The organism is Arthrobacter sp. P4_H3 (assembly GCF_056400885.1).
Window position 1 is genome coordinate 112,102 of sequence record NZ_JBFUKK010000001.1, and the last position, 56,233, is coordinate 168,334.

53 protein-coding genes (2 of these 53 running past the window's edge) are annotated in these 56,233 nt (G+C 66.0%); 27 read left to right on the plus strand and 26 right to left on the minus strand.

Going from position 1 to position 56,233, the window contains the following annotated elements; all coding sequences use genetic code 11:
• Both AC1DRE_RS00545 and AC1DRE_RS00550 read right to left on the minus strand, forming a co-directional pair.
• Window positions 1-738 carry the 5' portion of a 3-oxoacyl-ACP reductase gene (locus AC1DRE_RS00545; protein ID WP_476982872.1) on the minus strand. The gene continues 603 nt to the left of window position 1, outside the view, so only the first 738 of its 1,341 coding nucleotides appear in the window; it begins with the start codon at window positions 736-738; its stop codon lies off the left edge, out of view.
• 10 nt (window positions 739-748) lie between these two features.
• Window positions 749-2,116 (minus strand): acetyl-CoA C-acetyltransferase, encoded by a 1,368-nt coding sequence (locus AC1DRE_RS00550; RefSeq protein ID WP_476982873.1) that lies wholly within the window; start codon window positions 2,114-2,116, stop codon window positions 749-751.
• Between the two features lie 63 nt (window positions 2,117-2,179).
• Between AC1DRE_RS00550 and AC1DRE_RS00555 the strand changes: the two genes are divergently transcribed.
• Both AC1DRE_RS00555 and AC1DRE_RS00560 read left to right on the plus strand, forming a co-directional pair.
• Complete coding sequence (locus AC1DRE_RS00555) at window positions 2,180-2,926, plus strand: TetR/AcrR family transcriptional regulator (protein WP_476982874.1); 747 nt, start codon at window positions 2,180-2,182, stop codon at window positions 2,924-2,926.
• Between the two features lie 30 nt (window positions 2,927-2,956).
• On the plus strand, window positions 2,957-5,071 hold the full coding sequence (locus tag AC1DRE_RS00560; RefSeq protein WP_476982875.1) for an acyl-CoA dehydrogenase family protein: 2,115 nt from the start codon (window positions 2,957-2,959) through the stop codon (window positions 5,069-5,071).
• Between the two features lie 131 nt (window positions 5,072-5,202).
• Here AC1DRE_RS00560 and glgA read toward each other — a convergent pair whose 3' ends face one another.
• Window positions 5,203-6,399, minus strand: a complete 1,197-nt coding sequence (glgA, locus tag AC1DRE_RS00565; protein ID WP_476982876.1) for a glycogen synthase — start codon at window positions 6,397-6,399, stop codon at window positions 5,203-5,205.
• Window positions 6,400-6,501: 102 nt separating this feature from the next.
• Here glgA and glgC point away from each other — a divergent pair, with 102 nt between their 5' ends.
• From glgC to AC1DRE_RS00580, 3 genes are all read left to right on the plus strand, one after another.
• Complete coding sequence (glgC, locus tag AC1DRE_RS00570) at window positions 6,502-7,899, plus strand: glucose-1-phosphate adenylyltransferase (RefSeq protein WP_476982877.1); 1,398 nt, start codon at window positions 6,502-6,504, stop codon at window positions 7,897-7,899.
• Between the two features lie 70 nt (window positions 7,900-7,969).
• Window positions 7,970-9,421: an SDR family NAD(P)-dependent oxidoreductase gene (locus tag AC1DRE_RS00575; protein ID WP_476982878.1), complete on the plus strand. Its 1,452-nt coding sequence runs from the start codon at window positions 7,970-7,972 to the stop codon at window positions 9,419-9,421.
• 96 nt (window positions 9,422-9,517) lie between these two features.
• Complete coding sequence (locus tag AC1DRE_RS00580) at window positions 9,518-9,982, plus strand: pyridoxamine 5'-phosphate oxidase family protein (RefSeq protein WP_476983317.1); 465 nt, start codon at window positions 9,518-9,520, stop codon at window positions 9,980-9,982.
• A gap of 74 nt (window positions 9,983-10,056) precedes the next feature.
• Here AC1DRE_RS00580 and AC1DRE_RS00585 read toward each other — a convergent pair whose 3' ends face one another.
• The gene (locus AC1DRE_RS00585; protein WP_476982879.1) at window positions 10,057-10,518 is read right to left on the minus strand and encodes a universal stress protein; all 462 of its coding nucleotides are present in this window, start codon (window positions 10,516-10,518) and stop codon (window positions 10,057-10,059) included.
• A 272-nt stretch (window positions 10,519-10,790) separates the two neighbouring features.
• On the opposite strand from AC1DRE_RS00585, the gene AC1DRE_RS00590 reads away from it, so the two are divergent.
• Complete coding sequence (locus tag AC1DRE_RS00590; RefSeq protein ID WP_476982880.1) at window positions 10,791-11,555, plus strand: response regulator; 765 nt, start codon at window positions 10,791-10,793, stop codon at window positions 11,553-11,555.
• Here AC1DRE_RS00590 and AC1DRE_RS00595 read toward each other — a convergent pair.
• Complete coding sequence (locus AC1DRE_RS00595) at window positions 11,552-13,252, minus strand: GAF domain-containing sensor histidine kinase (protein ID WP_476983318.1); 1,701 nt, start codon at window positions 13,250-13,252, stop codon at window positions 11,552-11,554. The two genes, AC1DRE_RS00590 and AC1DRE_RS00595, sit on opposite strands and share 4 nt — an antisense overlap.
• A 155-nt stretch (window positions 13,253-13,407) precedes the next feature.
• Here AC1DRE_RS00595 and AC1DRE_RS00600 point away from each other — a divergent pair, with 155 nt between their 5' ends.
• Window positions 13,408-13,893, plus strand: a complete 486-nt coding sequence (locus AC1DRE_RS00600) for a pyridoxamine 5'-phosphate oxidase family protein (RefSeq protein WP_476982881.1) — start codon at window positions 13,408-13,410, stop codon at window positions 13,891-13,893.
• Between the two features lie 11 nt (window positions 13,894-13,904).
• Here the strand turns inward: AC1DRE_RS00600 and AC1DRE_RS00605 are convergent, their stop codons facing one another.
• The 3 genes from AC1DRE_RS00605 to AC1DRE_RS00615 form a co-directional block, all read right to left on the minus strand.
• The gene (locus AC1DRE_RS00605) at window positions 13,905-14,756 is read right to left on the minus strand and encodes a transglutaminase family protein (protein ID WP_476982882.1); all 852 of its coding nucleotides are present in this window, start codon (window positions 14,754-14,756) and stop codon (window positions 13,905-13,907) included.
• Entirely contained in the window at window positions 14,753-15,679 is a 927-nt protein-coding gene (locus AC1DRE_RS00610; RefSeq protein WP_104174221.1) for an alpha-E domain-containing protein, read from the minus strand. Before AC1DRE_RS00610 ends, AC1DRE_RS00605 begins: the two co-directional genes overlap by 4 nt.
• A gap of 78 nt (window positions 15,680-15,757) precedes the next feature.
• A complete protein-coding gene (locus AC1DRE_RS00615; RefSeq protein ID WP_104174347.1) occupies window positions 15,758-17,314 on the minus strand; it encodes a circularly permuted type 2 ATP-grasp protein in 1,557 nt (518 codons plus the stop codon).
• A 114-nt stretch (window positions 17,315-17,428) separates the two neighbouring features.
• Between AC1DRE_RS00615 and AC1DRE_RS00620 the strand changes: the two genes are divergently transcribed.
• A complete protein-coding gene (locus tag AC1DRE_RS00620) occupies window positions 17,429-18,568 on the plus strand; it encodes a YeiH family protein (protein WP_476982883.1) in 1,140 nt (379 codons plus the stop codon).
• 77 nt (window positions 18,569-18,645) lie between these two features.
• Window positions 18,646-21,273, plus strand: a complete 2,628-nt coding sequence (gene pepN / locus AC1DRE_RS00625; RefSeq protein ID WP_476982884.1) for an aminopeptidase N — start codon at window positions 18,646-18,648, stop codon at window positions 21,271-21,273.
• 51 nt (window positions 21,274-21,324) lie between these two features.
• Here pepN and AC1DRE_RS00630 read toward each other — a convergent pair whose 3' ends face one another.
• From AC1DRE_RS00630 to AC1DRE_RS00650, 5 genes are all read right to left on the minus strand, one after another.
• On the minus strand, window positions 21,325-22,431 hold the full coding sequence (locus tag AC1DRE_RS00630) for a lipoate--protein ligase family protein (RefSeq protein ID WP_476982885.1): 1,107 nt from the start codon (window positions 22,429-22,431) through the stop codon (window positions 21,325-21,327).
• 81 nt (window positions 22,432-22,512) lie between these two features.
• On the minus strand, window positions 22,513-22,770 hold the full coding sequence (locus AC1DRE_RS00635) for a type B 50S ribosomal protein L31 (protein WP_309970849.1): 258 nt from the start codon (window positions 22,768-22,770) through the stop codon (window positions 22,513-22,515).
• Window positions 22,771-22,963: 193 nt separating this feature from the next.
• Window positions 22,964-23,773, minus strand: a complete 810-nt coding sequence (locus AC1DRE_RS00640) for a TrmH family RNA methyltransferase (RefSeq protein WP_476982886.1) — start codon at window positions 23,771-23,773, stop codon at window positions 22,964-22,966.
• 33 nt (window positions 23,774-23,806) lie between these two features.
• Window positions 23,807-24,592, minus strand: a complete 786-nt coding sequence (locus AC1DRE_RS00645) for a sulfite exporter TauE/SafE family protein (RefSeq protein ID WP_476982887.1) — start codon at window positions 24,590-24,592, stop codon at window positions 23,807-23,809.
• A gap of 18 nt (window positions 24,593-24,610) precedes the next feature.
• Window positions 24,611-25,396 (minus strand): ABC transporter ATP-binding protein, encoded by a 786-nt coding sequence (locus AC1DRE_RS00650; protein ID WP_214955784.1) that lies wholly within the window; start codon window positions 25,394-25,396, stop codon window positions 24,611-24,613.
• Window positions 25,397-25,518: 122 nt separating this feature from the next.
• Between AC1DRE_RS00650 and serB the strand changes: the two genes are divergently transcribed.
• Complete coding sequence (gene serB / locus AC1DRE_RS00655; RefSeq protein ID WP_476982888.1) at window positions 25,519-26,412, plus strand: phosphoserine phosphatase SerB; 894 nt, start codon at window positions 25,519-25,521, stop codon at window positions 26,410-26,412.
• Between the two features lie 102 nt (window positions 26,413-26,514).
• On the opposite strand, the gene AC1DRE_RS00660 is transcribed toward serB, so the two are convergent.
• Window positions 26,515-27,276: an SDR family oxidoreductase gene (locus AC1DRE_RS00660; RefSeq protein WP_104174215.1), complete on the minus strand. Its 762-nt coding sequence runs from the start codon at window positions 27,274-27,276 to the stop codon at window positions 26,515-26,517.
• Window positions 27,277-27,514: 238 nt separating this feature from the next.
• Between AC1DRE_RS00660 and AC1DRE_RS00665 the strand changes: the two genes are divergently transcribed.
• Window positions 27,515-27,892 (plus strand): DUF5655 domain-containing protein, encoded by a 378-nt coding sequence (locus AC1DRE_RS00665; RefSeq protein WP_476982889.1) that lies wholly within the window; start codon window positions 27,515-27,517, stop codon window positions 27,890-27,892.
• 66 nt (window positions 27,893-27,958) lie between these two features.
• Here AC1DRE_RS00665 and AC1DRE_RS00670 read toward each other — a convergent pair whose 3' ends face one another.
• A complete protein-coding gene (locus tag AC1DRE_RS00670) occupies window positions 27,959-28,375 on the minus strand; it encodes an Hsp20/alpha crystallin family protein (RefSeq protein ID WP_476982890.1) in 417 nt (138 codons plus the stop codon).
• Between the two features lie 152 nt (window positions 28,376-28,527).
• The gene (locus AC1DRE_RS00675; RefSeq protein ID WP_307047115.1) at window positions 28,528-29,253 is read right to left on the minus strand and encodes a beta-ketoacyl-ACP reductase; all 726 of its coding nucleotides are present in this window, start codon (window positions 29,251-29,253) and stop codon (window positions 28,528-28,530) included.
• Between the two features lie 140 nt (window positions 29,254-29,393).
• Here AC1DRE_RS00675 and AC1DRE_RS00680 point away from each other — a divergent pair, with 140 nt between their 5' ends.
• The 3 genes from AC1DRE_RS00680 to AC1DRE_RS00690 are packed head-to-tail and all read left to right on the plus strand — an operon-like array spanning window position 29,394 to window position 30,961.
• Window positions 29,394-29,837, plus strand: coding sequence for a DUF3099 domain-containing protein (locus AC1DRE_RS00680; RefSeq protein WP_476982891.1), 444 nt, complete (start codon window positions 29,394-29,396; stop codon window positions 29,835-29,837).
• Window positions 29,834-30,094, plus strand: coding sequence for a hypothetical protein (locus AC1DRE_RS00685; RefSeq protein ID WP_476982892.1), 261 nt, complete (start codon window positions 29,834-29,836; stop codon window positions 30,092-30,094). Before AC1DRE_RS00680 ends, AC1DRE_RS00685 begins: the two co-directional genes overlap by 4 nt.
• On the plus strand, window positions 30,095-30,961 hold the full coding sequence (locus AC1DRE_RS00690; RefSeq protein ID WP_476982893.1) for an SURF1 family cytochrome oxidase biogenesis protein: 867 nt from the start codon (window positions 30,095-30,097) through the stop codon (window positions 30,959-30,961).
• Window positions 30,962-31,007: 46 nt separating this feature from the next.
• Here the strand turns inward: AC1DRE_RS00690 and AC1DRE_RS00695 are convergent, their stop codons facing one another.
• Window positions 31,008-32,606 carry an ABC-F family ATP-binding cassette domain-containing protein gene (locus AC1DRE_RS00695; protein WP_104174208.1) on the minus strand — a complete coding sequence of 533 codons (1,599 nt, stop codon included), beginning with the start codon at window positions 32,604-32,606 and terminating at the stop codon, window positions 31,008-31,010.
• A 316-nt stretch (window positions 32,607-32,922) separates the two neighbouring features.
• Between AC1DRE_RS00695 and AC1DRE_RS00700 the strand changes: the two genes are divergently transcribed.
• Genes AC1DRE_RS00700 through AC1DRE_RS00710 form a run of 3 tightly spaced genes read left to right on the plus strand, consistent with a single transcriptional unit; the run spans window position 32,923 to window position 34,998 of the window.
• Window positions 32,923-33,597 carry a biotin transporter BioY gene (locus AC1DRE_RS00700; protein WP_476982894.1) on the plus strand — a complete coding sequence of 225 codons (675 nt, stop codon included), beginning with the start codon at window positions 32,923-32,925 and terminating at the stop codon, window positions 33,595-33,597.
• A gap of 1 nt (window position 33,598) precedes the next feature.
• Window positions 33,599-34,351, plus strand: coding sequence for an energy-coupling factor ABC transporter ATP-binding protein (locus tag AC1DRE_RS00705; RefSeq protein WP_476982895.1), 753 nt, complete (start codon window positions 33,599-33,601; stop codon window positions 34,349-34,351).
• Complete coding sequence (locus tag AC1DRE_RS00710) at window positions 34,348-34,998, plus strand: energy-coupling factor transporter transmembrane component T family protein (RefSeq protein ID WP_476982896.1); 651 nt, start codon at window positions 34,348-34,350, stop codon at window positions 34,996-34,998. The genes AC1DRE_RS00705 and AC1DRE_RS00710 overlap by 4 nt, the downstream gene beginning before the upstream one ends.
• On the opposite strand, the gene AC1DRE_RS00715 is transcribed toward AC1DRE_RS00710, so the two are convergent.
• Together AC1DRE_RS00715 and AC1DRE_RS00720 are read right to left on the minus strand one after the other, a co-directional pair.
• Window positions 34,995-36,230 carry a thiolase family protein gene (locus AC1DRE_RS00715; protein ID WP_476983319.1) on the minus strand — a complete coding sequence of 412 codons (1,236 nt, stop codon included), beginning with the start codon at window positions 36,228-36,230 and terminating at the stop codon, window positions 34,995-34,997. The two genes, AC1DRE_RS00710 and AC1DRE_RS00715, sit on opposite strands and share 4 nt — an antisense overlap.
• Window positions 36,231-36,234: 4 nt before the next feature.
• A complete protein-coding gene (locus AC1DRE_RS00720) occupies window positions 36,235-37,674 on the minus strand; it encodes a class I adenylate-forming enzyme family protein (protein ID WP_476982897.1) in 1,440 nt (479 codons plus the stop codon).
• Between the two features lie 61 nt (window positions 37,675-37,735).
• On the opposite strand from AC1DRE_RS00720, the gene ypfJ reads away from it, so the two are divergent.
• Window positions 37,736-38,617, plus strand: a complete 882-nt coding sequence (gene ypfJ, locus AC1DRE_RS00725) for a KPN_02809 family neutral zinc metallopeptidase (RefSeq protein ID WP_476982898.1) — start codon at window positions 37,736-37,738, stop codon at window positions 38,615-38,617.
• 154 nt (window positions 38,618-38,771) lie between these two features.
• On the opposite strand, the gene AC1DRE_RS00730 is transcribed toward ypfJ, so the two are convergent.
• From AC1DRE_RS00730 to AC1DRE_RS00755, 6 genes are all read right to left on the minus strand, one after another.
• Window positions 38,772-39,104 carry a metal-sulfur cluster assembly factor gene (locus AC1DRE_RS00730; RefSeq protein WP_011691953.1) on the minus strand — a complete coding sequence of 111 codons (333 nt, stop codon included), beginning with the start codon at window positions 39,102-39,104 and terminating at the stop codon, window positions 38,772-38,774.
• 13 nt (window positions 39,105-39,117) lie between these two features.
• Window positions 39,118-39,915: a Fe-S cluster assembly ATPase SufC gene (sufC, locus tag AC1DRE_RS00735; RefSeq protein WP_104174202.1), complete on the minus strand. Its 798-nt coding sequence runs from the start codon at window positions 39,913-39,915 to the stop codon at window positions 39,118-39,120.
• Window positions 39,916-40,011: 96 nt separating this feature from the next.
• Window positions 40,012-40,371 (minus strand): non-heme iron oxygenase ferredoxin subunit, encoded by a 360-nt coding sequence (locus AC1DRE_RS00740; RefSeq protein ID WP_476982899.1) that lies wholly within the window; start codon window positions 40,369-40,371, stop codon window positions 40,012-40,014.
• 33 nt (window positions 40,372-40,404) lie between these two features.
• Window positions 40,405-41,691 (minus strand): Fe-S cluster assembly protein SufD, encoded by a 1,287-nt coding sequence (gene sufD, locus AC1DRE_RS00745; RefSeq protein ID WP_476982900.1) that lies wholly within the window; start codon window positions 41,689-41,691, stop codon window positions 40,405-40,407.
• Window positions 41,691-43,154 (minus strand): Fe-S cluster assembly protein SufB, encoded by a 1,464-nt coding sequence (sufB, locus tag AC1DRE_RS00750; protein WP_104174199.1) that lies wholly within the window; start codon window positions 43,152-43,154, stop codon window positions 41,691-41,693. The genes sufD and sufB overlap by 1 nt, the downstream gene beginning before the upstream one ends.
• Complete coding sequence (locus AC1DRE_RS00755) at window positions 43,154-43,999, minus strand: helix-turn-helix transcriptional regulator (protein WP_476982901.1); 846 nt, start codon at window positions 43,997-43,999, stop codon at window positions 43,154-43,156. Before AC1DRE_RS00755 ends, sufB begins: the two co-directional genes overlap by 1 nt.
• 114 nt (window positions 44,000-44,113) lie before the next feature.
• Here AC1DRE_RS00755 and AC1DRE_RS00760 point away from each other — a divergent pair, with 114 nt between their 5' ends.
• Genes AC1DRE_RS00760 through AC1DRE_RS00770 form a run of 3 tightly spaced genes read left to right on the plus strand, consistent with a single transcriptional unit; the run spans window position 44,114 to window position 46,789 of the window.
• Window positions 44,114-45,082: an ABC transporter ATP-binding protein gene (locus AC1DRE_RS00760; RefSeq protein WP_476982902.1), complete on the plus strand. Its 969-nt coding sequence runs from the start codon at window positions 44,114-44,116 to the stop codon at window positions 45,080-45,082.
• Window positions 45,079-45,837, plus strand: a complete 759-nt coding sequence (locus tag AC1DRE_RS00765) for an ABC transporter permease (protein WP_476982903.1) — start codon at window positions 45,079-45,081, stop codon at window positions 45,835-45,837. The genes AC1DRE_RS00760 and AC1DRE_RS00765 overlap by 4 nt, the downstream gene beginning before the upstream one ends.
• A gap of 7 nt (window positions 45,838-45,844) precedes the next feature.
• The gene (locus AC1DRE_RS00770; protein ID WP_476982904.1) at window positions 45,845-46,789 is read left to right on the plus strand and encodes a COX15/CtaA family protein; all 945 of its coding nucleotides are present in this window, start codon (window positions 45,845-45,847) and stop codon (window positions 46,787-46,789) included.
• A 300-nt stretch (window positions 46,790-47,089) separates the two neighbouring features.
• On the opposite strand, the gene AC1DRE_RS00775 is transcribed toward AC1DRE_RS00770, so the two are convergent.
• Window positions 47,090-48,049 carry a heme o synthase gene (locus AC1DRE_RS00775; RefSeq protein WP_364126596.1) on the minus strand — a complete coding sequence of 320 codons (960 nt, stop codon included), beginning with the start codon at window positions 48,047-48,049 and terminating at the stop codon, window positions 47,090-47,092.
• A gap of 437 nt (window positions 48,050-48,486) precedes the next feature.
• On the opposite strand from AC1DRE_RS00775, the gene tkt reads away from it, so the two are divergent.
• The 6 genes in view from tkt to pgl are tightly spaced (at most 24 nt apart) and all read left to right on the plus strand, a layout consistent with a single transcriptional unit that may run on beyond the window.
• Complete coding sequence (gene tkt, locus AC1DRE_RS00780; RefSeq protein ID WP_476983320.1) at window positions 48,487-50,604, plus strand: transketolase; 2,118 nt, start codon at window positions 48,487-48,489, stop codon at window positions 50,602-50,604.
• A 24-nt stretch (window positions 50,605-50,628) separates the two neighbouring features.
• The gene (tal, locus tag AC1DRE_RS00785; protein WP_476982905.1) at window positions 50,629-51,744 is read left to right on the plus strand and encodes a transaldolase; all 1,116 of its coding nucleotides are present in this window, start codon (window positions 50,629-50,631) and stop codon (window positions 51,742-51,744) included.
• 6 nt (window positions 51,745-51,750) lie between these two features.
• Complete coding sequence (locus AC1DRE_RS00790; RefSeq protein WP_476982906.1) at window positions 51,751-53,388, plus strand: glucose-6-phosphate isomerase; 1,638 nt, start codon at window positions 51,751-51,753, stop codon at window positions 53,386-53,388.
• A gap of 15 nt (window positions 53,389-53,403) precedes the next feature.
• Entirely contained in the window at window positions 53,404-54,966 is a 1,563-nt protein-coding gene (gene zwf, locus AC1DRE_RS00795) for a glucose-6-phosphate dehydrogenase (protein ID WP_476982907.1), read from the plus strand.
• The gene (locus tag AC1DRE_RS00800) at window positions 54,963-55,904 is read left to right on the plus strand and encodes a glucose-6-phosphate dehydrogenase assembly protein OpcA (protein WP_104174190.1); all 942 of its coding nucleotides are present in this window, start codon (window positions 54,963-54,965) and stop codon (window positions 55,902-55,904) included. Before zwf ends, AC1DRE_RS00800 begins: the two co-directional genes overlap by 4 nt.
• Window positions 55,894-56,233, plus strand: partial view of a 6-phosphogluconolactonase gene (gene pgl / locus AC1DRE_RS00805; protein WP_476982908.1) — the start only. The gene runs 479 nt beyond the window's last position; the window shows 340 of its 819 coding nt (coding positions 1-340); its start codon is at window positions 55,894-55,896; the stop codon falls past the right edge of the window. The genes AC1DRE_RS00800 and pgl overlap by 11 nt, the downstream gene beginning before the upstream one ends.

Genomic DNA, 56,233 nt, shown 5'->3' on the forward strand with positions numbered 1-56,233 from the left:
TGCCAGATGGTCTCCGGCGGCAGGGATGTCGACGACCACCAGGGTGGCGCCGTCCCGGTGGAGCGTGCGGGCAATTGCCGCGCCGATGCCCCTGGCGGCGCCGGTCACGACAGCGACTTTGCCGGCGAGCGGCTTTTCCGGATCGGCAGGGAGCTGCCCTTCCCCTGTTGCGACGGTGAGGAGCTGCCCGTCGACAAAGGCGGAGCGGCCGGACAGGAAGAAGCGCAGGGCGCCGAGAGCGCTGGGGCTTGCGGTGGTTACCTCCTCGGCCAGTACGATGCCGTTTGCCGTGGCGCCGGCGCGCAACTCCTTGGCGAGTGAACGCAGCAGGCCGTCCACGCCTTGACGCGCTGCAGCGGCTGCCGGGCCCTGCGCGCTCGCCGGGGTACGGGACACCGTGACCACGCGGCCGTTGGGCGCGAGGTCCCGGATGGACGACGCCGCCGAGAGAACCGGCCTTTCAAGGTCCTCCGGGCGATCGAGTTCGTCCAGGACGAGAACGATCGCGCCCAGCTTCTCCCGTGGCACTGCATGCCGGCGGACGTCCAGGTCCCAGGACAGGAGTGCGGCGGCCAGTTCGTCAGCGCCTCCGCTGGATCCCTGGACCAGGATCGGGCCGGGAACGAGGGACTGTCCCGGCTGATAGCGCCTGAGCACTGCCGGCTGCGGCAGACCAAGCTTCCTGGCGACATCCTTGCCGATTCCGCGGCTTACGAATTGTGTGTACTTGTCTGTCACGCCGGCCTCCCTAGAGTGCTTCAAGAATGGCGACGACCCCTTGGCCGCCGGCAGCGCAGATGGAAATCAGGCCCCGGGCCGGACGGCCGTCCACCTGGCCCTTTTCGTGAAGCATCTTGGCCAGTGAGGCCACAATCCGTCCACCGGTGGCGGCAAAGGGGTGCCCCGCCGCCAGGGAGGAGCCGTTGACATTGAGCTTGGAACGGTCAATGCCGCCCAATGCGCCGTCCAGGCCCAGCCGCGTGCGCCCGAACTCTTCGTCCTCCCACGCGGCCAGGGTGCTGAGGACTGTTCCGGCGAACGCCTCGTGGATCTCGAAGAGATCGATGTCATCAAGTGTCAGGCCGTTGCGGGCCAGCAGCCGGGGCACAGCGAACGCAGGCGCCATCAGCAGGCCGTCCTTGCCGTGGACGAAGTCGACCGCGGCCGCCTCGCCGTCCACGACGGCCGCAAGCTTCGGCAGCTCGTGCGCGTCCGCCCAGTCCTCCGAGGCCAGCAGCACGGTGGACGCACCATCGGTCAACGGTGTGGAGTTGCCGGCGGTCATGGTTGCCTCAGCGCCGAGGTTCTTACCGAAGACAGGCTTCAGTGTGGCCAGCTTTTCCAGGGTTGTGTCGGGGCGGAGGTTCGAATCCCGGTTCAGGCCGCGGTAAGGCGTGAGCAGATCGTCGAAGAACCCCGCATCATAGGCGGCTGCAAGATTGCGGTGGCTGTTGTAGGCGAGCTCGTCCTGCGCTTCGCGTGCGATCTTCCACTGTGCCGTGGTGAGAGCCTGGTGTTCGCCCATGGAAAGGCCCGTCCGGGGCTCCCCCGTGTTCGGCGCGTCGGGTGCCAGGTCTTTCGGCCGGAGGCGGCTCAGGACCTGAAGCCGCTGGGGCAGGGACTTGGCACGGTTGAGGTCCAGCAACACCTCGCGCAGGCCCTCGCTCACGGCGATGGGCGCATCGGAGGCCGAGTCGACGCCGCCCGCAATGGCCGATTCGATCTGGCCCAGTTTGATCTTGTTGGCCAGGCCAAGGACCGTTTCGAGCCCGGTGGCACAGGCTTGCTGCAGGTCGTAGGCGGGCGTTTCGGCAGAGAGGGCAGAGCCCAGCACCGCCTCGCGGGTGAGGTTGAAGTCGCGGGAGTGCTTGAGGACCGCGCCTGCGGCAACCTCGCCGATCCGCTCGTCCTGGAGGCCGAAGCGGGCAATGAGCCCGTCCAGTGCGGCCGTCAGCATGTCCTGGTTGGAAGACCTGGTGTAGGCCCCGCCTGTCCGCGCGAACGGAATCCGGTTGCCGCCTACCACCACAGCTTTGCGCACCAAGCCCGCAGGTGTTGGCGAGCGGGTGGTGGATGATTCGTCTGGTCCGGTTGCGGACTGTCCGGTAAAGGACATGTGATGTCTCCTCTTGATCAACGCTGGTTACCGATACCCAGCGTACCTGATACGCTGGGTATCGTGAACATCCTCCACAATGAACTTCCCGCGCCCTCCGGCGGGGCCGCCTCCGGCGGGGCCGCTTCAGGCAGTGATCCCTCGAGCGGCACTGTCGACGGGCGCGCCGCCCGCTGGCAGTCACACCGGGAGGAACGTCGGCGTGAACTCATCAAGTCCGCGCGGAAAGCCGTCCACGCGCTCGGCAGCGATGCTTCCATGGAGGACATCGCGACCTCGGCAGGCACGTCAAAGTCGGTGTTCTACCGCTACTTTGGCGACAAAGCCGGACTGCAGCAGGCAGTGGGCGAAGTGGTGCTCAGCCAGATGCAGCGCCGCATCCAGGAAGCTGCCCAGAGCGCGCAGACACCCCGGGAAGGGCTGCTCGCCATGGTGTCGGCCTATCTGCAAATGGCGGAAACCAGCCCGAACGTCTATACGTTCGTCACCACCTACTCTTCAGGCGAGCCAGGGGCAGCTAACGCGGGCATGGCAGTATCCGGAGCCCTCGGCCACTTCTTCGAAGAGGTGCGCGACATGATTGCCCGGCCCATGCGCGCGCAGCTGGGCATTGGCAAGGAAGCCGTGATCGGCTACTGGCCCACCGCGGCAATCGGGCTCGTGCGGAACGCCGGGGAGCAGTGGCTGGGCACTCCCGAGTCTGCTGCCAAACCGACGCAGGACGCCATGGCCCGCCAGATCACTGCCTGGCTGTGCGTCGGAATAGCCCCGGAACTGGAAACTGCGGACCCCCAGACCCCAAACCCTTAGTGAATTGTCAGAACCAAAGAAGGAATCGACATGACTGACGTAGTTGACCGACCCTCCGGCCAGGCCAGCCGACCCGCCGGCCGTACAAAACAACCAGCCGGCGGGCAGCCCGCCGTCGACGTCGCCGCCCTGGGCGAGCAGCTCCTGGGCAACTGGGCCCACATCCGCCGGCACTCGCGCGAGTTGTCAGGCCGTCCCGAACTGCACAAGACCGAGGGCCTCACCCACACCGAGCACCGGAAGCGCACGTTCGGCCAGCTGAAATACCTGGTTGAGAACAAGGCCGTCCACCGGGCATTTCCCGCAGCACTGGGCGGTTCCGACGATCACGGCGGCAACATCGCCGGGTTCGAGGAACTGGTCACGGCCGATCCGTCGCTCCAGATCAAGGCGGGGGTCCAATGGGGGCTCTTCGGCTCAGCTGTGATGCACCTGGGCACCGAGGAGCACCACGCCAAGTGGCTGCCCGGCATCATGAACCTGGACATCCCGGGCTGCTTCGCCATGACGGAAACCGGGCACGGCTCCGACGTGGCCAGCATTGCCACCACGGCCACTTTCGACCCTGCCACACAGGAGTTCGTGATCCACACACCCTTCCGCGCCGCCTGGAAGGACTACATTGGCAACGCCGCAATTGACGGGCTCGGCGCCGTGGTCTTCGCCCAACTCGTGACGAACGGCGTAAATCACGGAGTGCACGCGTTCTACGTTGACCTGAGGGATCCGGAGACTAAGGAATTCCTGCCGGGCATCGGCGGTGAGGATGACGGCGTCAAGGGCGGACTTAATGGCATCGACAACGGCCGGCTGCACTTCAGCAATGTCCGCATCCCGCGCACCAACCTGCTCAACCGCTACGGCAATGTTGATGCCGGCGGCGCCTACACTTCACCCATCGCCAGCCCGGGCCGCCGCTTCTTCACCATGCTGGGCACCCTGGTCCAGGGCCGCGTGTCCTTGGACGGTGCCGCAGTCGCGGCCAGCAAGCTCGCCCTCAAGACCGCCATCCAGTACGCCGCCGAGCGCCGCCAGTTCAACGCTTCCTCCCACACTGACGAGGAAGTGCTGCTTGACTACCAGCGCCATCAGCGGCGGCTGTTCACCCGGCTCGCCACGACCTATGCCGCCGGCTTCGCGCACGAGCAGCTCCTGCAGAAGTTCGACGACGTCTTCTCCGGCGCACACGATACGGACGAGGACCGCCAGGACCTGGAAACCCTCGCCGCCGCACTCAAGCCGCTGAGCACATGGCACGCCCTGGATACCCTCCAGGAATGCCGCGAAGCCTGCGGCGGTGCCGGGTTCCTGATTGAGAACCGCTTCGCATCACTGCGCGCAGACCTGGATGTGTACGCGACCTTCGAGGGCGACAACACCGTGCTGCTCCAGCTGGTGGCCAAACGCCTCCTCGCCGACTACGCCAAGGAGTTCCGCACCGTCGGCGTCGGCGTGCTGGCACGCTACGTCGTGAGCCAGGCCGCCGGAGTCGCAGTGCACCGGACGGGCCTGCGCCAGGTTGCCCAGTTTGTTGCCGACACAGGGTCAGTGCAGAAGGCAGCAATCGCGCTCAGGGACGAAGACACCCAGCGGCTGCTGCTGACCGACCGGGTACAGACCATGGTGGCCGAGGTCGGAGCCGAGCTGAAGGGCACCAACAAGATGCCCCAGCACCAGGCGGCCGCCGTCTTCAACGAGCACCAGCATGAACTGATCGAGGCAGCGCAGGCCCATGCGGAGCTCCTGCAGTGGGAGGCCTTCACGGAGGCGCTGGCCAATGTGGCTGACCCGGGTACCAGGCGCGTGCTGACCTGGCTCCGGGATCTGTTCGGGCTCTCGCTCATCGAGAAAAACCTGTCCTGGTACCTCATGAACGGGCGGCTTTCGATGCAGCGCGGACGCACCGTGGGCGACTACATCAACCGGCTGCTGGCCAAGATCCGCCCGCATGCCCTGGACCTTGTGGATGCCTTCGGGTACGGGCCGGAGCACCTTCGTGCGGCTATCGCGACCGGGGCCGAGCAGATCCGCCAGGACGAGGCACGCGCGTACTTCCGGGCGCAACGCGCAGACGGACAGGCGCCGGTGCAGGAAAAGGTCCTGCTGGCCCGGCAGGTCCGGGAAGCTAAGGCTCCGCGCCGCTAGCTTCGCCCGGATTTGCGTAGGAAACTGCGGAAACCACGACGGCGCCGCCCCCTAAGTGGGGGCGGCGCCGTCGTCGTCTATTGCCCGCTACCGATTACCCGTGGCGGTTGGCAGCGGCCGTCCGCTCCGGTTCAGGCGAGGACCGAGCGGTACACCTCGAGTGTCGTTTCCGTGATGGACTCCCAGGAGAAGTGCTCCTCCGCCCGGCGGCGGCCCGCCTGCCCCATGGCGCGCGCCCTCTCGGGATCTGACACCACTTCGGTCAGGGCAGCCGCAAATTCGGTAACGAACTTCTCGGGATCAAGCGGAGTGCCCGTCCCGTCGGTGACCTGTTCGATGTCCACCAGCAGACCGGTTTCGCCGTGCTGGACAACTTCGGGAATGCCGCCGGTGGCGCTGGCCACAACGGCAGCGCCACAGGCCATGGCTTCCAGGTTCACGATGCCGAGCGGCTCGTAGATGGACGGGCAGGCAAAGGCTGTGGCGTGGCTGAGGACCTGGATGAGTTCATTGCGGGGCAGCATCCGCTCAATGAGGATTACGCCGCTGCGCTGGCTCTGGAGTTCCTCGATCAGCCGTGCGGTTTCCGCCGCGAGTTCGGGCGTGTCCGCTGCGCCGAGGCACAGCACCACCTGGACGTCCGCCGGCAGCTTCGCCGCTGCACGGAGCAGGTACGGAACACCCTTCTGGCGGGTGTTCCGGCCTACGAAGACCACGCTGGGAAGTTCCGGGTCGATGCCCAGCGCCCTGATGGCGTCGTCGCCTTCGTCACGCTTCCAGAGTTCGACGTCGATGCCGTTGTGCACCACGCGGACCTTGGTGGGGTCGACATCCGGGTAGCTGCGCAGAATGTCCTGGCGCATCCCCTCGGAGACGGCGATGATTGCTGCGGCGGCCTCATAGGCGGTTTTCTCCACCCAGGAGGACAGCGCGTAGCCGCCACCCAGCTGTTCGGCCTTCCACGGGCGCAGCGGCTCGAGGCTGTGGGCGCTCAGCACATGCGGGATACCGTGGAGCAGCGATGCCAAGTGGCCGGCCATGTTGGCATACCACGTGTGCGAATGGACCAGGTCCGCTCCTGCGATGTCCGGAACGATCCGCAGGTCCACGCCCAGGGTCTGGACGGCGGCATTGGCCGCACCCAGGTCCTCCGGAACCGAGTAGGACGTCACTTTGGCCCCGTGATAGTCGGGATCCCGGGGCGCACCGAAGGCGCGCACCTGCAAATCCACATGTTTGGCCAGGACGCGGCTTAATTCAGCCACGTGGACGCCGGCGCCACCGTAGATCTCGGGCGGGAACTCTTTAGTCACAATGTCTATTCGCACGTTACCCAAGGTAGTCGTTCCGGCGTATCTGTTCTAGTGTGAAGGGGTCCGGGCATGCCGGACTTTTTGGGGTAGTTACGAAGGCGTACAGGAGCGACCATAATGCCGTTGAATAAGAAAGTCCTGGCTATTGTCCTCGCCGGAGGCGAGGGAAACCGTCTTATGCCATTGACGGCTGACAGGGCTAAACCCGGCGTGCCGTTTGCCGGGAGTTACCGGCTAATCGACTTCGCGCTATCAAACCTCGTAAATTCGCGCTATCTCCAGATAGTTGTCCTCACGCAATATAAATCGCATAGCCTGGACCGCCATATTTCCGAGACCTGGCGGATGTCCACGCAGCTTGGCAATTATGTTGCATCGGTTCCGGCGCAGCAGCGTGTCGGCAAGAGCTGGTTCCTTGGCAGCGCCAACGCCATCTACCAGTCCCTGAACCTGATCCATGATGCCAACCCGGACATTGTGGTGGTGGTTGGCGCGGACCACGTTTACCGGATGGACTTCGCCCAGATGGTGGAACAGCACGTGGCCAGCGGGGCGAAGGCAACCGTGGCTGCAGTGCGGCAGCCCCTGAGCATGGCCGACCAGTTCGGTGTGATCGAAGTGGACCAGAACGATCCGCAGAAGATCGCCGCTTTTGTGGAGAAGCCTTCCTCGACCCCGGGCCTGGCAGCTGATCCCACACAGTTCCTGGCGTCCATGGGGAACTATGTCTTCAACGCCGACGCACTGGTGGAGGCCCTGCACGTCGACGCCGAACGCCTCGACACCAAGCACGACATGGGTGGGGACATCATCCCTTACTTCGTCAGCCAGGGCGAAGCCGGCGTTTATGACTTCACGCTGAACGATATTCCGGGTTCCACCGAGCGGGACCGTACGTACTGGCGGGACGTCGGCACGATCGACTCCTTCTACGACGCCCATATGGACCTGATCTCGCCGCTTCCGGTGTTCAACCTGTACAACTCCGAATGGCCCATCTACACGCGCCAGAGCATTTCTCCGCCAGCCAAATTCGTCCGCGGCGACCGCAACACCGTGGGAACCGCTTTGGACTCCATCGTGGCCAGCGGCGTAGTGATCTCCGGCGGCATCGTGGAGGGCTCCGTCCTGTCCAACGACGTCTACGTGGGTACATCCAGCCGCGTGGTGGATTCCGTGCTGATGGACAAGGTCCAGATCGGCGAGGGTGCCGTGGTCAACCGCGCCATCATCGACAAGAACGTCAAGGTGCCCGCGGGGGCCGCGATCGGTCTCGATCCGGAACGCGACCGTGCCCGCGGTTTCAAGGTGACGGACTCCGGCATCACGGTTCTGTCCAAGGGCCAGCACGTCCCTGAGCCGGACGCAGCGGAACGGGAGCTTTCAGCGGCCAACCTGCACCTCGTACCCAACGCGGTGAAGGCGGCAACGCAGAATTCCCCGTTTGCCAGGGAGTCCGTGGAGAAGGCCGGGGAGGCCCACTCAGCGGCCGTCCGCGTGCCTGCCACCGACTAGGAGACGATCAGCAACAATCCCTTAACCCTGACGGCAGGCCGGAAGCCTCCCAGGCTGTAAAATCGGAACAATGAACTCCCCCGATTTGACGCCTGAGGACATCCAGGCCTGCCTCAAGGTTTTAAGCACCATCCATGCCTACGACGAGGAACACCCTGACTACGTCTCGGTTCGCCGCGCCACCGGCAAGATGTTCAAGGCTGTCAAGCGCCACCGCCGGGTCACCAAACGCGACCTGATCGCCGAGTCGGACCGTGCCGTCATCGCGCAAACGGCCACCGCGGCGCCGGACCGGATCGATGACGAGACGCGCGGGAACAAGCTGGAAACCTCGGCGACCGGCAAAGTGGCAGGGCACCTCATCAGGTCCCGCCCCTGCTACATCTGCAAGAAGCACTACACGCAGGTTGATGCCTTTTATCATCAGCTGTGCCCTGAGTGTGCCGCGTTCAGCCACAGCAAGCGCGATGCACGCACCGACCTTACGGGCCGGCGCGCACTGCTTACCGGCGGGCGCGCCAAAATCGGCATGTACATCGCGCTCCGGCTGCTTCGGGACGGCGCCCACACCACCATCACCACGCGCTTCCCGAAGGACGCAGCCCGTCGTTTCGCGGCGATGGAGGACAGCGGCGACTGGCTCCACCGGCTGAGGATTGTGGGCATCGACCTCCGCGATCCCTCCCAGGTGATGGCCCTGACCGATTCGCTCGACGCGGCAGGCCCGCTGGACATCATCATCAACAACGCAGCCCAGACCGTCCGCCGGTCCGGCAACGCGTACAAACCGCTGGTTGATGCCGAGGACGAGCCCCTGCCGGCAGCACTCGAACCCGCCAACGGGGGTCCCGAACTGGTGACGTTCGGCCACGCCCACGACAAGCACCCCCTGGCCCTCGCAAGCAGCGTCACGGACCATCCCGTCCTCGCCGGAGATGCCATCACGTCCCTCGCTCTCTCCACGGGGTCCGCATCGCTGGAACGGATTGCGTCCGGAACGGCCATCGACGCCGGCGGGCTGGTCCCGGACTTGGCCGCAATCAACAGCTGGACCCAGGTGGTGGATGAAGTGGACCCCTTGGAAATGCTCGAGGTTCAGCTCTGCAACGTGACTGCACCGTTCCTGCTGGTGAGCCGGCTGCGCGGGGCCATGAAACGCTCCACCGCGCACCGAAAGTACATCGTGAACGTCTCCGCCATGGAGGGGCAGTTCTCACGCGCCTATAAGGGCCCGGGCCACCCCCATACGAACATGGCCAAAGCGGCGCTGAACATGATGACCCGCACCAGTGCGCAGGAAATGCTGGATTCCGACGGAATCCTGATGACGGCGGTGGACACCGGGTGGATCACGGATGAGCGCCCCCACTACACCAAAGTCCGGCTCATGGAGGAAGGCTTCCACGCACCGCTGGACCTGGTGGACGGTGCCGCGAGGGTCTACGATCCCATCGTCATGGGCGAAAACGGCGAAGACCAGTATGGCGTCTTCCTCAAGGACTACAAACCGAGCCCGTGGTAGGAACTCCGCAACCACTCGCCTAGCAGCCGCTGCCGGAGCCCGGCAAGGCCTTATGGCCCTAATGTGCCTACCATGGGGACCGTAACGTTGGTCTACATGAACACAACGACGCCGCCCGAGGGCCAGCTGTCCATTGACCAGTGCTGGGTCATGCTCGACACCGAGACGGTCGGGAGGATCGCGCTCATTGTCGATGGCCATCCGGAGATCTTCCCGGTGAACTTCGTGCTTCAACGCCGGAACATCGTCTTCCGGACAGCCGGCGGAACCAAACTCTGGGCGGCCATGACGTCCAAACCGGTGGCTTTCGAAATTGACGGCTATGACGCCCACGAAGAGATGGCCTGGAGCGTGGTTGCCCGCGGCGAGTCCGACCTGATCGAAACCCAGGCCGAAAAGGCCGAAGTGGACGCCCTGTTCCTGGAGCCATGGCAGCCCGGTGACAAGGACTACTACGTCCGGCTCGCGCCCAAGGCGCTGACCGGTCGGCGCTTCAAGGTCAAGAAGCCGGACCTGTGGAACACCCGGCTGTCCGATCCCCGGCGCGCCGCGTTCGAGTAGGGACCGGCGCGCCGCGTTCGAGTAGGGATCGTTGAGGGACCGGATCCAGGTAAGAGCCTTTTCGGGCAACCCGGTCAATGCTTTTCAGGCGTATGGACTACTTCGGGCGTATGGACTACCAGTACAGGGCAGTGAGCGTGGGCAACGCAGGCTGAACTCACGGAACCCAGCAGCAGCCCTCCGAAGCCGCCGTGGCCGCGTCTTCCGACCACCAGCATGTCAGCGCTCCGGCTGGCATCAATGAGGGTGTGCCGTGGGCGCCCCTGCACCAGCCGGGTCTCGATGTTTGCGGGCGTTTCCGGCCCAAAGGCCTTGTCTACTGTCTCCTGGAGGATCTCCCCGGCACGCACGTCGAAGTCGTTGATCCCCATGGCCACATAGCCGTCATACACCGGCGGGTAATCCCAGCATGCCAGCGCCACAACGTGTGCGCCGAGGCCCACCGCGAGACCCTGGGCGTGTTTAAGCGCTTCCACCGAAGCTTCGGAGCCGTCCACTCCGACAACTATCGTACGGACGTCCTTGGCCTCGTTCATTTCTTCCTCTTTCGCATCCTGCTCCGGCCGGCCGGAGCCCGCTGGGATCCGGCGGGTGTTCTTCAAGGATGTGTGCCGGCAGCGCGGGCAGGTAGGGCCTAAAGTCATGCCCCGGCGGGTCCAAGGACCCTTGTTGCGCTTCTGGCCGTGAACGAGAATGGCAGAGCCGGATGACCGAAACCCAGCCCGGAGAGACATAATGGGACTTGCACCGTACCGGCACGCCGGTTGCGGACCGACAGTGGCAGCTCCGGCCGCCGGACAGGAGGACCATGATTCCCAGGGCAGACCAGGGTCCCTCCGCGCAGGAAATGCATACTGACCTGATCCGCGTGTTCATCCTCGATGACCACGAACTGGTCAGGCGGGGGTTGCAGGAACTTCTCGAAGGCGAGGGCTTCGACGTTGTGGGCAGTTCGGGTTCCGCGGTTGAGGCCACGCGGCGCATTCCCGCCCTGCACCCGGACGTAAGCGTGCTCGACGCCCGCCTTCCCGACGGAACGGGCATCGAAGTCTGCCGGGATGTCCGGTCGGTGGATCCGAACCTGAACTGCCTCATCCTGACGAGTTTCGACGATGAGCAGGCCTTGCGGGGGGCGGTACTCGCCGGCGCCCGCGGATACGTCCTGAAGGAGATTGGCGGCACGGACCTGATCGGCGCAATGCGCCGTGCCGCTGCAGGAGAGTCGCTGTTCGACGACGGCGTGGCGGCAAGCATCGTCGAAAGCCTCGTCGCGCCCCAGCAGGTGGATCCAAGGATTGCGGGGCTCACACCACAGGAACGGCGGGTGCTTGAACTCGTGGGCGGTGGCCTCACCAACCGGCAGATCGCGGCTGAAATGTTCCTGGCGGAGAAGACCGTGAAAAACTATGTGTCCTCGCTCCTGGCGAAGCTGGGCTTCGAACGGCGCACGCAGGCTGCGGTGTACATCGCCAACAACGCAATGCCGGCCCCGTTCTCCTCGGGGCACTCCGGGCCGGCCCATTCTGCCGCTGCCCACTCCCCGGGCACCGACGGTGAGGGCCAGCGGCGCTAAAGCGGGACTGACCACTCCAGGCTGGTACCGGCGTCGGGGGCGCTGGTAATGGTGCAGGTGCCTTCAAGTATCCTGGCGCGCTCTTCCATGTTGTTGAGCCCGTTGCGCTTCGCAGAGTCCCCGAACCCGCGGCCGTTGTCGGTGACCAGGACCGTCATCCTGCCCTTCAGGGCCGAGACGGATACCTCGATCAAATCTGCGCCCGAGTGGCGGATGGCGTTGCTCAGGCCTTCGGAAACAACCGCCACCACGTGGTTGGCTGTGTCCGGCTGGACTGAGTCGACAGGGCCTTCCAGATTCAGCCCGGGCGTGAAGGCCATGGACTTGGATGCGCTCCGCGTGACACGCCGCAGCCTTCCGCTGAGAAGCTCGATGTCTCCGTTGCCGGTCCGGAGCGAGTAAATGGTGTCCCGCAGGCTGCGGATTGCCTCATCCAGTTCCCCTGTGATCGCGCCGATCCGTTCCAGCGCCAGCCCCTCCCTGGTGAAGCGGGTCAGGCTCTGGACGCTCAGGCCTGCGGCGAACAGCCGCTGGATCACGAGGTCATGAAGGTCGCGGGCAATGCGGTCCCGGTCGGTGAAGACCAACAGTTCTTCCCGCAGGCGGTGGACCCTGGCGAGTTCAAGCGCCAACGCGACGTGTGACCCAAAAACAGCCCCCATCTCCACGTCCGTGCGGCCGTAGGCGCCTGCCCCGGCGTCGCGGACCAGGAGGAGCAGTCCGTGATGGGCGCCCTGGGTGCTGAGAGCCACCGCGAGGAGCGGACCGGTCACGGTCCCCTCCAGCACACCCAGAACGTCCGCGGCGTTGTCCACGAGAAGCGGCTCGCCTCCGGCAAGAACCGCCTGCAGGGATTCCGACTCCAGCGCGAGGGGCAGGCCCGAAAACAAGTCCGCGTCTTTGCCGTCGGCGCCGGCCACAACATAGCCGACGCCATCCGCGGAAGGTGCCACGATCAGGGCCAGCCTGGACCCGGATTCCCGCAGCGCCCTCCCGGCGATGGGATCAAGGCCCTCGGACGAGGATGCTGGATCACTCCCCAGCATCAGCCCGGAGACATCCATACAGGCTTCAAGCCACTGTGCGCGGCGCCGGGCGTCGTCGTACAGCCGCGCGTTCTCAATGGCTACACCTGCCGCCGCAGCCAGGGCAACGGCAAGCTCCTCGTCCTCTACGGTGAAATCGCCGCCGCCCTCCTTTTCCGTCAGGTACAGGTTGCCGAAGACGACATCACGGACACGCACCGGAACACCGAGGAACGACTGCATCGGCGGGTGGTGTTTGGGAAAGCCGTAGGCTTCAGGGTGGCGACGAAGGTCATGTAGCCGCAGCGGCCTGGGGTCGGAGATCAGCAGTCCCAGGACGCCATGGCCGGTGGGGAGGGGACCAATCCGCTTGGCCAGTTCGCCGTCGATCCCGACGGTGATGAAGTGGCTAAGGGCGCGGTCATCACCGATGACACCCAAGGCCCCGTAGCGGGCGTGCAGCAGCTGGCAGGCGGACTGGACAACACGTTCCAGGACGGCGTCCAGGCTCAAATCCTCCGCGACCGCGACGACGGCTTCGAGCAGGCCGCCCATGCGTTCCTGGAATTGGAGGAGTTCACCGGCCCGTGACACGAAATCTTTGAGGAGGTCTTCGATCCTCAGGCTGCCCGCTGATGTATTCCGTTCGGGACCGTCGCCATTGGCATGCATATCCACAACCCGACTCCTGACCATGTCCGTCCGCTCCGGCGGCGTGAGGCCAGAATACCGTTAAGCCTCAATTCCCGGGGGCGGTTAGTGCGTTGCGGCGACATGGGGCCATTGTGCCCTAGCTTGCCTGGTGTTCTTTGCCTAGGCTCAGCGTCATGAGCACAGATCGGAACCCGGGCGCTGATACTCCGTACGAGGTAGAAAACCTTGACAGCCATGAATGCTGGCGGTTGCTGCGGAGCGTCTCAGTGGGCCGGTTGGCCGTCTGGGTGGATGACCACCCGGACATTTTCCCCATCAACTACAAGGTGGACCACGGCACACTGGTCTTCCGCACGGCCGACGGCACCAAGCTGCAGGCAGCCACCGGCGACACCCCCGTAGCCGTCGAGGCCGACGGCGTGGACACGGACAGCGGCGTCGCCTGGAGTGTCGTCATCAAGGGGCAGGCAGCTCCCGTCAAGAACCCGCAGGAAGTTCTGGACACAGTGGGGCTGCTGCTCTTCCCGTGGCAGGCTGGCAAGAAAGAGCACTTCGTCCGGATTACCCCGGACACTGTCACCGGCCGGCGTTTCAAGGTAACTCCGCCGTTGACCTGGTGGACGCCGCTGGACGACGCCACCAGGTCCGGCTACGAGTAAAGCGTGCCGGCCTAAGCCAGACGGGTGATTTCCACGCTCACGTTCAACGCGGAACCGCCGCCGCCTGACAGGATGCCCTTAAGCGGCGGCACATCCCGGTAGTCGCGGCCACGTGCCACGGTGACATGGAAGTCACCGGCGGGTTTGTGGTTGGTCGGATCCCAGCTGCGCCATTCACCGTCCCACCATTCCAGCCACGCATGCGACTGGCCGGCCACCGTCTCGCCGATGTCCGCCGTCGAACGCGGGTGAAGGTAGCCGGAAACATACCGGGCGGGAATTCCGCAGCTGCGCAGCGCGCCGACAGCGAGATGTGCTAGGTCCTGGCAGACGCCCTGGCGCTGGCCCCAGGCCTGCGCCGCGTTGGTGGTGACCCCGGTGGAGCCCTTCATGTACGTCATCTCCCCGCGCATCCATTCGAAGATGGCCATGGCTGCCCCGTGCGGGTTCCGGCCTTCAACGATCCCCGGAATGATGCCGAGGACTTCGTCTCCCGGACCACTCAGGCGGGACTGCGGGATCCAGTCGCTGAACTGGTTGAGCATCTCGGACGCCTGCAGCACGTCCCAGGAGACGATGTCGGCTTCCGCGGGGACGCGTTCAGCGCGGTGGACTTCGACCGTGGTGGTGGCGACTACCTCAAGGTACTCATGCGGCATCTGCATGTCGAAGGCAGTCACACGCGTACCCCAGTAGTCGCGGTAGCTGCTGACGGCGGCCTGCGACGGCGCAACTTTCATGGACGATTCCAGCACCACCTGCTGCGGATCCGTCAGCGGCGTCATGCGGGCTTCGTTGTACGAGAGCGTGACGCGCTTGTTGTACTTGTAGCCGGTCTTGTGAATGATGCTCAGCCGGGTCATGAAACTTCTCCCACCCAGGCCAGTTCGTCCGCCTGATTGAAGTACTTACGGGAAATTGCGTCGGAAGCCTGCGACACGGCCTTCTGGACGCGCTCCATGTGCTCCGGCAGTTCGGACATGAGGTCGTCCGTGCGGTGGAACTCCAGGAAGGTGCGGGCCTGGCCCACGATCCGGCGGGCGTCGTTGATGAAACCGACACGCTGCGCGGAGGGATCGAGCTTGGCCAGGCAGTCGTCCGCATCCCGCAGGGCGTAGACGATGGAGCGCGGGAACAGCCGGTCCAGCAGCAGGAACTCGGCGGCATGCTGGTCGCCGAAGGCGGCGCGCCGGGTCCGCAGGAAGGACTCATAGGCGCCGGCGCAACGGAGCATGTTCACCCAAGACATGCCGGCGGAGAGCACATCGCGGGTCGACAGCATACGGGCTGTCATATCGGCACGCTCCAGGGAGCGTCCCAGGGCCAGGAACAGCCAGCTGTCGTCGTGGCTGACGGTGGTGTCCGCCAGCCCGCTCACCATGGCCGTGCGTTCCAGCACCCAGTGGCAGAACCGGTAGGTGCCCACCACGTCCTTGCGGTGCTGGTTCAGCCCGTAATACGTGGTGTTCAGGCTCTCCCAGAGCCCGGAGGAAACCGTTTCGCGGGCACGGCGGGCGTTCTCGCGGGCAGCGCCCAGCGACCCCGCAATGGACGTGGCGCTCTGTTTGTCGTAGGCGAGGGCGTGCAGCAGCTCCTCGAGGCCGAACTCGTCGCTCTCGGGCCGGGCCCCCATGACGGCCAGGAGTTCCCGGGCAACGTTGTCCCGCTCCTCCGTGGGCAGGTGGTTGAGCCGCTCAAGGTGGACATCCAGGATGCGGGCGGTGCCATCCGCCCGCTCCACATAGCGGCCGATCCAAAATAGGGACTCGGCAATACGGCTAAGCATTTGCGGCTACCTCCTGCGGGTCCGAAATCTGCATGAACGTGACTGGTGAAAATGGTGCGGGCTGCACCGGACGGCGGCTCATTGCTGCTGCTCCGTCTGGCGGTCGCGCCAGTTGCTTTCGACCGGCCACACCGAAACCCGCTCGCGGACGGTGATGGACGGCCTTGGCAGGAGTTCCACCGGAACCTCGGGAGAGTCAGACAGCACCCAGGTGTCCTTGGACCCGCCGCCCTGGCTGGAATTGACGATCAGCGAGCCCTCCTTGAGGGCCACTCGGGTCAGTCCGCCGGGGAGCACCCACACGTCGTCGCCGTCGTTGACGGCAAACGGACGCAGGTCGACGTGCCGAGGGCCAAACTTATCACCGCTGAGGGTCGGAACCGTAGACAGCTGCAGGACCGGCTGCGCAATCCAGCCGCGGGGATCGGCGATGACGCGCTTGCGCAGGGCCTCGAGTTCGTCCTTGGTCGCGTCGGGCCCGATGACCAGGCCCTTGCCGCCCGAGCCGTCCACCGGTTTGACCACCAGTTCATCCAGCCTGTCCAGGACGTGCTCGCGCGCCTCCTTTTCCTCCAGCCGGAACGTGTCCACATTCGCGATCACGGGCTCTTCGCTGAGGTAGTAGCGGATGAGGTCGGGCACGTAGCTGTACACGAGCTTGTCGTCAGCCACGCCGTTGCCCACGGCATTGGCGATGGTGACGCCGCCGGCGCGGGCGGCATTCACCAGGCCGGGGCAGCCCAGCATGGAATCGGCACGGAACTGCAGCGGATCGAGGAAGTCGTCGTCGATCCGCTTGTAGATGACATCGACGCGCTGTTCGCCGGCGGTGGTCCGCATGTACACGCGGTTGCCGCGGCAGATGAGGTCACGGCCTTCCACGAGCTCCACGCCCATCAGGCCCGCCAGCAGCGTGTGCTCGAAGTACGCGCTGTTGAACACTCCGGGGGTAAGGACCACCACTGTGGGGTCGTCGACGCCGGAGGGTGCCGTCTTGCGCAGCGCGGACAGCAGCCGGCGCGGGTACTCTTCGACCGGACGGATCAGTTGCTGGCCGAAAGCTTCGGGCAGGCCCTTGGCCATGGCCCGGCGGTTTTCCAGTACGTAGCTGACGCCCGAGGGCACCCGCACGTTGTCTTCCAGCACCCGGAAGGTTCCCGCCGCGTCACGGACGACGTCGATCCCGGAAATGTGAACGCGGACTCCGCCGGCCGGCTCAAAGCCGTGGACCTGGCGGTGGAAGTGGGCGCTCGTGGTGACAAGCTGGCGCGGAATGACGCCGTCGGCAACCACGGTCATCTTGTCGTAGACGTCATTGAGGAAGGCTTCCAGCGCCCGGACCCGCTGCGCAACTCCCCTTTCGAGGACGCTCCATTCATCGGCCGGGATCACCCGGGGCACGATGTCCAGGGGGAACGGCCGTTCCTCCCCAGCGAAGTCGAAGGTGACGCCGCGGTCCAGGAACGTCCGCGCCATCGAGTCGGCCCGGGCGGTGACGTCGGCGAGGGACAGCTCACGGAGAGCCCCTGCGACCTGCCCGTAGGACTTCCTGGCTTGCTGGCCGGGGGTAAACATCTCGTCGTAGGCACCGGTGCGGCCGGCAGCCTCGGAGTAATCCTGGAATAGGTCAGACATGGTCATTAGCCAACCACCTTTTTGTTTCGAATTCATTACTGGTGCCCATTGTGGCGTGTTGGAGCCACCCCCTCCGGTTCGTGTTTTTCCGCACATGTCCGGCAAGGTAGGTGAGTGCCACTGCCCAGATTCCCCGCCGCCCCCTTGGGGCGGATCTCCGCACGGATCCCACCCATCGTGCCGGGACTTCTCACTGCCGTTTTCGCCGTCGGGGTGGCCTTTACCGTACACGCAATGGTGCCGGTCCTGCCTGCCATGACCGTCGCCGTCGTGCTGGGACTGCTTGCCGCCAACCTGCCGGGCACGGGAACGTGGGTTGCAAGCGGGGCACGCAGCGGGCTCGACTTCGCGGGGAAGCACCTGATGAGGGCCGGCATCGTGGTCCTGGGCCTGAAAGTCAGCGTCATGGACGTCCTCGGGCTCGGCTGGCAGGCGCTGCTGCTTATCACCGGGGTGGTCCTGGTGAGTTTCGCAGGGACGTACGGGATATCGCGGATGTTCCGGCTGACCCGTGACGCGTCGCTGCTGATCGCCACGGGCTTCTCCATCTGTGGCGCCTCTGCCATTGGCGCCATGGCCGCGGTCCGCAGGATCCGGCATGTGGACACCGTCCTGCCGGTGGCCCTGGTAACCCTGTGCGGAACGCTGGCCATCGGCGTCCTGCCGCTCCTTCTGCACCCGCTGCAGCTCACCCCCGAGGTGTTCGGCGCATGGACCGGCGCATCGGTGCACGACGTCGGCCAGGTGGTGGCCACAGCGCAGACCGCGGGAACCGGAGCCCTGGCGATCGCCGTCGTCGTCAAGCTCACCAGGGTGATCCTTCTTGCCCCCATTGTGGCCGCCGCCGGCGTCCACCAGCGGACGGTCATCAGCCGGGACGCGCGTAACGGGGCAGCGCTGAACGGAACCGTTGAAAACGGGGCCGGCCTGAGCCGGACCGGCGGAGGCGTGGCAGGCGATCCGGACACCGACGGCGCGGAACTCCGGCTGCCGCCGGTTGTTCCGCTGTTTGTCATCGGCTTTGTGGCCATGGTGGGTCTGCGCTCCACGGGCTGGCTGTCCCCCGGATGGCTGGAGTCGGCGGCCGCAGTGCAGGACCTCCTGCTGGGCACGGCGCTGTTCGGCCTGGGTTCGGCGGTCCGTGTGCAGACCCTGCTGCATACCGGCGCGAGGGCACTGCTGGCCGCCCTCGCCGCGTGGCTGCTGATCGCGCTCCTGGGCCTCGGGGCCGCAGTGCTGATCGTCCAGCCCTAGTGACTGCCGGCCCAGACCGCCGGCCCTAACTGCCCGGCGCGCGGATGCCGGGGCCGGGCTCGTGATTCAATAGCTTGGTGTCGAATGAGAACCTGCGCCGCGATGAAGCGGCAATACGCTCAGCCCTGATCACCACCCACAGCTACGACGTTTCGCTCGACGTCCGCCTGGCGCAGGATCCGGAGGTCCGCGGATACACCAGCCGCAGCGTCATCAACTTTTCGGCGCAGGAACCGGGATCGTCCACCTTCCTGGACTTCATCAGCAGCGACGTGCACAGCGTTTTCCTGAACGGAAAAGGGCTCTCCGTCAAGGACGTGGTGGACGGATCCCGCATCCGGCTGGACAACCTCCAGGCGGACAACCAGGTAACCGTCACCGGGACGGCGCTTTACAGCACCTCCGGCGAGGGCATGCATCGCTTCTTCGATCCGGCGGATGGCCAGTGCTACCTCTACACCCAGTACGAGCCTGCCGATGCCCGCCGCGTGTTTGCGAACTTTGAGCAGCCCGACCTCAAGGCGGAGTTCACCTTCCACGTGATGGCGCCGTCGGACTGGCAGGTCGCCTCCAACGGTGCCGAAGCCGGCCGCGCCCAGCTGACCAGCGATCCGGCAACAAGCCGGTGGGACTTCGCGCCCACGGGGCGGATGTCCACCTACATCACCACCGTCCTCGCCGGGCCGTACGCCAAGGCGGAGGACCACTGGAGCGGAACCCTCGACGACGGGACCGCCTTGGAGGTCCCCCTGGCGCTGTACTGCCGCGCATCCATGGCCGAGTCGTTCGACACCGACCGCCTGTTTCAGCTCACCAAGCAGGGACTCGGGTTCTTCAACAGCCTGTTCGACTATCCGTATCCCTGGGGCAAGTACGACCAGGCTTTCGTGCCCGAATACAACCTCGGTGCCATGGAAAACCCCGGCCTGGTCACCTTCACCGAAAACTACGTCTTCACGTCGCGGGCGGCCGACTCCCAGTACCAGGGTCGGGCGAACACCCTCATGCACGAAATGGCGCACATGTGGTTCGGCGACCTCGTGACCATGCAGTGGTGGGACGACCTCTGGCTCAAGGAATCCTTTGCCGACTACATGGGCACCCTGGGCGTGGACCGCGCCACGGACTGGGATACCGCCTGGGTGAACTTCGCCAACAACCGCAAGGCGTGGGCCTATGTCCAGGACCAGCTGCCCACCACCCACCCGATTGTTGCCGACATTCCGGACCTGGAAGCAGCCAAGCAGAATTTCGACGGCATCACGTATGCCAAGGGCGCGTCCGTGCTGAAGCAGCTCGTGTCCTATGTCGGTTTCGAGGCGTTCATCGCCGGGTCTCGCCGGTACTTCCGGGACCACGCCTACGGCAACACCACCCTGGCTGACCTGCTCACCGCCCTGGGCGAGGCGTCAGGCCGGGACCTGACCCTGTGGGCCCGCCAGTGGCTGCTGACTTCGGGGATTTCCACCGTCACTGCCGAAATCGAAGAGCACGACGGCGTGCTCGGCAGCGTTGCCCTCGTCCAGGACGCCGTGGACCCCACCACGGGACGCCAGGAACTGCGGCCGCACCGGCTTCGGATCGGGCTCTACGATTTCAACGCCGACGGCGCACTGGTCAGGGTGGACAGTGTCGAGACGGACCTGGCCGGCGGCCGCACCGTCGTGACGGAGCTCGCGGGCAGGCCCGCACCGGCGCTCCTCCTGGTCAACGACGACGACCTCAGCTACGTGAAGGTCCGCTTTGATCCCCGCTCGGAAGCGACCGCCCGGGCGTCCCTCGGCGCCCTGCAGGACCCGATGGCACGGGCGCTCTGCTGGACGGCCCTCTGGGACGCAGCGCGTGACGCCGTGGCACCCGCGGACCGCTATGTTGCGGCGGTGGAAAAATTCGGGCCCGCCGAACAGGGCATCGGCGTGCTGCTGAATGTCCTGGGAAACGCGACCACTGCCATCGACCGCTACGTCCCCGCTCCCGAACGGGCTGCGGTCCGGAACGGCTTCCTCGATGCTGCTGCCCGTGAACTCGAGGCGGCCAGCCCCGGGTCGGACCACCAGCTGGCCTGGGCGAGGGCTCTCGCCACCACAAGCAGGCACGCCACGGGCAGGCTGGACCTCGTGCGGGGAATCCTGGACGGGACAACGGTGGTGGAAGGCCTGGCCGTTGACCCGGAGCTCCGCTGGAGCCTGTGGCACGCCCTGGCAGCCAACGGGCAGGCGTCCGAGGCCGAGCTCGCTGCCGAACTGGCCCGCGACACCACGGCGTCCGGCCGCGCAGGCCATGCCACAGCGCTGGCTGCCCGGCCGGACGCCGCCGTCAAAGCCGCTGCATGGGACGCGGCCGTCAACGGCACCGCTCTCTCCAACCAGCTCCTCAGCGCCACGATCGCAGGCTTCAATACCGCGCCGGATACGCTGCTGGACCCGTTCGTTGAGCCGTACTTCGATTGCCTGGAGAAAGTCTGGGCGGAGCGCAGCATCGAGATTGCCAGCCGGATCGTTCGCGGCCTGTTCCCTGCAGGGCAGGACCTCCTCGCCGGACTGCCCGAGGAGCACCCGGTCCTGGTCCGCGCCGATGACTGGCTCACCGGGCATCCCGCGGCAGCGCGGGCGCTGCGCCGGATCATCATCGAGCAGCGGAGCCACCTGCACCGTGCCCTCAAGGCCCAGGCCGGGGCCGCGAAAACCCCGTCGATTGCTCCGTAACAGCCGTTTTGGCTGCTCAGAACGGCAGTTGCGGAGCAGTCGATGAAAGTTCTAGGGCACCCGGTGTAACCACTCCTCGGTTCCGAACTTGGTTGCGACACGGTCCCTGGCGGCGGCAAGCTCCGCGTCGCTCAGGACCGACGGTGTTGCCCCGTACCGGCCGCTGAAGACATCCATCATGGCCTCGACGATTTCCGCCCGGGCAAGGCCCGTCTGCCGGCGCAGCGGATCCACCCTCTTCTTCGCGCTGGTGGTGCCCTTGTCCGAGAGCTTTTCCTTGCCGATCCTCAGGACCTCCACCATCTTGTCGGCGTCGATGTCGTAGCTCATGGTCACGTGGTGCAGCATGCCGCCGTTGGCCAGGCGCTTCTGCGCCGCACCGCCGATCTTGCCCTGTTCCGTGGCGATGTCGTTGAGGGGCACATAGAAGGCGCTGATGCCCAGTTTCTGCAGTGCGGCCATGACCCAGGCGTCAAGGAACGCGTAGGAGTCGGCGAAGCTGATGCCGTCCACAAGGGTCTGGGGCAGGTACAGCGAATAGGTGATGCAGTTGCCCGCTTCCATGAACATCGCTCCCCCGCCGCTGATCCGGCGCACCACCGTGATGCCGTGGCGGGCGACGCCGTGGGGATGGATCTCGTTGCGCACGGACTGGAAACTGCCGATCACCACAGAGGGCTCCTCCCAGTCCCAGAACCGGAGCGTGGGATTGCGGCGCCCGGCACCCACCTCCTCGGTAAGGACCTCGTCCAGGGCGACGTTGACGTGCGTCGGCAGCACCGACGGGGCTATGACATTCCAGTGGTGGTCCGCCCAGCCGGTGGCTTTCGCCAGGGCCCTGCGGACCGCGACGGACACGGCCTCGGCGGAGAACCCGAACAGGACGGCGTCGTCCGGGAGCGCTGCGGTGACGGCTGCGGAGATGTCCGCCGCAGCCGTTGTCTCCGGAAGCCCGGTCAGGGCGCGGTTGATGTCCAGAAGCGCTTCGTCGGGTTCCAGGAAGAAGTCACCGCTGACGGAAACGTGCGCGAGGTGCCCGCCGACGACGTCGAAATCCACCACAACCAGCTTGCCGCCCGGGACCTTGTACTCACCGTGGCGCCGGCCGCCGTCGTGCGTGCCGTCAGCCGGGCCGGTCTCAAAAGGAGGGAATGTCATGCATTCCATCCTGCCCCAAAAACGCAAAAGCCCGCACCGTTGCCGGTGCGGGCTTTTCCAATAGACCTTGGGGAGAAGTTGTTACTTCTTGCCGCCGAAGCCCTTGAAGCGAGCGTTGAAGCGCTCGACGCGGCCTGCAGAGTCCATGATGCGCTGCTTGCCCGTGTAGAACGGGTGGGACTCGGAGGAGATTTCGACGTCGATGACCGGGTAGGTGTTTCCGTCTTCCCACTCGATGGTCTTCTTGGAAGACACGGTGGACTTGGTCAGGAACTTGACGCCGGAAGCCAGGTCGTTGAATACAACAGCTTCGTACTTCGGGTGGGTATTAGCCTTCATAATGGGACCTTTGTTTCGTACAACTGGATTTTGCCAGCTGCCAGGTATGAATGGGATGCGGGTCGCGGAACAACGTCTAAAACGTCAGGTGCCCGGACCAACACTCAAGCTTAGCCTAAACACGCTCCCTGCACGAACCGGCAGGGGCGCCCGGCGGTAGCGTCCGACAGGCGGGGGCGCGGCCGTCCGGGACTCAGTCCCGGGGCCGCAGTTCCCAGAAAGCGACGGCGGACGCCGCCGCGACGTTGAGCGAATCGACGCCTGCACGCATCGGGATCTTGACGGCGAGGTCGACGGCGGCGAGGGTCTCGGCGCTCATGCCGGCGCCTTCCGTGCCCAGGACCAGCGCCAGCTTGTCCGGATTCCGGGCGGCCAGCTCGTCGAGGTCCACGGCGTCGCCGGTGAGCTCCATCGCCGCGACCGTGAACCCCTGCCCGCGCAGCACCTCAAGATCGGCCGGCCAGGACCCGAGTCGCGCCCAGGGGACCTGGAACACGGTGCCCATGCTCACCCGGACGCTGCGGCGGTAGAGCGGGTCGCCGCACCGGGGCGAGACCAGCACCGCGTCCACCCCCAAGGCAGCCGCGGACCGGAAGATGGCACCGACGTTTGTGTGGTCCACGATGTCCTCAAGGACGGCCACCCTGCGGGCACCGGCCAGCAGTTCCGGCAGCGGGACGGGTGCCGGACGGTGCATGGCCGCCATTGCGCCGCGGTGCAGGTGGAAGCCCGTGATGTCCTCCAGCAGGGCGGCACTGCCGACATAGACCGGCACGTCCGGGAAGTCGCTGAACACATCGGCCAGGTCCTCAAGCCACTTCTCCGCGAGGAAGAAGGACCGGGGCCGGTGGCCGGCAGCGAGTGCACGGCGGAGGACCCGGGATGATTCCGCGATGTACATCCCTTCCGCGGGCTCCCGGACTTTGCGGAGGTGGACATCCGTCAGCCGGGTGTAGTCGGAGACGCGCGGATCGTCAGAGGATTCGAGGTAGTGAAGGGTCACCGGAAGGTCATTTCTACAGGCATTTTAGGCGGGCTATTTGAGGAGGTTGGCGATCATGAAACCCAGGGCCACGAGGCCAAGGGTAAAGATGACACCGCGGAGGACCGGCGGGGAGAGCCGGCGGCCTACCTTGGACCCTATGACGCCGCCAATGAGGGAACTGACCGCGATAATCCCCACCACGGCCCAGTTGATACGGCCGAACGCGAACAGCAGGTAGGACGCCGCCGCCACGATGTTCACGCCCAGCACGAGGATGTTCTTCATGGCGTTGGCGTTCTGGATGGTTCCGGTCATAAAGACGCCCAGGATGCCCACCAGCAGGATGCCCTGCGCCGCCACGAAGTAGCCGCCGTAGACGCCGGCCAGGAACACCAGCACGATCAGGAGCACGCCGTGGCGTTTGTCCCGGATGGCATGCTCCGGGTTCTCCTCGCGGTCCCTCACCCACTGCTGGAGCCGGGGCTGGAACACCACCATCAGCAGTGCCAGCACAATCAGGGCGGGAGCGGCGTAGTGGAAGACCTTTTCAGGGAGGTGCAGCAGCAGCCAGGCGCCGCTGATGCCGCCCAGGAGGGATGCAGGCAGGAGCCGGAGGAGCTGCCGGCCGCGCCCTGCGAGTTCTTTCCTGTACCCCCAGGCACCGGCAGCGTTGCCCGCCACCAGCCCCATGGCATTGCTGATCGAGGCCGTTACGGGGGCAATACCCAGGGCAATGAGGACGGGAAAGGTGACCAGGGTGCCCGAACCCACAACGCTGTTGATGGTTCCGGCCCAGAGTCCCGCAAAAAAGACGAAGACGCCGCTGAGTAAGTCCACGCTAGGCTGGCCGCGCGATCAGCGGCGCGCGGTGGCCGCGTAGCGTCCAGCGTTGACGGTGACGTCGAGAGGCAGGCCGAAGGTCTCGCTGAGGTGCTCCGATGTCAGGACCTCAGCAATGGGGCCGGCCGCCACAACGCCGGCGTCGCGCATCAGCATGGCGTGGGTGAAGCCCGGCGGGACTTCCTCAAGGTGGTGCGTCACAAGCACAATGGCCGGGGCCGTGTCGTCGAGTGCCAGTTCGCTGAGGCGGTGCACCAGGTCTTCACGGCCGCCAAGGTCCAGCCCTGCGGCAGGCTCGTCCAGAAGGAGCAGCTCCGGGTCCGTCATGAGGGCACGGGCAATCTGGACGCGTTTGCGTTCGCCTTCGGACAGGGACGCGAACGCGCGGTTCAGGAGCGGACCCATGCCCCACTCATTGAGGAGCCGGAACGCGCGGCGTTCGTCGTCCTTCTCGTAACCCTCGCGCCAGCGTCCGGTCACGCCGTAGGCCGCCGTCACCACCACGTTGAGCACTTTCTCGTGCTCGGGAATCTGGTTGGCCAGGGCGGCGGACGACAGGCCGATGCGGGGCCGGAGTTCGAAGACGTCAACAGCCCCCAGCATCTCTTCCAGGATCCCGGCCATTCCGCTCGTGGGGTGGAGCCGTGCCGCCGCAATCTGGAGCAGTGTGGTCTTGCCGGCGCCGTTGGGTCCAAGGATTACCCAGCGTTCGCCCTCTTTGACCTGCCAGTCCACTTTGTTGAGGAGCGTTTTAGCTCCGCGGACAACGCTGACGGCAGCCATTTCAAGAACATCACTCATAGAAGTAGACACTAGGACAAAACAGCGTGTGACTGATAACTGGAACATCCCGGGCGAAACCGGCCGCAGGGCGGGACGAAACGAATTCGAGCGGCGGGATGGCGCTGGCTAAGATTGCAGCCATGAGTTCGAACGTGACTGCGGTCAGCTACGGCGTGAAATTGTCCCCTGCGGAACTGGAGCACCTCCGTTCCCTGCTGACCGGGTCAGGTGCGTCTTTCGCCAACGAATCCCGCACCGGCGACGGGCGTTTCGAGGTGTATACGGTGGACTTCTCCGTGGCATCCGGGACCGCCGCCGAGATCGGCGCGCTGCGGCGGGATGTGGCCGCAGCAGGCTTCAGCGGAATGGACACGGCGATCGTTCCCGCGGCCCTGCGGCAGGCGCCCCGCAAGTTCCTCATCATGGACGTGGATTCCACGCTGATCCAGCAGGAAGTCATTGAACTCCTGGCCGCGTATGCCGGGAAGAAGGAAGAGGTCACCGCCGTTACCGAGGCGGCCATGCGCGGCGAGCTCGACTTCGCCCAGAGCCTCCATGCGCGGGTGGCCGTCCTCGCCGGGCTGCCGGCCGACGTGGTCGATTCCGTCCGGGCCGAGGTGAAACTCAGTGAAGGCGCCGCGGAGCTTGTGGCGGCGTTCAAGGCTGCCGGCCACGCCGTGGCAGTGGTATCCGGCGGTTTCAACCAGATCCTGCGCCCCATCGCGGAGGACCTCGGGATGGATTACTGGATTGCCAACGAGCTGGAAATTGTCGACGGCGCGCTGACCGGCAAGGTGCTCGGTGCGGTGATCGACCGTGCGGCGAAGGAGAAGTACCTCCGCGAGTGGGCCGCTGCCGAAGGTATCCCCATGGAGCACACCATCGCGGTGGGCGACGGTGCCAATGACCTTGACATGCTCAGCGCCGCCGGGATCGGCGTGGCCTTCAACGCCAAGCCCGCCGTTCGCGCGGCAGCGGTCGCAGCCGTCAATATGCCGTACCTGGATGCCGTGCGGCACATCGCCGGGGTCTGAGGCACAGGCACGCGCTGGCATTGCCAGCGCCCTGATGAAAGAGCACAAAGGAAAGGCCGGGCAGTCGCCCGGCCTTTCTTTGTGGATCGTGGTGCGGAAGCGTCAGCCTGCCTGGCCGGCGCTCTTGCCGAAGTAGTCGGCACCGCCGGCGTACTCGGTGTGGCCGGTTTCGACGTCGGCCGTGACCATCTTGGCGATCTCCGCGGCGAATTCCGCAACAGAATACAGCTTGCCGGCCTCCGCGCGGCGGGCTTCGATGGCGCCCGGGTTGGACCGGTCAAGCAGCGTGGCCGTAACGGTTCCTTCGATCATGTCGCCGGAAACCACCACGAGCGAGATTCCCTTGTCCGCAAGGTTCGGGATCAGGGCGCGCAGGGCGTCCTCGCCGGCGCGCTTGCTGCGTGCCACAGGCTCATATTCCGGCATGGTGGGAACGGAGCCGATGAAGTGGGCCTGGTGACTCGTGATGAACACCACGCGGGAGCCTTCACGCATCAGCGGCACGGCGGCATTGAGCATGTTGACCTGGGCATCGCGGTTCAGCTTCAGGGCGTAGCCCTCTTCCATGCCCGATTCCATGCCGCCGGAAGCGTTCAGGACCAGGACGTCGAGCGAGCCGAAGTTCTCCATGGCCGCGCTGGCCAGGGCCTGGACACCTTCCTGCGTGGTGAGGTCGGCGCCGACCGCCGCCGCACGGCCGCCGGCCGCCTCGATCTCGGCCACAACCTTGTTGGCGCGCGGGGCCTTCTGGCGGTAATTCACCACAACGGCGGCACCTTCGGCCGCGAGGAGCTTGGCAACATCGGCGCCGATCCCCCTCGACGAACCGGTCACAATGGCGGTCTTGTTGTCCAGCAATCCCATTCGAGCTCCTTTGTTACAAACGTCCAAAATCTGTGGGTCTGCCATCCATCATGCCAGCGCAGGGGAAGAATTCAGTTGTTTGACGTCGACAAAGAAGCGGACCCGGGCTAGTTCCCGGCGGTCGGGCCGCTGTCGGCCAGCGGCGCCGCAGGTTCGCGGAGCGGCCATTGTTGGGCAGGGCTGCACGGCGTAGGCTCACGGCCATGAAACTGCGGGGCGAGTCATCCGGAGCCGTGCCTTGAGCCGGGGCGCTGCCGAGGAGTCCATTCCGGAGGAGGTCTTCAGCGGTTCCCCGCAGGGGCTGGAACTGTTTCGGGGCGTCGAGCGCATACTGGCCGGGTTCCCGCCGTCGACGGTGCGGGCAACCAAAAGCCAGGTGGCATTCCGCGGGCGGCGGGCATTTGCCTACATGTGGTGGCCCGCCCGGTATCTCAAGTCGGACGTTCCCGCTGTCCTGTCCATCGCGCTGCGCCGGCGGCTTGCTTCGGGACGGTTCAAGGAGGTGGTCAACCCGTCCAAGGGCGTGTGGATGCATCACCTGGAGTTGCGATCGATGGCCGACCTCGACGACGAAGTGGCCGGCTGGCTTGGGGAAGCACGCAAGGAAGCGGGCTGACGACGGAGCGGACCGGGTTCCGTCGTCAGCCCGAACCAAGGTTTGTGGTGGTGATTCCGAACGTCCCTAGCTGCGGTTCACCGGGATCTTGCGCTTCTCGGTGGCTGGCGCCTGCTCAGGTGCCGGCGCGCGCACTTCCAGGACACCGTCCTTGTACGTGGCCGTAACGTCTTCCTCGCGGGCTCCGGGCGGCAGGGAGACACTTCGCGAGAATGAGCCGTAGCGGAACTCCGAGCGGTAGCCGCTCTTGTCCTGATGCTCGGATTTTTCCTCGCGCTCCGCCTTGAGGTGCAGCATACCGTCGGCCACCGAGACGTCCACGTCCGTCTCGGGATCAATGCCGGGCAGTTCCGCACGCACCACCAGGGTGCTGCCGTCGAAGAACTGTTCCACACGGATTGACGACTGTGTCAGGTCCCCGTCGAGGAACCGCCGGAACGGCTCCAGAAACTCCGATGGCGTCCATTTATTGAGATCGGCCATGATAGCTCCCTAGTCTTGCCTCACAGGTGCGGCCGGCCGTGGCGTGGACCGGTCCGTATGCCCATTACACACCCGGCCGCTGGGGGTGTAATGGGCATAAGGTCCCATCGTGCGCGCGGACCTTGGAACGGGCGCAGGGAGTACGGGAGCGGCTAGTGCCCCATGCCCAGACCGCCGTCGACCGGAATGACGGCGCCGGAGATGTAGGACGCCTCATCACTGGAGATCCAGCGCACCACGTTCGCCACCTCCGCGGCTTCGGCGAAACGGCCCGCGGGAACCTTGGACAGGTAGTCCTTCTGGGTGGCCTCCGGCAGTTCCGCCGTCATGTCCGTGTTGATGAACCCCGGGGCCACGACGTTGGCGGTAATCCCGCGGCCGCCGAGTTCGCGCGTCAGCGAACGGGCAATCCCCACCAGTCCGGCCTTGGAGGCGGAGTAGTTGATCTGGCCGGGTGCGCCGTACAGTCCGGACACCGAGGAAATCAGCACAACCCGGCCCTTGCGCTTGCGGATCATGCCTTTGGAGGCCCGCTTGATGACGCGGAAGGCGCCGGTCAGGTTGGTGTCGATGACAGAGGTGAAATCGTCTTCGCTCATGCGCATCAGCAGTGTGTCCTTGGTGATGCCGGCGTTTGCCACCAAGACCTCCACCGGTCCGTGCGCAGCTTCAACCTCAGCAAAGGCAGCGTCAACGGAAGCCTCATCGGTCACATCGGCCTTGACGCCAAGGATTCCTTCCGGAAGCGCCGACTCGCTGCGGTACGTCACCGCGACTTTGTCGCCGTTGGCGAGGAAGGCCTCGGCAATGGCCAGTCCGATGCCTCGGTTGCCGCCGGTGATCAGAACGCTGCGGCCGGTTGATGCTGCTTCAGTCATAGTTTGCTCCGGGATTCTGCGGCATGGGGTACCGCGGTGAGGGGCGGGATTTTTACTGCCTCCGATCTTAGCCCGCGTTTGGGCGGCACTGTTGAGGGTGAGAGAATTGGATTAAGCCTTGGGAGCGTGATCAAACAGCCGTGACACTTGCAAAACGACCCGGACATTCGATGCCCGGTGAACCGGACGCCGTCTCCGGTGACGCCCAGGTGCACAGCATTACGGATGCCGCCTCTGCCCACTCGGAAGAGATGCGCGTGCGGATGATCAAGTACGCCGTGGCCATGGGAATCCGCATGGTTTGCCTGATCCTGGTGTTCGTCGTTGACGGCTGGTTCAAGGTTGTCCCGATTGCCGGTGCGGTGTTCCTGCCCTGGATTGCAGTGGTCATAGCCAACGGGAGCGACAAGGCGGAGATTCACAGCGATTACCTGCTCGATTCCGCCCCGCTGGCGGAGCTCGAAGCGCCGGAAGCACCGGCAGCTGCAGAAGACGAAGGTCCAACGGTTCTCCAGGGCGAACTCATTGAGGACGAAGACGAAGACGAAGACGATAACGACGGCCAGGAACGGGCAGCTTCATGAACATTTTTGACCTGGCGGGAGGCGGCGCTGCGCCTGCCGAAGCGGCTGCGCCCATGTGCTCCAGGAAGGCGTGCCGGTCCGGTGCCGCCTGGCAGCTGCTGTGGAACAACCCCAAGATCCACACGCCCGAACGCCGCAAGACCTGGCTCGCCTGCGACGGGCACCGGCTGTGGCTGGAAGATTACCTGCAGACCCGTGGCCTCTGGAAAGAAACGGTGCCGCTGGACCTCGCAACCGCGTCAGGCAGGGAAAGCTGAATGTACCGCTTCCTGTTTTCCAGCAAGTGGCTGGGCTATCTGCTGCTGGCTGCGATCTTTGCCACAGCCTGCGTGTTCCTGGGCCGCTGGCAGATGGACCGCAGGGCCGAGACGCTTGCGGAGATCAACCGGGTCACGTCCAACTACTCGGCCACCCCCCTGCCGTTCGCCGAAACTGAGGAGCAGTTTTCCCGGCTGGATGCAGACAAGGAGTGGACCCAGGTCGAGTTGAAGGGCCGCTACGACGTCGACGGCCAGAGGGTGGTGCGCAACCGCCCGCTCAACGGGCAGCCGGGCTACGAAGTGGTGGTTCCCTTCAAGCTCAGCACCGGACAGGCGGTTGTGGTGGACCGCGGCTGGCTCCCGATCGGGAACAACACCCCGGGCCGCCCCGATTCCGTTCCTGAGCCGCCCTCGGGCGACGTCACGGTGATCGTACGCCTGAAACCGGGTGAACCCGAACTCCAGCGCGGCGCCCCGGACGGACAGCTTGCTTCCATCGACCTCCCGGCCTACGCCGCCCAGCTTGGCTATCCCGTGCTGACGGGCGCCTACGGCCAGCTCGCCTCCGAATCGCCGGCCGCCGCCGCAATGCCGTACCCGTTCCCGAAGCCTTCGGTGGAAGAGGGAACCCACCTGTCCTATTCGCTGCAGTGGTTCGCCTTCGGCGTGCTGATGTTCATCGGGTTCGGCTACGCGGCCCGGCAACAGGCCAGGAACGCGGAGATCGACGCGCAGGACGCCACGGCGGACAGTGCGCCCGAGTATGCCATGGCCGCGAACCGCCGCCGCCCCGCTCCCCGGAAACGGAAACAGCCGACGGCGGAAGAAGAGGAAGACGCGATCCTGGACGCCCAAGGGTACTGATGCTCGTCGGGTTTCGCGTCGTCAGTTGCGTCCGCTACGAAACGGCCTACGCCAGCGTAATCAGGTCCAGGTAGTCTTCGTTCCAGTGGTCTTCGATGCCATCGGGCAGCAGCACGACGCGCTCGGGGTTCAGCGCCGCGACGGCACCCTCGTCGTGGCTCACCAGCACGACCGCGCCGGTGTAGTTACTCAGTGCCCCGAGGATTTCGGCGCGGCTGGCCGGGTCGAGGTTGTTCGTGGGCTCATCGAGGAGCAGCACATTCGCGCTTGAGGCCACGATTGTGGCCAGGGCGAGGCGCGTCTTCTCGCCGCCGGAAAGCACACCGGCGGGCTTGTCGACGTCGTCGCCGGAGAACAGGAACGAGCCCAGGATGTTGCGTACTTCCGCATCATTCATGTCCGGGGCGGAGGAGCGCATGTTCTGCAGGACGGAACGGTCCACGTCGAGCGTCTCGTGCTCCTGGGCGTAGTAGCCCACCTTCAGCCCGTGGCCGGCAACCACTTCACCGGTATCGGGCTTGTCCACGCCGGCCAGCATCCGCAGCAGGGTGGTCTTACCGGCGCCGTTGAGGCCCAGGATGACCACCTTGGAACCGCGGTCGATGGCCAGGTCCACGTCGGTGAAGATTTCCAGGGAGCCGTAGGACTTGCTGAGGCCGTCCGCGGTGAGCGGAGTTTTGCCGCAGGGTGACGGATCCGGGAAGCGCAGGGCTGCCACGCGGTCGGTGGCGCGCACGGCTTCCAATCCGCCCAGCAGACGCTCGGCGCGCTTGGCCATGTTCTGCGCGGCGACGGCCTTGGTGGCTTTGGCGCGCATCTTGTTGGCCTGGTCGAAGAGGACCTGGGCCTTCTTTTCCGCGTTCGCGCGCTCCCGCTTGCGGGCGCGTTCGTCCGTTTCGCGCTGCTGCAGGTAGCGCTTCCAGTCCATGTTGTAGAAGTCGATCTGGGCGCGGTTGGGATCCAGCAGGAACACCTTGTTGACAGTGGCTTCGAGCAGTTCCGTGTCGTGGCTGATCACGATCAGGCCGCCCTGGTGGTTCTTCAGGAACTCGCGCAGCCAGGAGATGGAGTCGGCGTCGAGGTGGTTGGTGGGCTCATCCAGGAGCATGGTCTCCGCGTCCGAGTAGAGGATGCGGGCGAGTTCCACACGGCGCCGCTGCCCACCGGACAGGGTTTTGAGCGGCTGGTTCAGCAGGCGGTCCGGCAGGGCGAGGTTCGAACAGATCGCTGCGGCCTCGGCTTCGGCAGCGTAGCCGCCGGCGGCCAGGAATTCGGATTCCAGCCGGTCGTAGCGGTTCATCGCCTTGCGCTGGACGGCGGCGTCCTCGCTGGCCATCTCTTCGTGGGCCAGCCGGAGCTTGCCGACGGCGATGTCCAGTCCGCGGACAGAGAGGATCCGGTCGCGGGCGAGCTGTTCCATGTCCGGGGTGCGGGGGTCCTGGGGAAGGTAGCCGATCTCGCCACTGCGCGTCACCTTGCCGCCCGCAGGCAGGCCTTCGCCGGCGAGGACCCGGGTAAGCGTGGTCTTGCCTGCACCGTTACGGCCGACAAGGCCGATCTTGTCTCCCTTGTCGATCCGGAAGCTCACCTGGTCCATAAGGAGGCGGGCGCCGGCGCGCAGTTCGAGATCCTGGACGGTAATCAATGCAGCTAAGGCCTTTCACAACAGGGAACGCCGCGGCACAACGGATGGAGTCTGGGCAGGGCCGGGGCAGTGTGGCCGAGAGAACGGCCTCTACCAGTCTACCGGCACCACTCCCCCCGGATTACCTCGGCACCGGGGCCCGCGGATGTCATCTTTTGGGCACCCTGTCCAGAGCGGGCGCCCTCCGTTAGTGGATCCCCTACAAAATATGGCCGCAGCCGGAGACGTATCGTCGGAATGGAGGGGAAGCGCCTGCACGCAGGAGGCTGCCCCATCCCCAGTTGCATTGCATCTGCACTAACCGACAGGACCTCCCATGACCAAGACTGACAGTGGCGTCACCAGCCAGACCGCCTCCGGCGTTAAGTCGGGCAGTAAACCCGGCCGGAAGCGCTGGAACGCGACGGATCTCGGCCTCATCGCCGTCTTCGCCGCCCTGGTGGCCGGCTCCGCGCTCATCGCGGCCATCCCCGTGGGCGGGCTCGGCGTCCCCATCACCCTGCAGACACTCGCCGTGATGCTGACAGGTCTTGCCCTGGGTCCCGGCCGGGCGTTTGCCGCCGTCGGCCTGTACACCCTGCTGGGGCTGGCCGGCCTGCCGATCTTCAGCGGCGGCAGGAGCGGGCTCGGAATCCTCGCCGGCCCCTCTGCCGGCTACATCATCGCCTTTCCGCTCGCCGCCCTGGCTGTCGGCTGGCTCACCACCATTGTGCTCCGCCGCACCTTGAAGTACCGGGGGCTGTTCCTCGTGGCCGCGGCCATGGCCACGAGCATTGTGCTGGTCCACGGCCTGGGCGTGCTGGGCATGATGGTTAACGCCAAGCTGGACCTTTCCAAGGCGTTCCTCCTGGACCTGGCCTACTACCCGGGCGACATCATCAAGAACATCCTGGCCGTCAGCATCGCCCTCGCCCTGCACAAGGCGTTCCCGGATCTCCTGATCCGCCGCGCCGGCGTCCGGAACTCCGGAGCGGGCCAGGCAGCCAATTAGCATGGGCAGCATCCTTCTGGACGGAGTCGCGGTCCGGGTGGCGGTGGACGGCAGCCCGCAGCCCAAGACACTGCTGCGCGGCATCTCGCTGAATCTTACGGAACAGCGGATCGGCGTCATCGGAGCCAACGGGTCCGGGAAGTCCACGCTCCTGCGGCTCCTCAACGGTCTCGTGGCACCGAGTGACGGAACCGTGACCGTGGACGGCGACGATACCGCCAGGTCGGTGCGTGCCGTACGCCGGAAGGTCGGGTTTGTTTTCACGGATCCCCTGTCCCAGCTGGTAATGCCCACCGGCCGGGAGGATGTGGAGCTGTCCTTGCGACGGTCCGTCCGGAACACAAGGGAGCGCCGGTTGGCTGCCGAGGCGATCCTCAACCGCTTCGGGCTGATGCCGCTGGCGGACCAAAGCATCTACGAGCTCTCGGGCGGCGAACGGCAGCTGATGGCCCTGGCGGCCGTCCTCGCCGTCGAACCTGCAGTCCTGGTCCTGGATGAGCCGTCCACGCTGCTGGACCTGCGCAACCGCGAACTGTTGCGGCGGACCATCTCGGGCCTCAGCCAGCAGATCATCATGTCCACGCACGACCTGGAGCTGGTCCGTGACATGGACCGCGTCCTGGTGGTGGAATCCGGACWGGTGGTGTTCGACGGCGGTGCTGCCGCCGCCGTCGAACACTACCGGGAGCTGTCCGCTGCCGGCCTGCCGCCGGTCAGCGCCACCGTGCCGCCGCACCGTCCGGAGGTCAGGTGAGCGGCCAGGCATTCCTGCTGGTGAACTTCGTTCCCGGCACGTCACCGGTCCACCGGGCTCCGCTCTGGCTGAAGTTCCTGGTGGTGGTGGGCTGCGGCATGGGATCGTTCCTGGTGGTGGACTGGGCGGTCGCCGCGGCGGTGCTGGGGATCATGTGTGCCCTGTTCCTGCTCAGCGGTGCCGGTTCCGCGCGCCTGTTCAAGGCCATCCGGCCCATCCTGCCGGTGCTGCTTGCCATCGGCCTGTTCCAGTGGTGGCAGCTGGGAGGTCCTGTTGCGGCGCGGATCGTCCTTAACATCCTGGTCTGCGTCGTGGCGGCGTCCATATTAACGGCCACCACGCCGATGCAGCGGCTCCTCGACGGCGTCGTCTCATTGGCAGTGCCGTTCCGGCGCTTCGGCGCGGACCCCGAGCGCTTCGCCCTGACTATCGCGATCATGCTCCGGAGCATTCCGTTCATCGCCGGAGCATACTCGGAGGTGCGGGATGCGGCGCGGGCGCGCGGCCTGGAACGGAACCCGCGGGCACTGGTGCTGCCGGTCTTCATCACCACGGTGGCCTACGCCCGCCAGACCGGCGATGCCCTGGCTGCCCGCGGGCTGGGAGAACCCGACGATGACGACGACCCGCGCCAGGGCGACCGTTAGGACGTTTCGGCCATCCGGTCAAGACGTTCGTACCTGAAGAGGGCCGCGGTTCCCATGCCGCCGGCAATGCTGATCATGGCCAGTGCCAGCTGTCCGGCCGCACCGTCCCTGCGCGCCTGGGCGAGTAGCCGCGTCACCAGGACAGCACCGGACGCGCCGTACGCGTGGCCCAGGGCCAGCGCACCGCCGTCGAGGTTTGCCCGCCCGGGGTCAATGCCGAGGGCGTCCAGGCAGGCGAGGGTCTGGGAGGCGAAGGCCTCATTGAATTCCACCAGGTCGATGTCCGCGGCCTGAATGCCGTGCCCGGCCAGGAGCCGCTCCGCCGCAGCAGCGGCACCCATGCCCAGAACCCGCGGGTCCACTCCCGCCGTGTCGGTGCCGCGCACCAGGAAACCGTCGGCTGCCCCCAGTTCCCGCGCCCGCTGCAATGAAGTGATCACGACGGCGGACGCGCCGTCGGCATCGAAACAGGAATTCCCGGCGGTGACAGTACCGCCCTCCGTGAACGCCGGCGGGAACCGCGACATCAGGGCGGCCGTCAGGCTGGCCCGCGGACCGTCGTCGGACTCCACGTTCCCGGACGCCGCCCGCAGCGGCACGATTTCGCCCGCGTAGGTTCCGGATGCTGCTGCAGCCAGGGCCCGCCGGTGGCTCTGCAACGCGAACCGGTCCTGCCGCTCGCGGCTGATCCCGAAGGCCCCGGCGACGGTGTCCGCCGCGGTTCCCATGTCCGGATCGCCGTAGCTGAGCGGCACGAACTGCGCCCGGCGGAAGAATTCGGGGCTGCCGTCGGCGGCCCTGGTGGCGCGGAGGGGAGCCGTGCTAATGCTTTCCACCCCGCCGGCGAGGTACACGCCGTTTCCCCCGGCTGCCACCAGCCTCGCGGCGAGCACGATGGCGTCGAGGCCGGAGCCGCACTGCCTGTCCACGGTGACCCCGGGAACGCTGACCGGCAGTCCGGCCTCCAGGGCGGCCAGGCGGGCAACATTGCCTCCGCCTCCCACGGCGTTGCCGATCACCACGTCCGTCACGGCCGCCGCCGGCAGGCCGGTGCCTTCCAGGAGGCCCCGAAGGACGGGGGCCAGGAGCTCGTGCGCGCGGAGCTCCTTGAACGCCCCGTTGACGCGTCGGATGGGCGTGCGCAGGGCCGCGATGACCACCGGCTGGCGGTCAGGCGGCAGCGCCGTGTTACCGGCGCGGACGCCAGCGTGTCCAGGAACCGTCTCCGGCAGCGACTCAGGCAAGACGGCGGATCCTGGCGTCGCCGGTTTCAACCCAGTCCAGCAGCAGCTGCCGGCTGACTTTCCCGCGGTCGGTCACTGGCAGCTCCGCCAGGGCAAAATACTGCAGAGGCCGTTTGTCCCTGGGCAGGACACCATCCAGCCCGGCCTTAAGCTGCGTGGCCGTGATGCCGCCGTGGGAGGGGACGACGCCGGCCACCACCCGCTGGCCGCGGACGTCATCGGCCATGCCCGCAGCCACGGCAGCCGCGACGCCGGGGACGGAGGCCAGGGCCAGCTCCACCTCATGCGGATAGACGTTCTTGCCGGCTGTGATGATCATGTCGGAGCGGCGGCCCAGGATGTGGAGCTCGCCGTCCTGCAGGTACCCCTGGTCCCCCACCGTGTACCAGCCGTCGAAGCAGCGAAGCGCCTGCCCGTCGTCTCCCCACAAATAGCCGTTGCTGACCATGCCGCTGCGGACGCAGATGTTGCCGTCCGTGCCGTCGGGAAGCCGTTCGCCGTCGTCGCCCAGGATCCGGACGTCCACGCCGGGGAAGGGTTTCCCGATGCCGGTTCCGCCGGTGTCCAGCGGTTTGCCGGCGCGCAGGCCCGCACCGGAAACGAAGCTCAGTTCGGACGCGCCGTAGTACTCGAAGATGGTGGCCTTGGGCGCCCAGCGTCGGGCGGCCTCGAGGGTGCGGGCATCCAGCTTGGAGCCGGCGCAAATGATGGAGGTAACGCCCGACGCGTCCACGCAGCCGGCCAGTCCCCGCTCGCTGAGCAGCCGCAGCATGGTGGGGACCAGGACCAGCCGGGTGATGCCGTCATGCGTGATGGCGGCATGCACGTCACCGACGTCGAACGACTCCAGGGTATGGAACTCGGAGCCGGCATACAGGCACTCGGAGAGGGCGTACAGGTTGAGGCTGGCCGCCAGCGGGCCCGGGGCGAGCGTCTTGTCCTGCTGCGTCAGTCCGAAGAACTCGATGGACGCCTCGAAGGAAAGCTGCCACGAACGCCTCGACCTCGTGAACGCTTTGGGCACGGACGTTGTGCCGGAGGTCAGGCCGATCAGGAAGGGAGTTTCCGGTCGCCCGTCATGGAGTTCCGTGCGTACAGCCGGGCCGGCTTGGGCGGGTGTAACGTCCGGCTGCGCAGGGATCGGAGTGACGACGGCGGCGTCCAGCCGGACCGCGATGTCAGCCTTGAGCTGCCCTGGCCAGGTGGGATCGAGGACGGCGCATTGCCGGTCCCCTGCCACGGCAGCTGCGAAGGACGCGGCGAAGTCAACGGAGTTGGCCTCGGCGAGTACGGTCACTGCTCCGGCGTCCGGAACCCGGGCCGCGGCGGCATCCCGAAGGGCGGCCCAGCTGAGGTGCCGGCCCGCCACGACGACGGCAGTGTCGTCGGGGCGGTCATCGGCCCAGCGTTGAAGTCTGTTGAGGAAAGGCATCGGATCAACTTTACCGGCCGCGCACGGATCCCGGCCTATCCGGTTCGGCTATCGTGGCAATATGAGTTTCAATGACAACGTCGAGCTGGATCCGTCCCAGGTCCAGGACCGGCGTGGCATGGGTCGTGGGACGAAGATCGGCGGCGGAATCGGGGGCGGAATCATCCTCCTGCTGGCAGCTCTGTTTGGGGTCAATCCGCAATTGCTGGAGGGCCTGACGGGGGCAGGGCCGGACCCGCAGAGCCAGGGTAGTGCACCGGCCTGCCAGAGCGGAGCCGACGCCGACGCCCGCCTCGACTGCCGCATCACGGGAACGGTCAACAGCCTCAATGCATTCTGGCCGGCCTACCTGGCCCAGTACAACACGGAGTATCCGCGCCCCAAGACAGTGATCTTCAGCCGGGCCACCAATACCGGCTGCGGCGGGGCAACCTCCGACGTCGGGCCCTTCTACTGCCCGGCCGACACCACCGCCTACTTCGACCCGGGCTTCTTCCAGGACCTGGTGGACCGCTTCGGCTCTTCCGGCGGCCCGCTGGCCCAGGAATACGTGGTGGCGCATGAATTCGGCCACCACGTCCAGAACGTCCTGGGCAACCTTGACCGGGCCCAGCAGGACCCGCAGGGCCCTGAATCGGGTGCCGTCCGGGTGGAGCTGCAGGCCGACTGCTATGCCGGGCTCTGGGTCAGGTACGCCACAACGCAGCAGGATCCCAAGACCGGTCAGCCCTATCTGGAACCGCTCACCCAGCAGGACCTGAACGATGCGCTGTCCGCGGCATCGGCTGTCGGTGACGACCGCATCCAGGAAGCAGCCACCGGCCGGGTCTCACCGGAGGCGTGGACCCACGGCTCCAGCGCCCAGCGGCAGAAGTGGTTCTACCAGGGCTACCAGACCGGCGACATCAACCAGTGCGACACGTTCAGCGCTTCCACGCTGTAGCTGCATCGGCTGCTGCGTAACTGCCCTTATGCCGCTCCAAAACGGCAGCTTCGGAGCAATCGATGAAAGTACGACGGCGGCCGGCCACCTTCTTGGGGAAGGTGACCGGCCGCCGTCGTATATCAACCAGGTCTATCTACCGGGCGGGCAGGGCTCAGATGTTGAAGCCGAGTGCCCGCATCTGGTCGCGTCCGTCTTCGGTGATCCGCTCCGGACCCCATGGCGGCATCCAGACCCAGTTCAGCCGCCAGTCGTCCACGACGCCGTCGAGGGCCTTGCCCACCTGCTCTTCGATGACGTCCGTGAGCGGGCAGGCCGCCGTGGTGAGCGTCATGTCGATCAGCAGGGCGCCGTCGTCGTCCGAGTACTTCAGGCCGTAGAGCAGGCCCAGGTCAACGATGTTGACTCCGAGCTCGGGGTCAATGACGTCCTTGAGTGCCTCTTCGACATCTTCGAGGCCCGTACGGGCCGCTTTGATTTCGGTCATGGCAGTGTCCTAACTAGGCCTGTGCCACAGCGCTGGCCGCAGCGATGGTGGCTGCACCTGCGCCCGTGGCGTAACGGTCGTAGCCTTCTTCTTCGAGACGGTCGGCCAGCTCCGGGCCGCCCTCTTCGACAACCTGTCCGTCAACGAACACGTGCACGAAGTCCGGCTTGATGTAGCGCAGGATGCGGGTGTAGTGCGTGATGAGCAGCGTGCCCATCTTGCCCTCGGCATGCGCGCGGTTGACGCCCTCGGAAACAACCTTGAGTGCGTCCACGTCGAGGCCGGAGTCGGTCTCGTCCAGGATGGCGAACTTCGGCTTGAAGAGCTCGAGCTGGAGGATCTCCACGCGCTTCTTCTCGCCGCCGGAGAAGCCTTCGTTGACGTTGCGCTGGGCGAAGTCGGCGTCGATGCGCAGCTGCTGCATGGCGGCCTTGACGTCCTTGGTCCAGGTGCGCAGCTTGGGTGCTTCGCCGTCGATGGCCGTCTTGGCGGTCCGCAGGAAGTTGGTCATGGAGACGCCCGGAACCTCAACGGGGTACTGCATGGCCAGGAACACACCGGCGCGGGCGCGCTCGTCCACGCTCATGGCCAGGACGTCTTCGCCGTCCAGCGTGATGGAACCGCTGGTGACGTTGTAACGCGGGTGGCCGGCGATGGTGGACGCCAGGGTGGACTTGCCTGAACCGTTCGGGCCCATGATGGCGTGGGTCTGGCCGGTCTTAATGGTCAGGCTGACGCCCTTAAGGATCTCCTTGGTGCCCTGCTCCGTCTCAATGCTGACGTGCAGGTCCTTGATCTCAAGAGTAGACATGTGTCTTGTTCTCCTCTGCACCGTGCCCTCCGGCGGCGGTGCGGTTTCTCGGCTGAAAAGTTTTCTAAAGCGGGGTGCGGACGGCGTTGAGCGCTGTCAGCTGAAGTTCGGGACTTCGGCACCGTTCACAATGTTGGTGACGTCCACGTAGACGTCGTCGCCGTGAACGGCCACGGCAAAAACAGGAACGGGGTCATAGGCCGGCAACTGGAGCGGCTGGCCGCTGCGGAGGTCGAACTGGGAGCCGTGGCCCCAGCATTCGATCTTGCAGCCTTCGATCTCCCCTTCGGAGAGTGAAATGTCCGCGTGCGAGCACGTGTCACCGATGGCGTGGATTTCGCCCATGGAGTCCTTCACGATGGCTACGGGGTAGTCATCGATCAGGATCCGCAGCGCCTGCTTGAGCTGTATCTCGCTGGCGTTGCAGACAAGCTCGCCTTTTGGCTGGTCAGTCATCTGCTGTAGTCCTGTGTTTTCTCGTGCTGCGCACTAGTTGTTCGTTGCCGCGAGTTCGCGCTCAACGGATGCGATGAGGCGCTCTTCGATGGCCGGCACCTTGATGTGCTGGATGATTTCGTGCAGGAATCCACGGACCACGAGGCGGCGAGCCACGTCTTCCGGAATACCGCGCGCCATCAGGTAGAACAGGTGCTCGTCGTCCAGGCGGCCGGTGGCGCTGGCGTGGCCGGCACCCTTGATCAGGCCGGTCTCGATTTCGAGGTTCGGAACGGAGTCCGCCCGTGCACCGTCGGTGAGCAGCAGGTTGCGGTTCGCCTCGTAGCTGTCGGTGCCCTCTGCCTCCTTGCGGATCAGGACGTCACCAACCCAGACGGCGTGGGCGTTGCGGCCCTGGAGTGCGCCCTTGTAGAGGACGTTCGACTTGCAGTTGGCCACTGCGTGGTCAACGAACAGGCGCTGCTCAAGGTGCTGGCCGGCGTCGGCGAAGTACAGGCCGAGCATTTCAACTTCGCCGCCCGGGGCAGTGAACCGTGCCGACGGGGTGACGCGGACCAGGTCGCCGCCGAGGCTGACCACGATGTGCTTGAACTTGGCGTCCCGGCCGATTTTGGCCTGCTGCGACGAGGCGTGCACGGCGTCGTCGTTCCATTCCTGGAGCGAGATGACGGACAGTTCAGCGCCGTCCTCAACCACGATTTCCACGTTCTCGGAAACAACCGCGCTGCCGTGGTGGTCCAGGACCACTACGGACTTGGAGAACTTCTGGGCAACGATCACGAGGTGCTGCGCGGACGCGTCCGTTCCCTGACCGGTCAGGACAACGTTGATTTCGCCGTCGGCCTCGAACTCTGCAGGAACGGTGATGACCGTCGCCTCGCTGAAGTTTTCCCAGGCGTTGGCGGACACGCGGTCCTCGGGGATGGCTGCGGTGCCGATGCGCTTGTCGTCGCGGCCAACGGTTTCAACCGTGACGGCGTCCGGTGCGGTGACGCTGACGGCGGGAGCTGTGCCGTTGAGGACAGCCGAGTGGAGTCCGCGCAGGCGCTTAAGCGGGGTGAACCGCCAGTCCTCCTCCATGCCGGTCAGCGGCTTGAAGTCCGCCAGATTGTAGGAGGTCAGGCGCCCGGCGCGTGAGCTGTCCGGAATGCCGACGCCGCCGCCATGGGAGTGGCTCTTGACGGCCTCTCCTGCGAGCGGGGACTTGGACCCGGCGGAGTTGATGGGCGAAAGGCTTTCGCCTTCCTCGGTGAAGCCGTTGATGAACGGCTGGGCTGAGGGCGCGCCGATGCGGGCCTTTTCAGTAGTGATGTCAGTCATTAACCGACCGATCCTTCCATCTGCAGTTCAATCAGTCGGTTCAGCTCGAGGGCGTATTCCATCGGCAGTTCACGGGCAATCGGCTCGATGAAGCCGCGGACGATCATCGCCATGGCCTCGTCTTCGCGCATGCCGCGGGACATCAGGTAGAACAGCTGCTCTTCGCTGACGCGCGAAACAGTCGCCTCGTGTCCCATGACCACGTCATCCTCGCGGATGTCGATGTACGGGTAGGTGTCCGAACGGCTGATGGTATCCACCAGCAGCGCGTCACAGCGGACCGTGTTGGCCGAGTGCTTGGCGCCTTCGCGGACCTGGACCAGGCCGCGGTAGGCGGCACGGCCGCCGCCGCGGGCAACCGACTTGGAAATGATGGAGCTCTTCGTGTTCGGTGCGATGTGCACCATCTTGGAGCCCGTGTCCTGGTGCTGGCCTTCGCCGGCGAACGCGATGGACAGGGTTTCGCCCTTGGCGTGCTCACCCACGAGGTAGACGGCCGGGTACTTCATGGTGACTTTGGAGCCGATGTTGCCATCGATCCATTCCATGGTGGCGCCCTCTTCGCAGATGGCGCGCTTGGTGACCAGGTTGTACACGTTGGTGGACCAGTTCTGGATGGTCGTGTAGCGGACGCGGGCGCCCTTCTTCACGATGATCTCCACAACGGCGGAGTGCAGCGAGTCCGAGGTGTAGATCGGGGCCGTGCAGCCTTCGATGTAGTGGACGTAGGAGTCCTCGTCGGCGATGATCAGCGTGCGCTCGAACTGGCCCATGTTTTCCGTGTTAATGCGGAAGTAGGCCTGCAGCGGAATATCCACGTGGACGCCCTTGGGAACGTACACGAAGGAACCACCGGACCACACGGCCGTGTTCAGCGAAGCGAACTTGTTGTCGCCCACCGGGATGATGGTGCCGAAGTACTCCTGGAAGATCTCCGGGTGTTCGCGCAGTGCGGTGTCGGTGTCCAGGAAGATGACGCCCTGGGCTTCGAGGTCCTCGCGGATCTGGTGGTACACAACCTCGGATTCGTACTGCGCGGCGACGCCGGAGACCAGGCGGCTGCGCTCGGCTTCCGGGATGCCCAGCTTCTCGTACGTGTTCCGGATGTCCTCGGGGAGGTCTTCCCAGGTAGCGGCCTGCTTCTCAGTGGAACGCACGAAGTACTTGATGTTGTCGAAGTCGATGCCGGAGAGGTCTGCACCCCAGGTGGGCATGGGCTTGCGGTCGAAGTACTTCAGGCCCTTGAGGCGAAGGTCGAGCATCCATTCCGGCTCGTTCTTCTTGGCCGAAATGTCCCGGACGACTTCGTCGTTGATGCCACGACGTGCGTTGGCGCCGACATCGTTCTTGTCGGCCCAGCCGTATTCATAGGTGCCAATACCGTGAAGCTCGGGATTCTTCTCCAGAATCTCCGAAATCACAGTAGTTTCAGCAACCTTGTTCTCTGATAGTTGGTCCGTCATCACGGCCTTTCTTGCAGATGGTTGGATACTTCGCCCAGGCTGTCCGTGGTGTGTCCGGGACCGTGGGGCCCCTTGGCGGCCGGACGGCCTGTAGGTATGTGGGTGGTGCAGACGTGACCGCCGCGTGCCAGCGTGGACAGCCTGCGCACGTCAACGCCGACGAGCCGTGAGAACAGCTCGGTTTCGACGTCACAGAACACGGGGAACTTGGTGGCCAGCTGCTGGATGGGGCAGTGCCCTTGGCACAGCTGGACGCTGGAGAGCGCTGCCGGGAGCGGCGCTTTGGCTTCAATGGAGGCTGCGGAGGCCACGAACCCGTCACGGCTCAACGCTGCGGACAGTGCCTGCGCCCGTGCGGTGATATCCGGTCCGGCGGCGTCGATCTCCGGCGCATAGCGGCGTTCCATATCGGCAAAGCGCTCGACGGCGAACTCCCGGACCGCGTCGGGTCCGGCGATCTCGCCAAGACGCTGCAGGGCCAAGCCGGCAATATCAAGGTAGTCATCGCCAAGCGATGACTGGCCCTGGGAGCTGAGGACGTAGCGCCGAGCCGGGCGTCCCGCGCGAGCACCGGCCCTTGCCACACGCTTGACTTCGATCACGCCGCTGCGCGACAGGTGGTCCAGGTGGCGGCGGACGGCTGCGGGAGTGAAGCCCAGCAGGTCACCGAGCTCCGCGGCGCTGACCGGCCCGTGCTCCAGCACGGCGCTCAGGACACGGTCCCGCGTGCGCTCGTCCGAGTCAGCAGCGGCCACGTGCGGCGCCGGCGTCGACGGCCGGAACGAACCGGCGGCGCCAGCGGGCGCGTCGGACCCGGTTCGGGGCGCAGAAAGTCGAGTGCTCATGGAATACACAACACAATCATGTCGTAATTTACTCCCCCGTACCAGTAAGGCGAGGCTGACCTACAGTCACATCCGGGGCGGGGCCGCGCGTACTACATCGCGTAGAATGTTTTGGTGCGATCTCCCGATTCCCCCGTCCTGTCCATCACAGGACTCATTAAGGACGTTGGCCCGCTCGCCTCCCTTGACGGCAAGATGCTCCGGGTGGTCAGCGGAGTCTCCCTCGCCGCCGAACGCGGACAGGTCACTGCCCTGCTGGGAGCCAACGGTGCCGGCAAGACTACCACCATCGAATGCGCGCAGGGACTCCAGCGGCGGTCCGGGGGTTCGGTCTCGTTGCTGGGCCAGGATCCGGACACCGCAGGCGCCGAACTGCGTTCCCGCGTCGGCGTCATGCTCCAGGACGGCGGGCTTCCGCCGTCGGCCCGCCCCATTCCCCTGCTCAAACATATCGCCGGAATGTACCGGGATCCGTGGCCGGTCGATGAGCTGATCGAGCGCCTGGGGATTGACAGCTTCAGCCGGACCACAGTCCGGCGGCTCTCCGGCGGCCAGCGGCAGCGGCTGGCCCTTGCAGCAGCACTGGCTGGTAACCCAGAGGTGTTGTTCCTTGACGAACCCAGCGCGGGCCTGGACCCGCAGTCGCGGCAGCTGGTGTTCCAGCTGATTTCCGAACTGCGTGACGCCGGCATGGGAATCGTCCTGACAACCCATCTGATGGACGACGCCCAGCGGCTGGCCGACTATGTGTACATCATCGACGCCGGCAGGAACGTCGCCGAAGGCACGGTGGCGCAGCTGCTGCAGCGGCACATCAGCGCGGACTCCGCCCAGGAACATGTCCGGACACTGCTCTTCGAGTCGCGGCCGGGCCTTGACTTCACGGGCGTCCTGCCGGCCGCCGTCGACGTCCGGGAGGCGCGTGCCGGGAGCTATGCCGTTACCGGAGCGCTGACGCCGGAAGACCTGGCCGCGCTGACAGCCTGGTGGGCCGCGCACGGTATTATGCCCGGCTCGATGAGCCTGGAGGCACGGAGCCTGGAAGACGTATTTTTGGATATTTCGGGAAGGGAGATCCGATGAGCCGGGTTCTCGGCAGCGCCCCCGCCCCGTTGCTCCGCCGCATTCTGCTCCAGGGCAAATACGAAGCCCTGACGATGCTGCGGAACGGTGAACAGCTCATCCTCGCCATCGTCCTGCCCCTGCTGGCCCTGGTCGGCCTGACCGTCACCCCGCTGCTCGACGGCCTCGGTGGCAGCCGGGTTGATGTTGCCGTGCCCGGTATCCTGGCCCTGTGCGCCATGTCCACCGCCTTTACCGGCCAGGGCATCTCCACCGGCTTCGACCGCCGCTACGGAGTGCTGCGCTTCCTGTCCACCACTCCCCTGGGCCGGACCGGACTGATCGCAGGCAAGATCCTGGCCGTCCTTGCCGTTCTGCTCCTCCAGGTCCTGGTGGTCGCCGCGGTGGCTTTCGTTCTCGGCTGGCATCCGACGACGGCGGGCTGGGCTCCGGCGCTGGTGCTCCTGGTCTTGGGGGCGGCAGCCTTTACTGCACTGGGGCTCCTGGTCGCGGGAACGGTCCGTCCGGAAGCGACCCTGGCCATCACCAACCTGCTCTGGATCCTGCTCGGGGCCCTTGGCGGCATCGTGATCCCTGCAGAGCGGCTGCCCGGGCCGGCCCGGGAACTGGTCCACTTCCTGCCCTCCGGGGCGCTGGGCGAGGCCCTCCGGGACGCCTTCCTCGCAGGCACCTTCAATGGGGGCGCCACCCTTATCCTGCTGCTCTGGACGGCATTCGCCGGCGCAGCAGCCATCCGTTGGTTCAAGTGGAATTGAGAAAACCGTGAGTACGGCATCGCGCCTCCCCCAGATTCTCGGACGGATGACGTCCAAGCTGCCCGTAACGGTTGATGCGACCGTTCGCCGGCTGGCCGTCCTGTCGCTCATCGGTCAGACGGTGCTTGTGGTGACCGGCGGGGCCGTCCGCCTCACCGCGTCCGGACTCGGGTGCCCCACCTGGCCCCGCTGCACGGATGTCTCCCTGGTCAACACTCCCGAAATGGGCATCCACGGCTTCATCGAGTTCGGAAACCGGCTCCTGACGTTTGCCCTGGCGGCCATTGCGGCACTCATGCTGGTCTACCTGTGGAACCTCCGCAAGGAGCGCAGGGACCTCTTCCTCCTGGCGCTGGGCCTGCTCGCGAGCATCCCGGCGCAGGCCGTCATCGGCGGCATTACGGTACTCACCCAGCTCAATCCCTGGGTCGTGGGACTCCATTTCCTGGTATCGATGGCCCTCGTCGTGTTTGCGACCCTGCTGGTGAACCGGGCCTACGGCAGAACTGGCAGGTTCCCCGCCGTCGTTCTTCCTGCCCTGCCGGGCGCCGCACGGCCGGTGATGGCCGCCGTCGCACTCTTTTCCGCCCTGGCCGTGACGCTCGGCGTCGTGGTTACCGGGGCCGGCCCGCACGCGGGCGACGCCGACGCCCCCAGGAACGGACTGGACTGGGACCTCTTCTCCCACATCCACGCCGTGCCCGCCTACCTCGTAACGGCCGGCGCCCTTTTCGGCGTGTTCCTCGTGTTCCGGTACCGGATCAGGGGCCCGTTCCGCACCGCGGTCCTGTTGCTGCTGGCAGTCACGCTGCTCCAGGCCGCCATTGGCTTCACGCAGTACTACAACGGCATTCCCGCACTCCTGGTGGGTGCCCACATGCTGGGCGCCGCGCTGCTGATGAGCGCTGCCACGAACGCCGCCGACGTCGCACGGTTCAGCCCCGTCAGGTAGGACGAGGCGGTGACGGAGGACGTTGGCCGCTAAGTAGGACTGGTTCCGTCAAGTAATACAGCCCGAGACATGCACCCCGGCCCGCGAGGACCGGGGTGCATGTCTTTGCACTGCCGACGCTCTCTCAGATCCTGCGGGCTTTCCACCGACGCTCTCTCAGATCCTGCGGGCCAAAACGAAATGCTCCTTCACAGTGTGAAGGAGCATTTCCGGAAAAGCTGCGAGAGGTGAGAGAGCGTTGCCGTTTTTGCCGCAAATAGTGAGAGAGCGTCCTGAGGGGCTTGCCGCGGTGCGGCTGGGTTAGCCCATCACTGCCGACCCCACGAAGGGATCGACCGCCAGCGCGATGAAGAGCAGGGTCAGATAGCTGATGGAGCCGTGGAAGACCTTCATGGCACCCTTGTTGGAGACGTCGCCACCCTGGGCCCGGTTGTAGAGGGCATGCGATTCGTACAGGAACCAGGCGCCGGCCAGGACGGCGGTGGCGGTGTAGACCCAGCCAGCTCCGCCGGCGGGTACCAACAGCAGCGAGCACGCCACCATGGCCCAGGCGTAGAGAACAACCTGTACGGAAACTACCTTCGCACCGGCGATCGCGCCCAGCATCGGCACGTTGGCATTCCGGTAGTCTTCGCCGTAGCGCATGGACAGCGGCCAGTAGTGCGGCGGGGTCCACAGGAAGATCACCATGAACAGCACGATGGCCGGCCATTCCACGGTGTTGGTGACGGCGGCCCAGGCGATCAGTACGGGGAAGCATCCTGCCGCTCCGCCCCAGACGATGTTCTGCGCCGTGCGGCGCTTAAGGATCATGGTGTAGATGACCACGTAAAAGACGATGGCGCCGAGGCCAAGCCACGCCGACAGCGGGTTCGCGCCGAACCAGAGGATGGCGATGGCGGCGGCACCCAGCAGCCAGGAGAACACGAGGGCCTCGCGCGGGGTGACCTCGCCGGTGACGAGGGGGCGCTTTTCCGTGCGGTGCATCAGCTTGTCGATGTCACGGTCTATGTAGCAGTTGAACGCGCCGGCACTGCCCGCGGCGAAGGCTCCGCCGACGAGGGTTGCCAGGATCAGCCCGATGGAGGGGAATCCGCGTTCGGCGTAAATCATGGTGGGCAACGTGCTCACGAGGAGGAGCTCAATGACCCGCGGTTTCGTGAGGGCAAGGTACGCCTTGGCTTTGCGGGCTATCCCAATCTTTCCGGGGAGCCGGGAGGCGTTCAGCGGCGTATCTGTTGTGCTCACGGTGGCAGTCACTCTGTTCTGTCTGGCTGTTCAGTCCGGCTGGTTCTCGCAGCGGCGGGGGCCCAAAGCGGGCCCGCTCCCTCCGGCGGTGGCCTCCGAATATCATACCGTGGCTCTCCGGCCGCCAAAGCCTCCACAATTCCGGCAGGTTAACCGATCCTCACAGCAGCCGCACGACTCGGTGATTCATATAAGAAAATTCAGTCCACTTAGTGAGATATACGCTGACCAGCCCTTGGAATGGGGCTAAGCTATCTGCAGATCAGCACGCAAGGAATGCCCATGGAATGCGCATTCCCGGATTCTCAGACGCGACTGAATGATAGATCAACGTTTCAATGGTGAACGGCTGGTACACACCGCAGCGGCGCCATTAAGCGCGCCTCCGCTGCGGCCTGTCCGTACCACCTGCCGTCAGCACAGAGAGGGGCCCGGTTTTCGTGCCACATTTGGAAGAGCAAGAACTGTCATGGACCAGTTTGGACCAGCGCGCCGTTGACACGGTGCGTGTTTTGGCCGCGGATTCGGTCGAGAAGGTCGGGAACGGCCACCCGGGCACCGCGATGAGCCTCGCCCCGGCTGCGTACCTTCTCTTCCAGAAGCTGATGCGCCATGACCCTCGGAATCCTGACTGGATCGGCCGTGACCGGTTCATCCTCTCCCCGGGCCACACGTCCCTGACGCTGTACATCCAGCTGTTCCTGTCCGGTTACGGCCTGGAACTGAAGGACCTTGAGGCGCTGCGGACCTGGGGTTCGCTGACTCCGGGACACCCGGAGTACAAGCACACCGCCGGTGTGGAAATCACCACCGGCCCGCTGGGCCAGGGCCTGGCGTCCTCGGTCGGGTTCGCGTACTCCCAGCGTCGGATGCGCGGCCTGTTCGACGCCGATGCTCCCGCCGGCGAGTCCCCGTTCGACCACACCATCTGGGTCATCGCCTCCGACGGCGACCTGCAGGAAGGCGTCACGGCTGAGGCTTCCTCGCTGGCCGGCCACCAGGAACTGGGCAACCTCGTAGTGGTCTACGACGAGAACCACATCTCCATCGAGGACGACACCGACATCTCCTTCACCGAGGACGTCCTCAAGCGCTACGAGGCGTACGGCTGGCACACCCAGCGCGTGGACTGGACCAAGACCGGCGAATACGTCGAAGACGTGCAGGAGCTGTATTCCGCACTCCTCGCGGCCAAGGCCGAGACGTCCAAGCCCTCGATCATTTCGCTGCGGACCATCATCGGCTACCCGGCGCCGAAGAAGCAGAACACCGGCAAGATCCACGGCTCGGCCCTGGGCGCCGAGGAAGTCGCAGCACTGAAGAACGTGCTCGGCTTCGATCCCGCCAAGTCCTTCGACGTTGACCAGGACGTCCTGGCCCACGCCCGCTCCGTGGTTGACCGCGGTGCCGCGGCCCGCAAGGAATGGGAAGAGTCCTTCAACGCCTGGCAGGCAGCCAACCCGGAGGCCGCTGAACTCCTGCAGCGCGTCGAAGCACGCGAACTGCCCGAGGGCCTGGACACGGCGCTGCCGGTCTTCCCCGCCGGCAAGGACGTCTCCACCCGCGCCGCCTCCGGCAAGGTCCTCAACGCGCTGGGCCCGGTCATGCCCGAACTCTGGGGCGGTTCAGCTGACCTCGCCGAGTCCAACAACACCACCATCGAAGGCTCCCCGTCGTTTGTGCCTGCCTCCAAGCAGACCGACGCCTGGTCCGGCAACCCCTACGGCCGGGTGCTGCACTTCGGTATCCGTGAGCACGCCGCCGCCTCGATCGTGAACGGCATCGCCCTGCACGGGAACACCCGGGCATTCTCCGGCACGTTCCTGATCTTCTCCGACTACCAGCGTCCGGCGATCCGGCTCGGCGCCCTGATGGGTGTCCCGTCGCTGTATGTGTGGACGCACGACTCCATCGGCCTGGGCGAAGACGGCCCCACCCACCAGCCGGTGGAACAGCTGGCCTCCCTGCGCGCCATCGTGGGCCTTGACGTTGTCCGCCCCGGCGACGCCAACGAGGTCGCTGTGGCATGGAAGACCATGCTGGAGAACCACGAGAACCCGGCCGGCATCGTGCTGACGCGCCAGAACATCCCCACCTACGCCCGCGGTGAAAGCGAAGCCGACGGCGACACGTTCGGTTCCGTTGCCGGCGTCGCGAAGGGCGGCTACGTCCTGGCCGAAGCGTCCAAGGACGGTGCGACCGTGCCGGCCGACGTCATCCTGATAGGCACCGGCTCCGAGGTCCAGCTGGCCGTCCAGGCCCGCGAAGCCCTCCAGGCCGAAGGCATCGCCGCCCGCGTTGTCTCCATGCCGTGTGTCGAGTGGTTCAACAAGCAGGACGGCGCCTACCGCGAGTCCGTGCTCCCCGCCGCCGTCAAGGCCCGGGTATCCGTCGAAGCCGGGCTGGCCCTGGGCTGGAGGGAATTCGTCGGCGACGCCGGCCGTTCCATCAGCCTCGAGCACTACGGCGCTTCCGCTGACTACAAGCGCCTTTTCCAGGAGTTCGGCATCACCGCGGAGGCTGTCGCCGCCGCCGCCAAAGACTCCCTCGCTGGCCTGCAGGCCTGAACCCGATTCCAGGAGATACAAAAAATGACTACTCCCACACAGCAGCTCTCCGACGCCGGCGTCTCGATCTGGCTCGATGACCTTTCCCGCGGCCGCCTCGAAACCGGCACGCTGCGCAAGCTCATCGAAGAGAAGAACGTTGTTGGTGTCACCACCAACCCGTCCATCTTCCACGCCGCCATCACCACCGGCCACGACTACGACGCCGTCATCGCAGCCCAGGCAGCAGCCGGTGCCACCGTTGAAGAGACCGTCTTCGAAATCACCACCACTGACGTCGCTGACGCCTGCGACCTGTTCGCCCCCGTCGCCGCGGCGTCCAAGGGTGTTGACGGCCGCGTTTCCATCGAGGTGGACCCCCGCCTCGCCTGGGACACCGCCGGCACCATCGCCGAAGCGAAGCACCTGTACAAGAAGGTCGCCAAGGACAACGTCCTGATCAAAATCCCGGCCACCCTTGAGGGCCTCGACGCCATCACGGCGACCCTGGCCGAGGGCATCAGCGTCAACGTGACCCTGATCTTCTCGCTGGAACGCTACCGCGCCGTGATCAACGCCTTCCAGTCCGGCCTGGAGCAGGCCAAGGGCAACGGCCACGATCTGTCCAAGATCCACTCCGTCGCGTCCTTCTTCGTCTCCCGCGTGGATGCCGAAATCGACAAGCGCCTCGACGCCATCGGCACCGACGAAGCCAAGGCACTCAAGGGCAAGGCCGGTCTGGCCAACGCCCGCCTGGCCTACCAGGTCTACGAGGAGCTCTTCTCGACCGAACGCTGGGCACTGCTCGCCGAAGCCGGCGCGCTTCCGCAGCGACCGTTGTGGGCCTCCACCGGTGTGAAGGACCCGGCCTACCCGGACACCCTCTACGTCACCGAACTCGTCGCACCCGGTGTGGTCAACACCATGCCGGAGAAGACCCTGGACGCCACGTTTGACCACGGCACCGTCACGGGCGACACCATCACCGGCACCTACGCCGAGGCCAACGCCACCCTGGACGCCCTGGAGGCGCTCGGCGTTTCCTACAACGACGTCGTGGCCCTGCTTGAGTCCGAGGGCCTGGACAAGTTTGTGGCCAGCTGGAAGGAACTGCTGGGTGACGTCGAAGGCGCCCTGGCCTCTGCACGGAAGGCTTCCTAACCCATCATGAGCACACTCAGCTACGACGCCACCGGCGCAGCCCGCCAGGCACTTGAGCAGCACCTGCCCGCCCTGCTGGAAGACCGGGTTGCCACCCGGATCTTCGCGAAGGACCATACCCTGTGGGGTCCGGATGCCGAGCAGGAATCCGCTATCCGGCTGGGCTGGGTCGAGGCGGCCACCGTCTCCCAGCCCCTGGTTGGCGACATCCTGGAACTCCGCGATGCGCTGAAGGCCGAAGGCGTAACGCGCATCGTCCTCTGCGGGATGGGCGGCTCCTCGCTGGCGCCTGAAGTCATTGCGGGCACCGCTGGCGTCGAGCTGACTGTGCTTGACAGCACCGACCCTGAACAGGTCGGTGCCGCGCTGATGGACCGCCTGACCGAGACAGCAATCGTTGTGTCGTCCAAGTCCGGCTCCACGGTGGAGACCGATTCGCAGCGCCGGATCTTCGAGCAGGCTTTCACCGATGCCGGGGTCGACGCCAAGAGCCGCATCATCATCGTCACCGACCCGGGTTCGCCGTTGGACAAGGCTTCCCGGGAGGCCGGCTACCGCGCCGTGTTCAACGCCGACCCCAACGTCGGCGGCCGTTTCTCGGCGCTGACAGCCTTCGGCCTGGTCCCCTGCGGGCTGGCCGGTGTGGACATTCAGGCGTTCCTGGATGAGGCCGAGGAAGCTGCCGAGGTCCTCAACGAGGACGCCCCGGAAAACATTGGCCTTGCCCTTGGCACGGCTTTGGGCGGCACCAACCCGCTGCGTAACAAAATCGTCATCGCGGAGGACGGGTCCGGCATCGTCGGCTTCGCCGACTGGGCCGAGCAGCTCATCGCCGAATCCACCGGCAAGCTGGGCACCGGAGTACTGCCGGTCGTAGCCGGTCCGTCCGCCCCGGAGGTCACCTCCGGTGCAGCCGACGTCCTGGTGGTGCGGCTGGTAGCGGCCGACGCCGACGACGTGCAGCTCGGCGAGAACGAGGTCGCCATTGCCGGCGGCCTGGCCACGCAGATGATGGTGTGGGAATTCGCGACGGTAGTGGCCGGCCGGCTGCTGGGCATCAATCCCTATGACCAGCCCGACGTCGAGGCCGCCAAGGTGGCCGCCCGCGGCCTGCTGGACGCACAGCCGGAACCGACCCCCGCCAACTTCGTCGACGGCGCCATCGAGGTCCGCGGCGGCGACTGGCTGGGAGATGCCGCCACGGCTTCCGACGCCGTGTCCGCTTTGCTTTCGCAGCTCGCCGACGACAGCTACCTCAGTGTCCAGGCCTACTTCGACCGCCTGGCGTACGCTCCGTTCGAAGGCGTCCGCGACCAGCTCGCCGCCGTCAGCGGACGCCCGGTGACGTTTGGCTGGGGCCCGCGGTTCCTCCACTCCACCGGCCAGTTCCACAAGGGCGGACCCGCTATCGGCGTGTTCCTGCAGGTGACGGCATCGTCCGCCACGGACCTGTCCATCCCGGAGCGGCCCTTCACGTTCGGTGAGCTGATCTCGGCGCAGGCCACCGGCGACGCCCAGGTCCTCAGCGAACACGGACGTCCGGTCCTCCGCCTGCACCTCACGGACCGCGCCGCCGGCGTCAAGCAGCTGCAGGACATCATTTCAGCGCTTGCCGGCCAGGCAGCATCCCACACTGAAAATTAAGGCACCGAAGCAACCATGCCAGAAACTGAAAACGGCAGCAGGAAGTCAGCAGGGCGGGGCCGCAACCCGTTGAGGGACCCGCGGGACCGCCGGCTGAACCGCATCGCCGGCCCCTCGTCGCTGGTCCTCTTCGGGGTGACCGGGGATCTTGCCCGCAAGAAGCTCATGCCTGCCGTGTATGACCTGGCCAATCGTGGCCTGCTGCCGCCGAGCTTTGCCCTGGTGGGCTTTGGCCGGCGGCAGTGGGACAACGAGGACTTCGCCGCCGAGGTGAAGTCATCGGTCCAGGCGTACGCCCGCACCCCGTTCGACGAGGCGGTCTGGAACCAGCTGTCCGAGGGCATCCGGTTTGTCCAGGGGGAATTCGACGACGACGAGGCGTTCGAGCGGCTCGGCGACACGATCGAAGAACTCGACGCCCAGCGCGGAACGCGCGGTAACCACGCGTTCTACCTGTCGATTCCGCCGAAGGCGTTCGAACAGGTCTGCCGGCAGCTGTCCAAGCACGGCCTGGCGCAGGCCGACGGCGACAAATGGCGGCGTGTGGTCATCGAAAAGCCGTTCGGGCACGACCTCGAGTCGGCCCGGCAGCTCAACGACATCGTGGAGTCGGTCTTCCCGCCGGACGCCGTGTTCCGGATCGACCACTACCTGGGCAAGGAAACGGTCCAGAACATCCTGGCGCTGCGCTTCGCCAACCAGCTGTTCGAGCCGCTGTGGAACGCGAACTATGTGGACCACGTCCAGATCACCATGGCCGAGGACATCGGCACCGGCGGCCGCGCAGGCTACTACGACGGTGTGGGCGCGGCCCGCGACGTGATCCAGAACCACCTGCTCCAGCTCCTGGCCCTGACGGCCATGGAGGAACCCATTTCCTTCAACGCGGACGACCTTCGTGCGGAAAAGGAAAAGGTCCTGGCTGCGGTCAAGCTCCCCGATGACCTGTCCACGCATTCGGCCCGCGGGCAGTTCGCCGGCGGCTGGCAGGGCGGGGAGCAAGTGCAGGGCTACCTGGAGGAAGAGGGCATCCCGGCTGATTCCACCACGGAGACCTACGCTGCCATCCGGGTGGACATCCACACCCGGCGCTGGGCCGGTGTGCCGTTCTACCTCCGGGCCGGCAAGCGCCTGGGCCGCCGCGTGACGGAGATCGCCGTGGTGTTCAAGCGCGCACCGAACCTGTTGTTCCGGGATCACGCCGACGACGACTTCGGCCAGAACGCCGTGGTGATCCGGGTCCAGCCCGATGAGGGCGCCACGATCCGCTTCGGCTCCAAGGTCCCGGGCACGCAGATGGAAGTCCGCGACGTGACCATGGACTTCGGCTACGGGCACTCGTTCACCGAGTCCAGCCCGGAGGCCTACGAACGGCTCATCCTGGACGTGCTGCTCGGCGAGCCGCCCCTGTTCCCCCGGCACGCCGAGGTGGAACTGTCCTGGAAGATCCTGGACCCCTTTGAAGACTACTGGGCAAGCCTCGGTGAACAGCCGGAGCCCTACGCGCCCGGAAGCTGGGGCCCTGCCTCCGCCGATGAGCTGCTTGCCCGCGACGGACGAACCTGGAGAAGGCCATGATCGTAGATCTTCCCGACACCACCACCTCGAAAATATCCAAGAAGATCATGTCCCTGCGCGAGCAGGGCGGCGTGATCGCCCTGGGCCGGGTCCTGACCCTCGTAGTGGTTACCAAGTCCGGGCTGGAAGAGGAGGCCATCGAAGCGGCCAACGACGCCAGCCGGGAACACCCCTGCCGCATCATCGTGCTGGCCGACGCCGGCGCGAAGGCCCCGACCCGGCTCGACGCCCAGATCCGGGTGGGCGGCGACGCCGGCGCCTCCGAGGTCATCGTGCTTCGCGGCTACGGGGAACTCGCTGAGGAAAGCGAATCCCTGGTCGCGGCGCTGCTGCTCCCCGATGCCCCGATCGTGGCCTGGTGGCCGCACGGCGCACCCAAGAGCGCCTGCGAGACCTCCATTGGCCGGATCGCCCACCGCCGGATCACCGACTCGGCCAACGAGGAAGACCCGCAGCGGGCCCTGGACAACATCCGCAACACCTACAAGGCCGGCGACACCGACCTCGCCTGGACCCGCCTGACCAACTGGCGGATCCAGCTGGCCGCGGTCCTGGACCAGGTCGATTCCTCGCCCGTCACGGCCGTCGCCGTCGAAGGCGCCTCGGACTCGCCCAGCACCCTGCTCCTGGCAGCATGGCTGACCCTGTCCCTGGATGCCCCCGTCACCATCGTGGCCGACCCGGCCGGCACCGGCATCCGCCGCGTCCGGCTGAGCCGTGCCAGCGGCGATGTCCAGCTGTTCCGTCCCGGCCTGTCCGTGGCCGAACTGACGCAGCCCGGCCAGCCGGCGCAGCGCATCTCGCTGCCGCGCCGCAGCCTCCGCGACTGCCTCGCCGAAGAACTCCGCCGCCTCGACCCCGACGAAGTCTTCGGTGAAGTGATTACTATTGGACTGCCCCGTACAAACCTAAGGAGTGTCCGTCCCAGTGAGCGCTGATCCCCGAGTAAGCATCCACCCTGACTCATCCGTCCTGATGGCGGCCATTGCGGCGCGGCTCATCACCAAACTCGTGGATGTCCAGGACAAACACGGTGAGGCGACAGTGGTGCTCACGGGCGGCACTGTGGGCATCGGAACCCTCAAGGCGGTTGCTGACTCCGCGGCGGCGCCGGCCGTGAACTGGTCGAAGGTCAACTTCTGGTGGGGCGACGAGCGCTTCGTGGGCAGCAGCGACAACGACCGCAACACCCTCCAGGCCCACGAGGCGCTGCTGTCGCGTATTCCGGTGGATCCGGAACGGGTGCACCAGCCGGGGTCCACTGACG

What these genes read in the sequence shown, in the direction of transcription:
- AC1DRE_RS00550 (WP_476982873.1), bottom strand. Translation starts at nt 2,116, where the DNA reads ATGTCCTTTACCGGACAGTCCGCAACCGGACCAGACGAATCATCCACC.
- AC1DRE_RS00605 (WP_476982882.1), bottom strand. Translation starts at nt 14,756, where the DNA reads ATGACCCGGCTGAGCATCATTCACAAGACCGGCTACAAGTACAACAAG.
- AC1DRE_RS00585 (WP_476982879.1), bottom strand. Translation starts at nt 10,518, where the DNA reads ATGAACGAGGCCAAGGACGTCCGTACGATAGTTGTCGGAGTGGACGGC.
- tal (WP_476982905.1), top strand. Translation starts at nt 50,629, where the DNA reads ATGACTACTCCCACACAGCAGCTCTCCGACGCCGGCGTCTCGATCTGG.
- sufB (WP_104174199.1), bottom strand. Translation starts at nt 43,154, where the DNA reads ATGACGGACCAACTATCAGAGAACAAGGTTGCTGAAACTACTGTGATT.
- AC1DRE_RS00600 (WP_476982881.1), top strand. Translation starts at nt 13,408, where the DNA reads ATGAGCACAGATCGGAACCCGGGCGCTGATACTCCGTACGAGGTAGAA.
- AC1DRE_RS00800 (WP_104174190.1), top strand. Translation starts at nt 54,963, where the DNA reads ATGATCGTAGATCTTCCCGACACCACCACCTCGAAAATATCCAAGAAG.
- AC1DRE_RS00650 (WP_214955784.1), bottom strand. Translation starts at nt 25,396, where the DNA reads ATGAGTGATGTTCTTGAAATGGCTGCCGTCAGCGTTGTCCGCGGAGCT.
- AC1DRE_RS00630 (WP_476982885.1), bottom strand. Translation starts at nt 22,431, where the DNA reads ATGACATTCCCTCCTTTTGAGACCGGCCCGGCTGACGGCACGCACGAC.
- zwf (WP_476982907.1), top strand. Translation starts at nt 53,404, where the DNA reads ATGCCAGAAACTGAAAACGGCAGCAGGAAGTCAGCAGGGCGGGGCCGC.
- AC1DRE_RS00670 (WP_476982890.1), bottom strand. Translation starts at nt 28,375, where the DNA reads ATGGCCGATCTCAATAAATGGACGCCATCGGAGTTTCTGGAGCCGTTC.
- AC1DRE_RS00690 (WP_476982893.1), top strand. Translation starts at nt 30,095, where the DNA reads ATGTACCGCTTCCTGTTTTCCAGCAAGTGGCTGGGCTATCTGCTGCTG.
- AC1DRE_RS00685 (WP_476982892.1), top strand. Translation starts at nt 29,834, where the DNA reads ATGAACATTTTTGACCTGGCGGGAGGCGGCGCTGCGCCTGCCGAAGCG.
- AC1DRE_RS00635 (WP_309970849.1), bottom strand. Translation starts at nt 22,770, where the DNA reads ATGAAGGCTAATACCCACCCGAAGTACGAAGCTGTTGTATTCAACGAC.
- serB (WP_476982888.1), top strand. Translation starts at nt 25,519, where the DNA reads ATGAGTTCGAACGTGACTGCGGTCAGCTACGGCGTGAAATTGTCCCCT.
- AC1DRE_RS00610 (WP_104174221.1), bottom strand. Translation starts at nt 15,679, where the DNA reads ATGCTTAGCCGTATTGCCGAGTCCCTATTTTGGATCGGCCGCTATGTG.
- sufD (WP_476982900.1), bottom strand. Translation starts at nt 41,691, where the DNA reads ATGACTGACATCACTACTGAAAAGGCCCGCATCGGCGCGCCCTCAGCC.
- AC1DRE_RS00765 (WP_476982903.1), top strand. Translation starts at nt 45,079, where the DNA reads ATGAGCCGGGTTCTCGGCAGCGCCCCCGCCCCGTTGCTCCGCCGCATT.
- AC1DRE_RS00700 (WP_476982894.1), top strand. Translation starts at nt 32,923, where the DNA reads ATGACCAAGACTGACAGTGGCGTCACCAGCCAGACCGCCTCCGGCGTT.
- AC1DRE_RS00560 (WP_476982875.1), top strand. Translation starts at nt 2,957, where the DNA reads ATGACTGACGTAGTTGACCGACCCTCCGGCCAGGCCAGCCGACCCGCC.
- AC1DRE_RS00580 (WP_476983317.1), top strand. Translation starts at nt 9,518, where the DNA reads ATGAACACAACGACGCCGCCCGAGGGCCAGCTGTCCATTGACCAGTGC.
- AC1DRE_RS00790 (WP_476982906.1), top strand. Translation starts at nt 51,751, where the DNA reads ATGAGCACACTCAGCTACGACGCCACCGGCGCAGCCCGCCAGGCACTT.
- sufC (WP_104174202.1), bottom strand. Translation starts at nt 39,915, where the DNA reads ATGTCTACTCTTGAGATCAAGGACCTGCACGTCAGCATTGAGACGGAG.
- AC1DRE_RS00720 (WP_476982897.1), bottom strand. Translation starts at nt 37,674, where the DNA reads ATGCCTTTCCTCAACAGACTTCAACGCTGGGCCGATGACCGCCCCGAC.
- AC1DRE_RS00595 (WP_476983318.1), bottom strand. Translation starts at nt 13,252, where the DNA reads ATGCATGCCAATGGCGACGGTCCCGAACGGAATACATCAGCGGGCAGC.
- AC1DRE_RS00755 (WP_476982901.1), bottom strand. Translation starts at nt 43,999, where the DNA reads ATGAGCACTCGACTTTCTGCGCCCCGAACCGGGTCCGACGCGCCCGCT.
- AC1DRE_RS00740 (WP_476982899.1), bottom strand. Translation starts at nt 40,371, where the DNA reads ATGACTGACCAGCCAAAAGGCGAGCTTGTCTGCAACGCCAGCGAGATA.
- AC1DRE_RS00615 (WP_104174347.1), bottom strand. Translation starts at nt 17,314, where the DNA reads ATGTCTGACCTATTCCAGGATTACTCCGAGGCTGCCGGCCGCACCGGT.
- AC1DRE_RS00675 (WP_307047115.1), bottom strand. Translation starts at nt 29,253, where the DNA reads ATGACTGAAGCAGCATCAACCGGCCGCAGCGTTCTGATCACCGGCGGC.
- AC1DRE_RS00590 (WP_476982880.1), top strand. Translation starts at nt 10,791, where the DNA reads ATGATTCCCAGGGCAGACCAGGGTCCCTCCGCGCAGGAAATGCATACT.
- AC1DRE_RS00660 (WP_104174215.1), bottom strand. Translation starts at nt 27,276, where the DNA reads ATGGGATTGCTGGACAACAAGACCGCCATTGTGACCGGTTCGTCGAGG.
- AC1DRE_RS00575 (WP_476982878.1), top strand. Translation starts at nt 7,970, where the DNA reads ATGAACTCCCCCGATTTGACGCCTGAGGACATCCAGGCCTGCCTCAAG.
- glgC (WP_476982877.1), top strand. Translation starts at nt 6,502, where the DNA reads ATGCCGTTGAATAAGAAAGTCCTGGCTATTGTCCTCGCCGGAGGCGAG.
- AC1DRE_RS00730 (WP_011691953.1), bottom strand. Translation starts at nt 39,104, where the DNA reads ATGACCGAAATCAAAGCGGCCCGTACGGGCCTCGAAGATGTCGAAGAG.
- ypfJ (WP_476982898.1), top strand. Translation starts at nt 37,736, where the DNA reads ATGAGTTTCAATGACAACGTCGAGCTGGATCCGTCCCAGGTCCAGGAC.